Origin of the sequence: Flavimobilis marinus, assembly GCF_900113055.1 — a bacterium.
Lineage (GTDB): Bacteria > Actinomycetota > Actinomycetes > Actinomycetales > Cellulomonadaceae > Flavimobilis > Flavimobilis marinus.
This window is the reverse complement of sequence record NZ_FONZ01000003.1, coordinates 168,882-223,933: the sequence shown is the minus strand read 5'-3', so window position 1 is coordinate 223,933 and position 55,052 is coordinate 168,882. Positions and strand designations below refer to the sequence as shown.

50 protein-coding genes, 1 tRNA gene and 5 pseudogenes (2 of these 56 cut by a window edge) are annotated in these 55,052 nt (G+C 70.7%); 31 read left to right on the top strand and 25 right to left on the bottom strand.

Annotated elements, in window-relative coordinates; genetic code table 11:
• Positions 1–710, top strand: the 3' portion of a protein-coding gene (pstB, locus tag BMZ30_RS09735) for a phosphate ABC transporter ATP-binding protein PstB (protein WP_093377988.1). Its footprint begins 70 nt before the window's first position; 710 of the gene's 780 nt are visible here — the last part of the coding sequence; the start codon falls outside the window, past its left edge; it ends in the stop codon at positions 708–710.
• A gap of 77 nt (positions 711–787) precedes the next feature.
• On the opposite strand, the gene BMZ30_RS09730 is transcribed toward pstB, so the two are convergent.
• A complete protein-coding gene (locus BMZ30_RS09730) occupies positions 788–1,264 on the bottom strand; it encodes a hypothetical protein (RefSeq protein WP_229828737.1) in 477 nt (158 codons plus the stop codon).
• 213 nt (positions 1,265–1,477) lie between these two features.
• On the opposite strand from BMZ30_RS09730, the gene BMZ30_RS09725 reads away from it, so the two are divergent.
• From BMZ30_RS09725 to ispF, 3 genes are all read left to right on the top strand, one after another.
• Positions 1,478–1,960, top strand: a complete 483-nt coding sequence (locus BMZ30_RS09725; protein ID WP_093377986.1) for a CarD family transcriptional regulator — start codon at positions 1,478–1,480, stop codon at positions 1,958–1,960.
• A gap of 257 nt (positions 1,961–2,217) precedes the next feature.
• Positions 2,218–2,946, top strand: a complete 729-nt coding sequence (gene ispD, locus BMZ30_RS09720; RefSeq protein ID WP_093377983.1) for a 2-C-methyl-D-erythritol 4-phosphate cytidylyltransferase — start codon at positions 2,218–2,220, stop codon at positions 2,944–2,946.
• Positions 2,943–3,431 carry a 2-C-methyl-D-erythritol 2,4-cyclodiphosphate synthase gene (gene ispF / locus BMZ30_RS09715; RefSeq protein WP_093377981.1) on the top strand — a complete coding sequence of 163 codons (489 nt, stop codon included), beginning with the start codon at positions 2,943–2,945 and terminating at the stop codon, positions 3,429–3,431. The genes ispD and ispF overlap by 4 nt, the downstream gene beginning before the upstream one ends.
• A 16-nt stretch (positions 3,432–3,447) precedes the next feature.
• Here the strand turns inward: ispF and BMZ30_RS09710 are convergent, their stop codons facing one another.
• The 3 genes from BMZ30_RS09710 to BMZ30_RS09700 are packed head-to-tail and all read right to left on the bottom strand — an operon-like array spanning position 3,448 to position 6,259.
• Positions 3,448–4,518: a threonine aldolase family protein gene (locus tag BMZ30_RS09710; protein WP_093377978.1), complete on the bottom strand. Its 1,071-nt coding sequence runs from the start codon at positions 4,516–4,518 to the stop codon at positions 3,448–3,450.
• Positions 4,515–4,949 (bottom strand): MmcQ/YjbR family DNA-binding protein, encoded by a 435-nt coding sequence (locus BMZ30_RS09705; RefSeq protein WP_093377976.1) that lies wholly within the window; start codon positions 4,947–4,949, stop codon positions 4,515–4,517. Before BMZ30_RS09705 ends, BMZ30_RS09710 begins: the two co-directional genes overlap by 4 nt.
• On the bottom strand, positions 4,946–6,259 hold the full coding sequence (locus BMZ30_RS09700) for a D-arabinono-1,4-lactone oxidase (protein WP_093377972.1): 1,314 nt from the start codon (positions 6,257–6,259) through the stop codon (positions 4,946–4,948). The genes BMZ30_RS09705 and BMZ30_RS09700 overlap by 4 nt, the downstream gene beginning before the upstream one ends.
• Before the next feature lie 88 nt (positions 6,260–6,347).
• Between BMZ30_RS09700 and BMZ30_RS09695 the strand changes: the two genes are divergently transcribed.
• Genes BMZ30_RS09695 through rlmB form a run of 3 tightly spaced genes read left to right on the top strand, consistent with a single transcriptional unit; the run spans position 6,348 to position 10,017 of the window.
• Entirely contained in the window at positions 6,348–7,538 is a 1,191-nt protein-coding gene (locus tag BMZ30_RS09695; protein WP_093377969.1) for an alanine racemase, read from the top strand.
• Positions 7,539–7,573: 35 nt separating this feature from the next.
• On the top strand, positions 7,574–9,010 hold the full coding sequence (gene cysS, locus BMZ30_RS09690; protein WP_093377967.1) for a cysteine--tRNA ligase: 1,437 nt from the start codon (positions 7,574–7,576) through the stop codon (positions 9,008–9,010).
• Positions 9,010–10,017 carry a 23S rRNA (guanosine(2251)-2'-O)-methyltransferase RlmB gene (rlmB, locus tag BMZ30_RS09685; protein WP_093377964.1) on the top strand — a complete coding sequence of 336 codons (1,008 nt, stop codon included), beginning with the start codon at positions 9,010–9,012 and terminating at the stop codon, positions 10,015–10,017. The genes cysS and rlmB overlap by 1 nt, the downstream gene beginning before the upstream one ends.
• A gap of 4 nt (positions 10,018–10,021) precedes the next feature.
• On the opposite strand, the gene BMZ30_RS09680 is transcribed toward rlmB, so the two are convergent.
• The 4 genes from BMZ30_RS09680 to otsA form a co-directional block, all read right to left on the bottom strand.
• On the bottom strand, positions 10,022–11,263 hold the full coding sequence (locus BMZ30_RS09680; protein WP_093377962.1) for a DUF4032 domain-containing protein: 1,242 nt from the start codon (positions 11,261–11,263) through the stop codon (positions 10,022–10,024).
• 123 nt (positions 11,264–11,386) lie between these two features.
• Positions 11,387–12,511, bottom strand: coding sequence for an ABC transporter ATP-binding protein (locus tag BMZ30_RS09675; RefSeq protein WP_093377958.1), 1,125 nt, complete (start codon positions 12,509–12,511; stop codon positions 11,387–11,389).
• A 163-nt stretch (positions 12,512–12,674) separates the two neighbouring features.
• Positions 12,675–13,496 (bottom strand): trehalose-phosphatase, encoded by an 822-nt coding sequence (gene otsB, locus BMZ30_RS09670; RefSeq protein WP_093377955.1) that lies wholly within the window; start codon positions 13,494–13,496, stop codon positions 12,675–12,677.
• Positions 13,496–15,079: an alpha,alpha-trehalose-phosphate synthase (UDP-forming) gene (gene otsA, locus BMZ30_RS09665; protein ID WP_093377953.1), complete on the bottom strand. Its 1,584-nt coding sequence runs from the start codon at positions 15,077–15,079 to the stop codon at positions 13,496–13,498. Before otsA ends, otsB begins: the two co-directional genes overlap by 1 nt.
• A 150-nt stretch (positions 15,080–15,229) precedes the next feature.
• Here otsA and BMZ30_RS09660 point away from each other — a divergent pair, with 150 nt between their 5' ends.
• The 5 genes from BMZ30_RS09660 (at position 15,230) to BMZ30_RS09640 (ending at position 19,020) form a co-directional block, all read left to right on the top strand.
• A complete protein-coding gene (locus tag BMZ30_RS09660) occupies positions 15,230–16,996 on the top strand; it encodes a serine/threonine-protein kinase (RefSeq protein ID WP_093377950.1) in 1,767 nt (588 codons plus the stop codon).
• Positions 16,997–17,036: 40 nt separating this feature from the next.
• Positions 17,037–17,564, top strand: coding sequence for a hypothetical protein (locus BMZ30_RS13765; RefSeq protein ID WP_177191342.1), 528 nt, complete (start codon positions 17,037–17,039; stop codon positions 17,562–17,564).
• A gap of 53 nt (positions 17,565–17,617) precedes the next feature.
• A complete protein-coding gene (locus BMZ30_RS09650; protein WP_093377945.1) occupies positions 17,618–18,433 on the top strand; it encodes a DsbA family protein in 816 nt (271 codons plus the stop codon).
• An 88-nt stretch (positions 18,434–18,521) separates the two neighbouring features.
• Positions 18,522–18,594, top strand: a tRNA-Thr gene (locus BMZ30_RS09645).
• Positions 18,595–18,717: 123 nt separating this feature from the next.
• Positions 18,718–19,020 (top strand): putative quinol monooxygenase, encoded by a 303-nt coding sequence (locus BMZ30_RS09640; RefSeq protein ID WP_093378582.1) that lies wholly within the window; start codon positions 18,718–18,720, stop codon positions 19,018–19,020.
• 21 nt (positions 19,021–19,041) lie between these two features.
• Here the strand turns inward: BMZ30_RS09640 and BMZ30_RS09635 are convergent, their stop codons facing one another.
• Positions 19,042–19,827 (bottom strand): ABC transporter ATP-binding protein, encoded by a 786-nt coding sequence (locus BMZ30_RS09635; protein WP_093377943.1) that lies wholly within the window; start codon positions 19,825–19,827, stop codon positions 19,042–19,044.
• Positions 19,828–19,915: 88 nt separating this feature from the next.
• Positions 19,916–20,581 carry a response regulator gene (locus BMZ30_RS09630; RefSeq protein ID WP_229828740.1) on the bottom strand — a complete coding sequence of 222 codons (666 nt, stop codon included), beginning with the start codon at positions 20,579–20,581 and terminating at the stop codon, positions 19,916–19,918.
• A gap of 39 nt (positions 20,582–20,620) precedes the next feature.
• Between BMZ30_RS09630 and BMZ30_RS09625 the strand changes: the two genes are divergently transcribed.
• The 5 genes from BMZ30_RS09625 to BMZ30_RS09605 all read left to right on the top strand — a co-directional run bounded on the left by BMZ30_RS09625 (position 20,621) and on the right by BMZ30_RS09605 (position 24,625).
• Positions 20,621–21,835, top strand: coding sequence for a sensor histidine kinase (locus BMZ30_RS09625; protein ID WP_093377940.1), 1,215 nt, complete (start codon positions 20,621–20,623; stop codon positions 21,833–21,835).
• Between the two features lie 278 nt (positions 21,836–22,113).
• Complete coding sequence (locus BMZ30_RS09620; RefSeq protein WP_093377938.1) at positions 22,114–22,521, top strand: hypothetical protein; 408 nt, start codon at positions 22,114–22,116, stop codon at positions 22,519–22,521.
• Between the two features lie 107 nt (positions 22,522–22,628).
• Positions 22,629–23,249 (top strand): signal peptidase I, encoded by a 621-nt coding sequence (locus BMZ30_RS09615; RefSeq protein WP_093377935.1) that lies wholly within the window; start codon positions 22,629–22,631, stop codon positions 23,247–23,249.
• Positions 23,246–24,076, top strand: coding sequence for a hypothetical protein (locus BMZ30_RS09610; protein WP_093377933.1), 831 nt, complete (start codon positions 23,246–23,248; stop codon positions 24,074–24,076). The genes BMZ30_RS09615 and BMZ30_RS09610 overlap by 4 nt, the downstream gene beginning before the upstream one ends.
• A gap of 129 nt (positions 24,077–24,205) precedes the next feature.
• Complete coding sequence (locus BMZ30_RS09605; protein ID WP_093377930.1) at positions 24,206–24,625, top strand: hypothetical protein; 420 nt, start codon at positions 24,206–24,208, stop codon at positions 24,623–24,625.
• 150 nt (positions 24,626–24,775) lie between these two features.
• Here BMZ30_RS09605 and BMZ30_RS09600 read toward each other — a convergent pair whose 3' ends face one another.
• A complete protein-coding gene (locus BMZ30_RS09600) occupies positions 24,776–25,678 on the bottom strand; it encodes an SGNH/GDSL hydrolase family protein (RefSeq protein WP_093377928.1) in 903 nt (300 codons plus the stop codon).
• Positions 25,666–26,448 (bottom strand): uracil-DNA glycosylase, encoded by a 783-nt coding sequence (locus BMZ30_RS09595; RefSeq protein ID WP_093377926.1) that lies wholly within the window; start codon positions 26,446–26,448, stop codon positions 25,666–25,668. The genes BMZ30_RS09600 and BMZ30_RS09595 overlap by 13 nt, the downstream gene beginning before the upstream one ends.
• A 162-nt stretch (positions 26,449–26,610) precedes the next feature.
• Between BMZ30_RS09595 and BMZ30_RS09590 the strand changes: the two genes are divergently transcribed.
• From BMZ30_RS09590 to BMZ30_RS09570, 5 genes are all read left to right on the top strand, one after another.
• Positions 26,611–26,895 (top strand): DUF3263 domain-containing protein, encoded by a 285-nt coding sequence (locus tag BMZ30_RS09590; RefSeq protein ID WP_093377923.1) that lies wholly within the window; start codon positions 26,611–26,613, stop codon positions 26,893–26,895.
• A 70-nt stretch (positions 26,896–26,965) separates the two neighbouring features.
• Entirely contained in the window at positions 26,966–27,601 is a 636-nt protein-coding gene (locus BMZ30_RS09585; RefSeq protein ID WP_177191341.1) for a LytR C-terminal domain-containing protein, read from the top strand.
• 77 nt (positions 27,602–27,678) lie between these two features.
• On the top strand, positions 27,679–29,256 hold the full coding sequence (locus tag BMZ30_RS09580) for a phytoene desaturase family protein (RefSeq protein WP_093377918.1): 1,578 nt from the start codon (positions 27,679–27,681) through the stop codon (positions 29,254–29,256).
• The gene (locus BMZ30_RS09575) at positions 29,253–30,164 is read left to right on the top strand and encodes a serine hydrolase domain-containing protein (RefSeq protein ID WP_177191340.1); all 912 of its coding nucleotides are present in this window, start codon (positions 29,253–29,255) and stop codon (positions 30,162–30,164) included. Before BMZ30_RS09580 ends, BMZ30_RS09575 begins: the two co-directional genes overlap by 4 nt.
• Positions 30,161–30,682, top strand: coding sequence for a hypothetical protein (locus BMZ30_RS09570; protein WP_093377913.1), 522 nt, complete (start codon positions 30,161–30,163; stop codon positions 30,680–30,682). The genes BMZ30_RS09575 and BMZ30_RS09570 overlap by 4 nt, the downstream gene beginning before the upstream one ends.
• Here the strand turns inward: BMZ30_RS09570 and BMZ30_RS09565 are convergent.
• Positions 30,679–32,034, bottom strand: a complete 1,356-nt coding sequence (locus BMZ30_RS09565) for a glycoside hydrolase family 15 protein (protein WP_093377910.1) — start codon at positions 32,032–32,034, stop codon at positions 30,679–30,681. The genes BMZ30_RS09570 and BMZ30_RS09565 overlap by 4 nt on opposite strands.
• A gap of 307 nt (positions 32,035–32,341) precedes the next feature.
• Here BMZ30_RS09565 and groL point away from each other — a divergent pair, with 307 nt between their 5' ends.
• Positions 32,342–33,976 (top strand): chaperonin GroEL, encoded by a 1,635-nt coding sequence (groL, locus tag BMZ30_RS09560; RefSeq protein ID WP_093377906.1) that lies wholly within the window; start codon positions 32,342–32,344, stop codon positions 33,974–33,976.
• A 117-nt stretch (positions 33,977–34,093) separates the two neighbouring features.
• Here the strand turns inward: groL and BMZ30_RS09555 are convergent, their stop codons facing one another.
• From BMZ30_RS09555 to BMZ30_RS09545, 3 genes are all read right to left on the bottom strand, one after another.
• Entirely contained in the window at positions 34,094–34,792 is a 699-nt protein-coding gene (locus BMZ30_RS09555) for an HD domain-containing protein (RefSeq protein WP_093377903.1), read from the bottom strand.
• A gap of 40 nt (positions 34,793–34,832) precedes the next feature.
• A complete protein-coding gene (locus BMZ30_RS09550) occupies positions 34,833–36,269 on the bottom strand; it encodes a sensor histidine kinase (RefSeq protein WP_229828743.1) in 1,437 nt (478 codons plus the stop codon).
• Between the two features lie 212 nt (positions 36,270–36,481).
• On the bottom strand, positions 36,482–37,216 hold the full coding sequence (locus BMZ30_RS09545) for a response regulator transcription factor (RefSeq protein WP_093377898.1): 735 nt from the start codon (positions 37,214–37,216) through the stop codon (positions 36,482–36,484).
• A gap of 260 nt (positions 37,217–37,476) precedes the next feature.
• On the opposite strand from BMZ30_RS09545, the gene BMZ30_RS09540 reads away from it, so the two are divergent.
• Genes BMZ30_RS09540 through BMZ30_RS09530 form a run of 4 tightly spaced genes read left to right on the top strand, consistent with a single transcriptional unit; the run spans position 37,477 to position 42,068 of the window.
• On the top strand, positions 37,477–38,427 hold the full coding sequence (locus BMZ30_RS09540) for a glycosyltransferase family 2 protein (RefSeq protein ID WP_093377895.1): 951 nt from the start codon (positions 37,477–37,479) through the stop codon (positions 38,425–38,427).
• A complete protein-coding gene (locus BMZ30_RS09535; protein WP_093377893.1) occupies positions 38,424–39,728 on the top strand; it encodes a polysaccharide pyruvyl transferase family protein in 1,305 nt (434 codons plus the stop codon). Before BMZ30_RS09540 ends, BMZ30_RS09535 begins: the two co-directional genes overlap by 4 nt.
• 47 nt (positions 39,729–39,775) lie before the next feature.
• The gene (locus BMZ30_RS13580; protein ID WP_143073173.1) at positions 39,776–40,981 is read left to right on the top strand and encodes a lipopolysaccharide biosynthesis protein; all 1,206 of its coding nucleotides are present in this window, start codon (positions 39,776–39,778) and stop codon (positions 40,979–40,981) included.
• Positions 40,959–42,068: an EpsG family protein gene (locus BMZ30_RS09530; RefSeq protein ID WP_093377890.1), complete on the top strand. Its 1,110-nt coding sequence runs from the start codon at positions 40,959–40,961 to the stop codon at positions 42,066–42,068. Before BMZ30_RS13580 ends, BMZ30_RS09530 begins: the two co-directional genes overlap by 23 nt.
• Before the next feature lie 199 nt (positions 42,069–42,267).
• On the opposite strand, the pseudogene BMZ30_RS09525 reads toward BMZ30_RS09530, so the two are convergent.
• A pseudogene (locus tag BMZ30_RS09525) lies at positions 42,268–42,543 on the bottom strand (transposase); the annotation flags it as partial.
• A gap of 136 nt (positions 42,544–42,679) precedes the next feature.
• Here BMZ30_RS09525 and BMZ30_RS09520 point away from each other — a divergent pair.
• A pseudogene (locus BMZ30_RS09520) lies at positions 42,680–43,048 on the top strand (helix-turn-helix domain-containing protein); the annotation flags it as partial.
• Positions 43,049–43,072: 24 nt separating this feature from the next.
• Here BMZ30_RS09520 and BMZ30_RS09515 read toward each other — a convergent pair.
• The 3 genes and pseudogenes from BMZ30_RS09515 to BMZ30_RS09505 form a co-directional block, all read right to left on the bottom strand.
• Positions 43,073–44,334: pseudogene (locus BMZ30_RS09515) on the bottom strand (IS3 family transposase).
• Positions 44,335–44,450: 116 nt separating this feature from the next.
• A pseudogene (locus BMZ30_RS13930) lies at positions 44,451–44,771 on the bottom strand (ISL3 family transposase); the annotation flags it as partial.
• A gap of 5 nt (positions 44,772–44,776) precedes the next feature.
• Complete coding sequence (locus tag BMZ30_RS09505) at positions 44,777–45,001, bottom strand: helix-turn-helix domain-containing protein (protein ID WP_093377885.1); 225 nt, start codon at positions 44,999–45,001, stop codon at positions 44,777–44,779.
• A gap of 466 nt (positions 45,002–45,467) precedes the next feature.
• On the opposite strand from BMZ30_RS09505, the gene BMZ30_RS09500 reads away from it, so the two are divergent.
• The 3 genes from BMZ30_RS09500 to BMZ30_RS09490 all read left to right on the top strand — a co-directional run bounded on the left by BMZ30_RS09500 (position 45,468) and on the right by BMZ30_RS09490 (position 47,848).
• Positions 45,468–46,034 carry an NYN domain-containing protein gene (locus BMZ30_RS09500; protein WP_093377883.1) on the top strand — a complete coding sequence of 189 codons (567 nt, stop codon included), beginning with the start codon at positions 45,468–45,470 and terminating at the stop codon, positions 46,032–46,034.
• 186 nt (positions 46,035–46,220) lie between these two features.
• Positions 46,221–46,649 carry a serine O-acetyltransferase gene (locus tag BMZ30_RS14045; RefSeq protein WP_093377880.1) on the top strand — a complete coding sequence of 143 codons (429 nt, stop codon included), beginning with the start codon at positions 46,221–46,223 and terminating at the stop codon, positions 46,647–46,649.
• 86 nt (positions 46,650–46,735) lie between these two features.
• Positions 46,736–47,848, top strand: coding sequence for a glycosyltransferase (locus BMZ30_RS09490; RefSeq protein WP_093377878.1), 1,113 nt, complete (start codon positions 46,736–46,738; stop codon positions 47,846–47,848).
• A 46-nt stretch (positions 47,849–47,894) separates the two neighbouring features.
• On the opposite strand, the pseudogene BMZ30_RS13575 reads toward BMZ30_RS09490, so the two are convergent.
• From BMZ30_RS13575 to BMZ30_RS09455, 5 genes and pseudogenes are all read right to left on the bottom strand, one after another.
• Positions 47,895–49,107: pseudogene (locus BMZ30_RS13575) on the bottom strand (IS30 family transposase).
• A gap of 129 nt (positions 49,108–49,236) precedes the next feature.
• The gene (locus BMZ30_RS09470) at positions 49,237–49,998 is read right to left on the bottom strand and encodes a PspA/IM30 family protein (RefSeq protein ID WP_093377868.1); all 762 of its coding nucleotides are present in this window, start codon (positions 49,996–49,998) and stop codon (positions 49,237–49,239) included.
• Between the two features lie 110 nt (positions 49,999–50,108).
• Positions 50,109–52,181: a TPM domain-containing protein gene (locus tag BMZ30_RS09465; RefSeq protein ID WP_093377866.1), complete on the bottom strand. Its 2,073-nt coding sequence runs from the start codon at positions 52,179–52,181 to the stop codon at positions 50,109–50,111.
• A 144-nt stretch (positions 52,182–52,325) separates the two neighbouring features.
• Positions 52,326–53,990, bottom strand: a complete 1,665-nt coding sequence (locus BMZ30_RS09460; protein WP_093377863.1) for a DNA repair helicase XPB — start codon at positions 53,988–53,990, stop codon at positions 52,326–52,328.
• On the bottom strand, positions 53,983–55,052 hold the final stretch of the coding sequence (locus BMZ30_RS09455; protein WP_093377861.1) for a helicase-associated domain-containing protein. It continues 1,228 nt past the right edge of the window; only the last 1,070 of its 2,298 coding nucleotides appear in the window; its start codon lies beyond the right edge, outside the window; it ends in the stop codon at positions 53,983–53,985. Before BMZ30_RS09455 ends, BMZ30_RS09460 begins: the two co-directional genes overlap by 8 nt.

The following is a 55,052-nucleotide window of genomic DNA, read 5'->3' as shown; positions in this document are numbered from 1 at the left end:
CGATGACCATCGAGGCGAAGTCGGTCACCGCGCTGATCGGGCCGTCGGGCTGCGGGAAGTCCACCTTCCTGCGCACGCTCAACCGTATGCACGAGGTCATCCCTGGCGCCCGGGTCGAGGGCAGCGTGGTCGTGGACGGTCAGAACCTCTACGCCTCGGAGGTCGACCCGGTCGAGGTCCGCCGCCAGGTCGGGATGGTCTTCCAGCGCCCGAACCCCTTCCCGACGATGTCGATCGCGGAGAACGTCCTCGCTGGCGTCAAGCTCAACAACAGCCGGATCTCGAAGTCCGACGCGGAGGAGCTCGTCGAGGGATCCCTGCGCGGGGCGAACCTGTGGAACGAGGTCAAGGACCGCCTCGACCGCCCGGGATCGTCGTTGTCCGGCGGGCAGCAGCAGCGCCTGTGCATCGCGCGCGCGATCGCGGTCAAGCCGCAGGTGGTGCTCATGGACGAGCCGTGCTCGGCGCTGGACCCGATCTCCACCCTCGCGATCGAGGACCTGATCGCCGAGCTCAAGAACGACTACACGATCGTGATCGTCACCCACAACATGCAGCAGGCTGCTCGGGTGAGCGACCGGACCGCGTTCTTCAACATCGCGGGCACGGGCAAGCCTGGCCGTCTGATCGAGATGGACGACACCGCGACCATGTTCTCGTCGCCCAGCGAGAAGGCGACCGAGGACTACATCTCGGGCCGCTTCGGCTGAGCCGCCGGCCGAGGCGCGAAACGAGCACACTCTGGCTCGGCCGAGCCGAGCGGAAGTGTGCTCGGACGAGCGGGGGGTCAGGAGGTGGGGACGAGGTCCGTGTACTCGGGGAGCGTGCCGTCCAGCACGGGCACGTGCACGAGCTCGCCCTCGGTGCCGGTGGCCCCGACGACGAGGTCGAGGTTGGCGCCGGGTGCCTCGGCGACGGCGTCGATCAGCAGCTCCTCGCCGTCCTCGCCGCCGATCAGCAGGTTGCTGCCCGCCTCGACGTCGACGCTCAGGTCGCCGATCTGGACGGTGACGTCCTGCGTGCCACGGTTGGCGACGGCCCCCTGCACCGCGCCGGGCTCGCCCTGGGCGGAGGTGATGACCATGAGGTTCTCGACGCGGACGGTGTCGCTGACGTCGACCCGGACGCCGTCGGAGGCCGCGTACTCCTCCTGCGTCGTGATGGGCGCGCAGGCACCGAGGGTGACGACCAGCGCAGCGGCGGCGGTCCGGGCCAGCAGGCGCGGCGAGCGCCGGGAGGCGGGGGCGTTCTGCTGGTGGTTCACGCAGGCTCCTCGAGAACAGGACGGATATCAGGTCCACCTTACCGGGCGCAGGGCCCGGGCCGTCTCGGGCGGCCCCCCGCCACGCCCGGACCACGCCCGAACCGCGGCCGGAGGATGGGCAGGACCGTGACCAGGGTGAATGGTGCGTATACCTCGGAACCGGCGAATCTGCGCGTGATAAGATGGGCATTCCGCGAAAGGGGACACCTGCAGATGACGTTCGAAGTTGGGGAGACTGTTGTCTACCCGCACCACGGTGCAGCGCTGATCGAAGAGATCAAGATCCGGTCCATCCGCGGCGAGGAGAAGATGTACCTCAAGCTGAAGGTCGCCCAGGGCGACCTGACGATCGAGGTACCGGCAGAGAACGTCGACCTCGTCGGCGTGCGTGACGTCGTCGGCCAGGAAGGCCTCGACCAGGTGTTCGAGGTGCTGCGTGCGCCCTACACCGAGGAGCCCACCAACTGGTCCCGCCGGTACAAGGCGAACCTGGAGAAGCTCGCGTCCGGTGACGTGATCAAGGTCGCCGAGGTCGTGCGCGACCTCTCGCGCCGGGATGCCGACCGTGGCCTGTCCGCCGGGGAGAAGCGCATGCTCTCCAAGGCGCGCCAGATCCTCGTCTCGGAGCTGGCCCTGGCCGAGCACACCGAGGAGGACAAGGCCGAGGCCATCCTCGACGAGGTCCTCGCCTCCTGAACCACCCGGTCCCGGCCCCGCCGCCCGGACCGTGCAAGGCCCCGGCCCCACCAGGGACCGGGGCCTTCGCGCTGCCCGCGCCCTCCGCCCTGCGCCCCGCGCCCCGCCCCCCCCGACAGAGCGCCGAGTCCGATAGCTCTGCCCCGAGCGCGATAGGAGGGGCTGTCGGACTCGGGACGCGACTATCGGACTCGCGGGCTTGCGGGCCGGCCTGGCTGCGTGGCGAGCGGTCGGCGCCCGCCCAGTACGGTGAGCCCATGACCTGCACAGTGATCCTCACGGCGGCCGGGACGGGCACGCGGCTGGGTCACGCCCTGCCCAAGGCGCTCGTCCCCCTCGACGGCACCCCGCTCGTCGCGCACGCGGCGCGCCGCCTCGCCGCAGCGCCGAGCGTCGACCGGCTCGTCGTCACGGCCCCGGCCGGGTACGTCGACGACGTGCGCAGGGCCGTCGAGGCCCACCTGGGCCGGGACATCCCGGTGCTCGTCGTGCCCGGCGGAGCCAGCAGGCAGGAGTCGGTCGCCCGCGGCCTCGCCGCGATCGACCTCGAGGGTGTCGCCGACGACGAGGTCGTCCTCGTGCACGACGCGGCCCGCTCCCTCGCGCCCGCGGACCTCGTCGAGCGCGTGGTCGCCGCCGTCCACGCCGGCCACCCGGGCGTCATCCCCGTGCTGCCCGTGACGGACACCGTCAAGCGGGTCGGGCCGGACGAGCCCGACGGCGCCCCCGTGGTCGCGACGGTCCCGCGCGGCGACCTGCGGCGCGTGCAGACACCCCAGGGATTCCGGCGGGACGTGCTGCTCGCCGCGCACGCCGCGCAGTCCGCCCTCGCGGGGGACGAGGCGACGGCCGCCACCGACGACGCCGCGCTGCTCGAGGCCGCCGGGCACGAGGTGTGGGCCGTGGCCGGGGACGAGCTCGCCATGAAGATCACGACCCGGCGTGACCTCGCGGTCGCCGCCGTGCTGACGGAGGAGGGCGCATGAGCCAGCCACTGCCCCGGACGGGGATCGGCGTCGACGTGCACGCCTTCGCGCCGGAGGGCTCCGACCGCCCGATGTGGCTCGCGGGGCTCCTGTGGCCGGGCGAGCGCGGGCTCGACGGCCACTCCGACGCCGACGCCGCCGCGCACGCCGCCGCGGACGCCCTGTTCTCGGCGGCGGGCCTGGGCGACCTGGGCTCGAACTTCGGCACGGCGGCGCCCGAGTGGGCGGGCGCGGCCGGGGTCGTGCTGCTGGCCGAGGCCGCGCGGCGCGTGCGCGACGCGGGCTTCGAGATCGGCAACGTCGCGGTGCAGGTGGTCGGCAACCGCCCCAAGGTGGGCCCGCGCCGGGCGGAGGCCGAGGCCGCGCTCTCCGCCGCCGCCGGGGCGCCGGTCACCGTGAGCGCGACGACCACCGACGCCCTCGGGTTCACCGGCCGCGGCGAGGGCGTCGCGGCGATCGCGACGGCGCTCGTCGTGGCGCGCTGAGCGCCCCGAGAACGCGTCAGGCGCCCATCTCGGTGCGCACCGCGGCCACGAAACCGTCGACGTCGTCGGTGGTCGTGTCCCACGAGCACATGAGCCGCACCTCGCCGGTCGCGGGAGCCCAGACGTAGAACGGCACGCGCTCCTGCAGGCGCGCCGTCACGTCGGGCGGCAGGATCGCGAAGACGCCGTTCGCCTGCACCTGGTGCGTGACCTGCACCCCCGGCACCTGCGCGAGCCCGGCCCCCAGGCGCGCGGCCATCGCGTTCGCGTGGCTGGCGGACCGCTGCCACAGGTCGGTGCCGTAGAGCGCGAGCAGCTGGGCGGAGACGAACCGCATCTTGGAGGCGAGCTGCGTCGAGTGCTTGCGCACCAGCGCGGGGCGGCGCACGGCGTCGGGGTTGAGCACCACGATCGCCTCGGCACCGAGCAGGCCGTTCTTCGTCCCTCCCCAGGAGACGACGTCGACGCCCACGTCCGTCGTGATCGCACGCAGCGGGACGTCGAGCGCCGCAGCCGCGTTGGACAACCGGGCCCCGTCCAGGTGCACCGTCATGCCCAGCCCGTGGGCGTGGTCGCACAGCGCGCGCAGCTGGTCGGGGGAGTAGAGGGTGCCGAGCTCGGTCGACTGGGTGACCGTGAGCACGCTGGGCTGTGCTCGGTGCTCGTTGCCGAAGCCCCACGCCTCGCGGTCGACGAGCTCGGGCGTCAGGCGCGCCTCGGGTGCGGGCACGGCGAGCATCTTGATCCCCGCGACCTTCTCCGGCGCGCCGCCCTCGTCGACGTGCACGTGCGCCCACGAGGAGCAGACGACGGCGTCCCACCGGTCGGTCATGGCGGCGAGCGCGACGACGTTGGCGCCGGTCCCGTTGAACACCGGAAGCACGGTCGCCTGGTCACCGAACTGCTCCCGGGCGAGGTCCTCGAGGGCCGCGGTGTACGGGTCGCCACCGTACGCGGCGACGTGCCCGCCGTTCGCGGCGGCGAGCGCGGCCAGCACCTCGGGGTGCACGCCGGCGTAGTTGTCGCTGCCGAACCCGCGGCGCGCGGGGTCGTGCAGGCGGGCGGGGGTGGCGGGCTGCGTCGTCATGCGGGTCCTCCGGGGCGGGTCTCGCCGGTCGGGTGCTGGTGCGTCACCGGTCGGTGGCGCACCGGGAGGCCGGACACGACGAGGTCGTAGGAGTCCTCGACGAGGTCGGCCAGGAAGGTGCGGTCGATGCGGGGGTGGAGCTCGACCGACACCCAGTGCCGCTTGTTCATGTGGTAGCCCGGGAGCACGTCGTCGTGCGCGGCGACGAGGCCCGGAAGCATGTCGGGGTCGACCTTGAGGTTGACCGTCCAGTGCGGGCTCACGCGCGCGTTGTGCATCACGAGGGCGAACATCTTGCGCCGGACCCGGAAGACCTCGGAGTCCGGGCCGAACGGGAAGTCGCTCGTGGCGTCCGGCAGCGCGAGGCAGAGCTCGCGCACGTGGGCGCGCTCCGGGGTGGACGCCGGCGCTCCCGGCTCGGCCGGGCTCATCCGAGCACTCGCGCGAGGTGGTCGTTGCGGAACCGGCCGGCGGGGTCCACCCGCGCGAGCACGCGCTGGGCGTCGGCGAACCGCGGGTACTGCGGCGCGAGGCGACGAGCGTCGAGGTCGTGCATCTTGCCCCAGTGCGGTCGCCCGTCGTGGGCGACCATGATGTCCTGCGCGGCGGCGAACAGGGCGCGGTGGTCGCCGCGGTGGAACTGGTGCACGGCGACGTACGCCGTGTCGCGCCCGTGCGCCGTCGACAACCACACCTCCTCGGCCGCAGCGAACCTCACCTCGACGGGGAAGGACACGGGCGTGCGGGTCCGGTCGATCCACTGCTCGAGCTCGGCGAGCACGCTCGGCATGGCGGCTCGCGGGAGCGCCCACTCGGTCTCGTGGAAGCGCACGCGGCGCGCCGAGACGAAGACCTCGTGCGACGGCGCCGTGTACACCCGGGGGCCGAGCGCCCGCGCGGAGATCCGCGCGAGAGTGGGTACGGTCCGCGGCGCCCGCGCACCGACACGGTTGGCGAGCTCGAACACCTGGTTGGACAGGAGCTCGTCGTCGACCCAGCCGCGGATGGGATGCAGCGGGGCGTCGTCGGCCGGCACGCGGTTGTTGCGCTTGGTCAGCGCCCGGTCGGTGTGCGGGAACCAGAACATCTCAACGTGCTCGTTGGTCGCGAGCAGACCGTCCGGTCCGTCGAGCTCCGCGAGCACGCGGGCCAGGGGCCACGGCTCCTCCACGGCCCGCAGCGTGAAGGCAGGCTCGACGGCGAGGGTCACGCTGGTCAGCACGCCGGCCGCCCCGAGCCCGAGCCGGGCGACCTCGAACAGCTCGGGGTCCGCCTGCGGCGAGACCTCCACGTGGCTGCCGTCCGCGAGGACCAGCCCGACGCCGCGCACCATCGTCGCGAGACCCGCCGCCACGCCACCCGTCCCGTGGGTCCCGGTCGAGATCGCGCCCGCGACGGACTGGCTGTCGATGTCCCCGAGGTTGCTCATCGCGAGGCCGCGGGCGGCCAGCGCGCGGTTGAGCTCGCGCAGCCGCAGACCGGCGCCGACGGTCACCGTGTGGGTCGCACGGCCCTCCGGACGGGGCAGCGGGACCGGCTCGCCCACGGTCCGCAGGGCGTCCACGGTCATCAGCACGCCGTCGGTGCACACGACCGGCGAGAACGAGTGCCCGCCGCCGACGACGCGCAGCTCGCGCGCCGAGGTCACGGTCGCGGCGACCTCCGCGACGGTGCGGGGCGCGACGATGCGCTCGGGCGAGCAGGAGGCGGATCCTGCCCAGCTCTGCCACGTGAGGGTCACACGGCACTATTGACGCAAGCAGGGTGCCGCGTCAACGCTGGGGTCGCAGACCGGGTGGCGGGTCGGCACGTCGAGGCGAGGAGCCAGCATGAGCCAGCGGGGGAGCGTGCTCGACGCGGGGACGACGGCGCGACTGTCGGCGGCCACCGCGCACGTCGCCGGTCCGGTGGCGGTCGTGGACCTCGACGCGTTCGAGGCGAACGCCGTCGACCTGGTGCATCGCGCCGGCGGGACGCCCGTACGCGTCGCGTCGAAGTCCGTCCGGGTCCGCGGGCTGCTCGACGACGTCCTCGCGCGGCCTGGGTGGGCGGGGGGGATGGCGTACTCGCTCGCGGAGGCGCTGTGGCTCGCCGAGCACGGGCACACGGACGTCCTGGTGGGCTACCCGAGCGTCGACCGGGCGTCGCTCGCGCGCCTGGCTGCCTCGCCCGAGGCGCGCTCGCGGATCACCGTGATGGTCGACGACGCCGCCCAGCTGGCGCTCCTGCCCCGGCTGGGCAGCGGCGGCCCGCCGGTGCAGGTGTGCCTCGACGTGGACGCGTCGTGGCGCGTGGGGCCCGTGCACCTCGGCGCGCGGCGCTCGCCCGTGCACACCCCGGCCGACGCCGCCGCGCTGGCCGGCGCCTGCGCGCGCACCGACGGCGTCGAGGTGCGTGGACTGATGTTCTACGAGGCGCAGGTCGCCGGGCTCCCCGACGTCAGCCCCGCGGTCCGGTTCGTCAAGCGACGCTCGATCGTCGACCTCGCCACGCGCCGCGCGGCCGTCCTCGACGCGGTCACCGCCGCGCTCGGGTACCGCCCGCCGCTGGTGAACTCCGGCGGCACGGGTTCGCTCGAGTCCAGCTCGGCCGATCCCGTCGTCACCGAGGTCACGGCCGGCTCGGGACTGCTGCTGCCGGCGTTGTTCGACGGCTACCGGAACGTCCGCCCCCGACCGGCGGCGTTCCTCGGCCTCGACGTCGTGCGCAGTCCGGCGCCCGGCCTGGTCACGGTCTTCGCCGGGGGGTACCCGGCGTCCGGGCCGGCGGGGCGCTCGCGGCTGCCGCGCGTCGTCGGGCCGCCGGGAGCTCGCCTGCTGCGGTCCGAGGGAGCAGGCGAGGTGCAGACCCCGGTGCGGCTCCCGCCGGGGATGGACCTGGGCGTCGGCGACCGGGTGTGGTTCCGGCACGCGAAGGCCGGCGAGCTCATGGAGCGCGTGCGCGAGGTCCATCTGGTGCGCGGGGACGCCGTCGTGGGCACGCTGCCCACCTATCGCGGGGAAGGGCGCGCCTTCGGGTGACCCGCGAGAGCCGGGCCCCCGGTAACCTTGCCCACGTGAGTCTTCGTCTGTACGACACCGCCACGCGCGAGGTGCGCGCCTTCGTCCCCCGGCAACCGGGAACGGTGGGCATCTACCTCTGTGGCGCCACCGTGCAGGGACACCCCCACGTGGGGCACATGCGGGCGGCCGTCGCGTTCGACGTCCTGGTGCGCTGGCTGCGCCGCGGCGGGCTCGACGTCACCCTGATCCGCAACGTGACCGACATCGACGACAAGATCCTCGCGAAGTCCACCGAGGCAGGGCGGCCGTGGTGGGCGCACGCAGCGCTGCACGAGCGCGCGTTCTCCGAGGCCTACGACGCCCTCGGGGTGCTGCCGCCGACGTACGAGCCCCGCGCCACGGGGCACGTCACGGATATGGTCGCGCTGATGGAGCGTCTCGTCGAGCGCGGTCACGCCTACGTCGCGAGCCCGGGCAACGTGTACTTCGACGTGCGCTCGTGGCCGGACTACGGCTCGCTCACCAACCAGCGCCTGGAGGACCTCACGGTCGCGGCCGACGCCGAGGGCGAGGTCTCCGAGAAGCGCTCGCCCCGCGACTTCGCGCTCTGGAAGGCCAACCGCCCCGGGGAGCCCGCAACCGCGTCGTGGCCCACCCCGTTCGGCCCCGGGCGCCCGGGCTGGCACCTCGAGTGCTCCGCGATGGCGCACCGCTACCTGGGCTCGGCGTTCGACATCCACGGCGGCGGTCTCGACCTGCGGTTCCCGCACCACGAGAACGAGCAGGCGCAGTCCCACGCGGCGGGCGACGAGTTCGCCGGGCTGTGGATGCACAGCGCGTGGGTCACCCAGGGCGGCACCAAGATGAGCAAGTCGCTCGGCAACGGGCTGCTCGTCTCCGAGCTGCTCGCGTCGACGCCCGCCGTCGTCGTGCGGTACGCGCTGGTCAGCGTGCAGTACCGGTCGATGCTCGAGTGGACCCCGGACACGCTCAGCGAGGCCGAGGCCACGTGGGAGCGGCTCGACGGGTTCGTGCGCCGGGCGACCGAGCGCGTCGGCGAGGTCCCCGCGGCCGAGATCGCCGCCGCGGCCCTCCCTGACGCGTTCGTCGCAGCGATGGATGACGACCTCAACGTGCCGGCCGCGCTCGCGACCGTGCACGAGGTCCTGCGGGCCGGCAATACCGCCCACGCGGACGCCGACGACGCGGCCCTGTTTGCCGCCGTCGTCTCCCTGCGGGCGATGCTCGCGGTGCTGGGCCTGGACCCGGTCCGGTGGGCGACCACGCAGGGCGACGACCGGGCGGCGACCGCCCTGGCGGCGCTGGTGGCCGCTGAGCTGGAGGCGCGCACCCAGGCGCGCGCTGCACGAGACTTTGCGACGTCGGACGCGATCCGCGACCGACTGGCGGCTGCAGGCGTCGTCGTCGAGGACTCCTCGACGGGCCCGCGGTGGAGCCTGGCGAACCGACACACCGAGGACGTGGACTGATGGCAGGAAACTCGCAGCGCCGTGGCGCTGTCCGCAAGGCAGGCTCCAAGAAGGGCGCCCAGGTCGGCACCGGCGGGCACGGGCGCAAGTCGCTCGAGGGCCGCGGCCCGACGCCCAAGGCCGAGGACCGCCCCTACCACCCGGCCGGGAAGCGCAAGATCGCGGCCGAGCGCCAGGGCGGACGCCCCCAGGGCGCTGGCAAGGCGGTCGCCGGTCGCGGCGCGAACCCGAAGAGCCGCCAGGCGTCCCGGGCGAGCAAGACCGGCAACGAGGTCGTGGCCGGACGCAACTCCGTCCTCGAGGCGCTGCGCGCCGAGATCCCCGTCGCCGCCGTCTACATCGCCTCGCGCATCGAGGCCGACGACCGCACGCGCGAGATCCTGCAGATCGCGTCCGGGCGTGGGTACAACCTGCTCGAGATCGGCAAGCCCGAGCTCGACCGCATGACCGACGGCGCCGTGCACCAGGGCGTCGCGATCACGGTCCCGCCGTACGAGTACCGCGAGCTCGACGACCTGCTCGACGCCGCGGAGCTGTCCGGGCTCCCGCCCCTGATCGTCGCGCTCGACGGCGTCACGGACCCCCGCAACCTCGGCGCCGTGCTGCGCTCCGCCGGCGCGTTCGGCGCGCACGGCGTGCTCGTCCCCGAGCGCCGCTCGGCGGGCGTGACGGCGTCGGCGTGGAAGGTGTCCGCCGGTGCGGCCGCGCGCGTCCCCGTCGCCCGCGCCACCAACCTGGTGCGTGCGCTCGAGGAGTGCAAGAAGGCCGGCTGCTTCGTGGTGGGCCTCGACGCGGGTGGCTCGGTCGAGGTGGGAAACCTGCAGTTCGGGTCGGACCCGCTCGTGCTCGTCGTCGGCTCGGAGGGCAAGGGCCTGTCCCGCCTCGTCTCCGAGACGTGCGACGTGATCGCGTCGATCCCGATCGGCTCCGAGACGGAGTCGCTCAACGCGGGCGTCGCCGCCGGCATCTCGCTTTACGAGGTCGCGCGGCTGCGCCGGGACTCCTGACCCGTCAAAGGCCTTCCTGCTTGGAGCCCGGCGGCAGGCCGAGGATCGCCTGCTCGTCGGGGCGGTGCCGCAGCACGTTCTCGACGTAGCTGGCGGTCGCCTCGAGCATCGGGACGTCGCGCTGCTGCTGCTGCGAGATGTACCAGCGGTGGTCGAGGATCTCGTGGAACATCTGCGCCGGCTCGAGCTTGCCGCGCAGCTCCCGGGGCACGGACCGCACGGTGGGCTCGAAGACCTCGGTGAGCCAGTCGTGGGCGACGAACTCCTGGTCCTCGTTCTGCCGGTCGAGGGCGGCCCGGTACTCGTCGAGGTCGTTGAGCATGCGCCGCGCCTGGTTCTCCTGCGCGTCGAGGCCCGTGAGGTGCAGCAGGCGCCGGGAGTGGTGCCCGGCGTCGACGACCTTCGGCTGGATGCGCACCGAGGTGCCGCCGAGGTCCGTGGTGATCTCGAGCTCGCCGACGTCGAAGCCCAGGGAGTTCAGCCGGTCGATGCGCGCAGCGACGCGCCACCGCTCCCCGACATCGAACGACTCCTCGTCGGTCAGTGCCGTCCACAGCTCGTTGTACCGCTCGACGAGGGCGTCACCGATCGCGATGGTGTCGACCATGTCGTCGAGCAGCTCGCCCGCGGCGAGGTCCATGAGCTCGCCGATGATGTTGGTGCGCGCGAGGTCGACGTCGTAGTTGCGCTGGCCCGGGCTGAGCTTCTGGTGCAGGTCGCCGGTCTCGGCGTCGACGAGGTACGCCGCGAAGGTCTCGGCGTCGCGCCGGAACAGGGTGTTCGACAGCGACACGTCACCCCAGTAGAAGCCCACCAGGTGCAGGCGGACCAGGAGCACCGCGAGGGCGTCGATGAGGCGCGTGGCGGTCTCGGGACGCAGGGCGTGGCTGAACAGCGCGCGGTACGGCAGCGAGAACTGCAGGTGCTTGGTGATCAGCACGGCCTCGAGGCGCTCGCCGTTGACGTCCTGGCGCCCGGTGATGACGCCGACGGGCTCGACGCTGGGCACGTCGATGCGGCCGAGCTGGCGGAGCAGCTCGTACTCGCGGTAGGCGACGGACTCGCCGATCTCCTTGATGGCGATGACGCCGCTACGCATGCGGACGAACCGCACCACGTGCCGCGAGATACCTCGGGGGAGCGCGGCAAGGCGCTCGTCGGGCCACTGCTCGAGCGGGATCTCCCACGGGAGGTCGAGGAGGTCGGGGTCCGGGGAGGACGCCGTGATCTGGAGACTCTGGGCCACGAAGGGTCCTACTTTCTCGGTCGTGCGCGCGCGCTGACTCTCAGGATAGGCGGTCCGCCACGCGCGACGAGGGGCGACCAGGTCTGTGCCTGGTCGCCCCTCGTCCTCATGCTGCGGAGCGCGTCAGCTCTCGAGGCGCTTGCCGGACCCAGCGCCGAACACGTGCTCCTCGCCGGGGCGGATCGCGACGTAGATGCGCTCGCCCTTGGCGGGCACGTTGCGCGGGTCGACGCGGACGATCAGCTGGTCGTCGCCAGCGCCCGAGTGGACGTCAGCACCGGCGAGGTCGCCCTTGAGGGTGCCGTAGACGAACGCGTCGGAGCCGAGCTCCTCGACGATGTTGACCTCGACGGGGAACGCCGAGGCGTCCGCCTGCGAGACCACGTCGAGCGACTCGGGACGGAAGCCGAGCACGATCTTGCCGTCGTCCTCGGGGATCATGCCCGCGACCGCGGCGCGCGAGATCGGGATGCGTGCCGGGCCGACCTCGGCCACGCCGCCGTTGACCTTGAACGTGCCGAGGTTCATGGCGGGGGAGCCGATGAAGCCGGCGACGAACACGTTCGCCGGGGTGTCGTACATGTCGCGCGGTGTGCCGACCTGCTGCAGGAGGCCGTCCTTGAGGACCGCGATGCGGTCGCCCATGGTGAGGGCCTCGGTCTGGTCGTGCGTGACGTAGACGGTCGTGACGCCGAGGCGGCGCTGGAGCGACGCGATCTGCGTACGGGTCTGGACGCGGAGCTTGGCGTCGAGGTTCGACAGCGGCTCGTCCATGAGGAACACCTGGGGCTGACGCACGATGGCGCGGCCCATGGCGACACGCTGACGCTGACCACCGGAGAGGGCCTTCGGCTTGCGGTCCAGGTACTCGGACAGGTCGAGGATCTTGGCGGCCTCCTCGACGCGCTGACGGATGTCAGCCTTCGGGGTGCCGGCGATCTTCAGGGCGAAGCCCATGTTGTCCGCGACGGTCATGTGCGGGTACAGCGCGTAGTTCTGGAACACCATCGCGATGTCCCGGTCCTTGGGCTGGACATCGGTGACGTCGCGGTCGCCGATCATGATGCGGCCCTGGTTGACGTCCTCCAGGCCGGCGAGCATGCGCAGCGAGGTCGACTTCCCACAGCCCGAGGGGCCGACGAGGACGAGGAACTCGCCGTCCTCGATGTGGAGGTCGAGGGCGTCGACGGCGGGGCGCTCGGTCCCCGGGTAGACGCGGGTTGCCTTGTCAAAAGTGACAGTAGCCATGACAGGTGTGTCCCTTCACCGGCAGGTACGTGCCGGACGATCCGTTGTGAAGAGTGCCAGGAAGCGTCTCAAGTTGTCAGCGCTGACACAGCCCACCAGCTCTGGTGGGGCCAGGGCCATCCTGCCACAGTCGGTGACGCGCGTCGCTCCCGAAGGTCCCGGGTCAGGCTTCCGTGGGCCGCACCGCGGCCGCGATGGCGGCCAGGACGACGGCGGCGTCCTCGGGAGTCTCGACGCGGAAGCGCGCCGCGGTCTCGCCCGGCCCGACCTTGACGGTGAGGTCGTCGTCGCAGAGCGCCTCGAAGGCGCGCTCGTCGGTGACGTCGTCGCCCATGTAGAACACCGCGCTCGCGCCGAGCTCGTCGCGCAGCGCCGCGAGGGCCTTGCCCTTGGACGTCTCGAGGACCGCGACCTCCACGACGTCCTTGCCCTGCATCGGCGCCAGCTCGAGCTCGGCCGCGATCTCGAGGGCGCGCTCGGTGACGGCCGCAGCGTCCTCGGGGGCGGCGAGGCGCGTGTGCAGCACCGCCGCCGACGGCTTGTGCTCCACCCACGCCCCGTCCACGCCGGCGACGGAGCCCTCGAGCCCGGCGATCAGGGCTGCCAGAGCGGTCCGCTGGGCGTCGGACAGGTCGAGCGGCACGCGCGCGACGTCGGGCAGGTGCTGGGAGGCGCTGTGCCGCGGGCTGCGGGAGCGCACGACGCCGCGCTCGGCCCCGTGGCTGCCGACGAGGAGCGTGCCGGCGGGCGCGCGGGAGACCTCGGCGAGGGCGTCCAGGTGCCGGCCGGAGACGAGGGCGAGCGTGACGCCGTCGGACGCGGCGAGCTGGTCGAGCGCCGTCTGCCCGGCGGCGGTGGCCCGCGAGGCTGCGGGGTCGTCCACGAGGGGGGCGAGCACGCCGTCGAAGTCGGTCGCGACGAGCAGCGGCGCCCCGCGCGCGGCGAAGGCCTCGACGGCGGCGGCGAGGTCCGGGGCCAGGGCCATCAGGAGTCCTCCCCGTCCAGGACGTCGTGCGGCTCGGGTTCGCGCGCGTCGGCGTCGTAGGACCGTTCGCGGTCCGGGAAGCGGCTCGGCAGGGCGGTCAGGACGCCGAGGAACGTCTGCGACCAGCGGGCGACGTCGTTCTCCAGGACCGCGCGGCGCAGGCGGCGCATGCGCTTGCGCGACTCGCGCGGCTCCATCGTCGCGGCGCGGACCATGATGTCCTTGAGACCGTCGATGTCGTGCGGGTTGCACAGCAGCGCCCCGCGGCCGAGCTCGTCGGCAGCGCCGGTGAACTCCGAGAGCACGAGCACGCCCTGGTCGTCCGAGCGGGCCGCGACGTACTCCTTGGCCACGAGGTTCATGCCGTCTCGCAGCGAGGTCACGAGCATGACGTCGGCCGCGAGGTACAGGGCGGCCATCTCCTCCGCCGGGTAGGAGTGGTGCATGTAGTTGATCGCGCTGTGCCCGATCTCCCCGTACTCGCCGTTGATCCGCCCGACGAGACCCTCGACGTCCTCCCGCAGCTGCTGGTAGGCGTCGACGTTCTCCCGGCTGGGGCTCGCCACCTGGACCAGGGTGGCGTCGGTGACGGTGAGGCGCCCGTCGGCCAGCAGCTCGCCGTAGGCCTTGATGCGGTGCCGGATGCCCTTGGTGTAGTCGAGGCGGTCGACGCCGAGCATCATGACGCGCGGGTTGCCGAGCTCGGCGCGGATCTCGCGCGCCCGGGCCTGCACCTCGGGGGTCTGCGCGAGGGCGTCGAAGTGCGCGGAGTCGATCGAGATGGGGAACGCTGCGGCGCGGACGTGCCGGGCGGGCATGTCGCGGCGGGCCTCGTCGTCGGTGACCGTGATCATCTGCCCGCGGGTGGTCAGGTCGGTCAGGCGGCGCACGGCGCGGATGAAGTTGGCGGCGTCCCCAGCGCGCTGGAAGCCCACGAGGTCGGCACCCAGAAGGCCCTGGACGACCTGGCGGCGCCAGGGGAGCTGGCTGAAGATCTCGAGCGGGGGGAAGGGGATGTGGTTGAAGAACCCGATGCGCAGGTCGGGCCGCATCTCGCGCAGCATGGCCGGCACCAGCTGCAGCTGGTAGTCGTGCACCCACACGACGGCGCCCTCCTTGGCCAGGGCGGCGGCCTTCTCGGCGAAGCGGCGGTTGACCTTGCGGTACGCCTCCCACCACTGGCGGTGGAACGACGGCGGCGCGATCACGTCGTGGTAGAGCGGCCACAGCGTGTCGTTGGAGAAGCCCTCGTAGTAGAGCTCGATCTCGGCGGCCGAGAGCCCCACGGGCACGCAACGGATGTCGTCGGCGTCGAACGGGTCGTCCTCGGTGTCGGCCGCGCCGCTCCACCCCACCCAGGCGCCCTCGGACGCGCGCATCATCGGGCCCAGGGCCGTGACCAGGCCGCCGGGGGACCGCTTCCAGGAGATGGCGCCGTCGTCGTCGGTCGTGAAGTCGACCGGGAGCCGGTTGGCGACGACGACGAGGTCGTAGCGCTCGTCGGGAGTCGTGTCCGGGACGGCCCGCCCGGCCTCGGTCTCGGCCTCGCCGGAAGATGCCTGCTGGGTCTCGTTGTCCGCCACGGTTCGGAGTTCACCACTTTGCTTGTTGTTGACCTCGGGTCCGGGTCCGAGACTACCGCCGGGCTCCTGGCGCCGCTCGGGAAACGTCGCACCGCCCACCGGGGGCGTGTGCTCCCGCCGCCGGCGCGGGGTTCGGGCTAGCGTGCCGACATGGAACGCCACACGAAGCGCCCAGGCGACGAGGTCGGCGGCTACCACGTGGTCGAACGGCTCGGGTCAGGGGCAGCTGGCACCGTCTACCGCGCCGTCGACGGCGGCGGGGACGCGGTCGCCCTCAAGCTCCTGCACCGCGCCTACGCGGTGACCGACGGCGCCCGCGCCCGGCTGCTCCGCGAGGTCGCGGCCCTGCAGAAGGTCACGCACCCCGCGATCGCGCGGGTGCTCGACGCGGAGGCGGACGCCGACGACGCGTTCATCGTCACTGAGCTCGTCGACGGTCCGAGCCTCGAGGACGAGGTCATGGGCGGCGGGCCGCTCGACGCCGACGACCTGTACGAGCTCGCGGCCCAGCTCGCGGAGGCCCTGCACGCGGTGCACGACGCCGACCTGCTGCACCGCGACGTGAAGCCCAGCAACATCCTCGTGGCCGACAACGGGCCCGTGCTCATCGACTTCGGGATTGCCCAGGGGCTCGACGACGCGCGGGTCACCTCGACCGGGTTCGTCATGGGGACCCCGGGGTACCTCGCACCCGAGATGCTCGACGGCGCGGAACCGTCCGCTCAGGGGGACTGGTGGGGGTGGGCCGCGTCGCTCGCGTACGCCGCGACCGGCCGGGCGCCCTTCGGGGTCCGCCCGCTCGACGTCGTGCTCTCCCGGGTGCGCGCCGGCGTCGTCGACCTCGACGGGCTCGGGCCGGTGACGACCGCCGCGCTCGCGGGCGCGCTCGACGTCGACCCGGACCAGCGCCTGGGGCCCGACGAGGTCGTGACGATGCTGCGGCAGGCGGCCCAGTCGGGCGAGGTTAGCACCGCGCTGCTCCCGACCCCACCGGTCGTGCCGGCGGCGGCTCCGGCTGCCGGCACGGTTCCCCTCGCCGCCCCTGCACCTGTCGGCCACGGTGACGTCGGCGAGCAGGCGGGCGAGCAGGCCGGGGAGGGCACGGCCATCCTCACGACGTCGGGCACGACCCGGATGCTCGACGTCGACGCCGGCGACGGCACGCTGCTGCTCGACACGCACGGGCGTCCGGGCGACCCGGTGCTCGGGGAGGACGCCGGCGACGGGCAGGGTGAGGGCTACCCGCTCGACTACGAGCCGCGCCCGCTCGACGAGACCGGGTACGTCCGGCCCGTGCACCGGCGCAGGCCGGTCGCGATCCTGGCGCTCGCGGTCCCGGCCGTAGCCGCGGCGACCCTATACCCCGCGCTCACCGCCGTCGTCGTGCTCGTCCTGCTGTTCCTCGTACGCACCGTCGGCGTGGCGGCCGAGGCCCTGCACGACCGGCGCGAGGACCGTGGCGTGCGGCGCAGCGACGGCTGGCGCGCCGCCGTGCTGCTGCCCTGGCACGCGCTCCGGGCGCTCGGCGGCCTGGTGCCCTCGGTGCTCGTCGCGGCCAGCGCAGGCGTCGTCGTGCTCGGCACCTCGTGGTGGCTGCTGCAGACCAACCAGTGGGTCGTCGCTCCGCTCGAGGGAGCCGACGCCACGGCCGCCGGGACGCAGAACGCGCCGTGGGTGTTCAGCGCGGCGCTCGCGGTGACGGCGGCCCTCGTGCTGCTGCTGCTGTGGTTCGGGCCCCTGTCCCGGATGACGCGGGTGGGCGCCCGGACGGTGCTCGGCCACGTGGCGCCGGGTGCCGTCGGCACGGCGTTCGTGGTGATCGTGGCCCTCGCGCTCGCGGCCCTGTTCGGGCTGTGGATCGCGGTGGACAAGCCGGTCGAGTGGTGGCCGTTCACGGGCCCGCCCGACCTGTCCTGACCCGCCGCACCGGCTCAGCCAGATGCCGTAGCCTGGCCGCGTGGTGACCGGGACCCAGCGAGCCAGAGCCGACCGCGCCGTGCGGCACGGCTCCCTCGTGCTGGGCGCCGTCGTCGCCGGTGCCGTGACGCTGCTCGCGGGGCTCGGTGCGCTGGGAGAACGAGGGATCGCCCTCGTTCACCACTGCGTCGCGGGCACGGGCAGCTTCGCCTGGTGGGGCACGCGCCTGGCGATGGTCCGGCACTCCGACACGTGCCCGGAGGGCACGCTCGCCCTGGGCGGGGCGCCCGACGACGTCGCTGGCGTCATCGCCGCCGTCGCCCTTCCCGTCGTGGTCCTGCACGGGCTCGCCGGCCTCGGTGCGCTCGGAGCCGGGCGCCACCTCGCCCGGTGCTTCCGGCAGCTGGCGCGCCTCGTCCGGCCGAGCCTGGCGCTGCGTCCGGCTCGAGCCCTCGTGGCCGTGCGCCGCGAGCCGCGGTGGCGCGACGCCGTCGTGCTCCCCGTGGTGCGCACCCTGCTGCTCGCCGGCGCCCAGGGGCGCCGTGGTCCGCCGCTCGTCGCGGCCTGACCCCTGCCCCGCGCGACCGCGCACCCGCACCACCCAGATCGAGGAGCACCACCATGGCCCGTCCCCCCGCCATCAACGACAAGCGCGAGGCAGCCCGCCAGGAGGCGGCCCGCCTGCGCGCCGCCCAGGAGCGGCGCGACAAGCGCAACCGGTTCATCGCGATCGGCGTGATGGTCGTCGCGCTGCTCGCGTTCGTCGGCGTCGTCGTCTTCATCCTGCAGGACTCCAAGAAGCCGCCACTCGAGGGCGTGTCCACGCCGACGGCCGCGACCGAGAACGGTGGCATCGTCACGACCACCGAGACTGGCGTCGACAGCTCCGAGGCGGTCGAGGTCGGCGTGTACCTCGACTACATGTGCCCGATCTGCGCCCAGTTCGAGTCCATCAACGGCGAGTCCCTCGACGCCCTCAACGAGACGGGCAAGATCAAGCTCGTGATGCACCCGGTGTCGATCCTCGACAGGTTCTCCGAGGGCACCGAGTACTCGACCCGTGCCGCCGCAGCCGGCGCGTACGTCGCGGACCAGGCGCCGGAGAACTTCGTGGACTTCAATGCCGCGATGTTCGCCAACCAGCCTGCCGAGGGCAGCACCGGGCTGACGAACGAGCAGATCGCGGACATCGCGCGTGCCGCCAACGTCCCCGAGGACGTCGCGGGCGCGATCGCCGACGGCACCGCCGACGAGGCGTTCCGCGACTGGGTCGAGGGCGCGACCGAGCTCGCCACGAGCGACCCGAACGTCGCGGGCGAGCGCGGCTTCGGTACGCCGACCATCACGATCGACGGCAAGCGCTGGGAGGGCGACTGGCGCGTCGACGGCGCCATCGAGGCAGCCGTGGACGAGATCGCGGGCACGCCCGCGGAGTGATCGGTCTGCCCGTCGGCCGGTGCCTCTCGGGGCGCCGGCCGACGGGTAAACTCGTCGCGGCGTCGGGCCTGCACGGGCCCGCCGACCCGCCGCCTTAGCTCAGCTGGTAGAGCATCCGTCTTGTAAACGGAAGGTCATCGGTTCGAACCCGATAGGCGGCTCCGGTTCTGCTCGTCGCGCCCGCGCGCGGGCGCTGACGCCTTGCGGGCGACGCCAGCACAGTCCTGCTCGGCATGGCCGAGCAGGACTGTGCTGTGTCGGTGCCCTGCCCTAGCGTGTGGGGCATGACCTTCGCGAATGTGGGAACCCTTGGTGCCGTCCCCGGACAGCGCGACGCGCTCGTCGCCCAGCTGGTCCAGCGCAACGACGCGCTCGCTGGCGCCGGCTGCCTGGCCTACGAGGTCGGCGTCAGCGCCGACGCGCCGGACACGGTCTTCGTGATGGAGCTGTGGGAGACCGCGGAGGCCCACCAGGGCTCCCTCGCGCTGCCAGAGGTCCAAGCGTCCATCGCCGCCGCGCGTCCGTTGCTGTCGGGGGAGTTCGGGGGCTTCCGCTTCGACGTCGTCGGCTCGCCGCTGCGGGACTGAGCGGGCGCTACGGCGCCACGGCTACGCGCGCAGCACCCGGTTGGCGGCGACCGCCTCCGGCAGCGCCTCGACGATCGCGCGAGTGTCCGGGTGGCTCGGCGCGCGCAGGATGTCGCGCAGGGCGCCGGACTCGACCAGGCGTCCCTCGGACAGGACGTGCACCGAGTCGGTGAGCTGGTCGAGCAGCGCCAGGTCGTGCGAGGCGACGAGCATCGCGATCTCGTGCTCGGCAGCGTGGGCGCGAAGGTCGCGGGCGATCTCCTCGCGCATGGTGGGGTCGACGGCGGTGAGCGGCTCGTCGAGCAGCAGCACGTCGGGCCGGGTCGCCAGCGCGCGCGCGATCGCGAGCCGCTGGCGCTCGCCCCCGGAGAGCGTCTGGATCGTGCGGGTGGCGAAGCGGATGGGCAGCCCCACCCCGAGCAGCGCGCCCTCGACGTCGCTGTTGGTCGAGCGTCCGGCGCGTCGCGCCTGGGTGAACGCATCGGTGAGGGTCTTCTCGACCGTGCGGTGCGGATCGATGCCGGTGAGCCCGTTCTGGTGCACCGTGCGCAGGCGGGCCTTGACGGCCTTGCGGTGGTGCGGGGCCTTCGACGTCACCTTGACGCCGTTGAGCGTGACCTGACCGAGCGTGGGCCGGGCGTGCCCGCCGAGGATCTCGACGAGGGTGGACTTGCCGACGCCGGACAGGCCGAGCAGGCCCACGGCCTCGCCCCGGCGCAGCGACAGGCTGAGGTCGTCCAGCACGGGCGGTCCGCCGTAGCCGGCCCGCAGGCCGCTCGCGGCGAAGATCACGGGCGTGCTGCTCATCCGGGTGGCGCTCCTCAGGTCGTGGTGGGCGGCCGACGGCGCCGCTCCTGTGGTCAACGTACGCCGGGCCCGCAGAGTTCCGGCGTCGTCAGGCCGTCCCGGTCTCCTCGATCAGGCGCAGCGCCGCAGTGACGCGCGGGTTGCGCGTGGGGTTCGCGTCGATGCCGAGGGTCGCGTAGATCGCGTTGACGTGGTTCTGCACGGACTTCTCCGTGATGCCGAGCCGCTCCGCGATACCCGCGTTCGACAGCCCCGCAGCGATCTGCCGCAGCACCTCGTACTGCCGGTCCGTGAGCTTCGCGACCGCCGTCCCCACGCGCGGAGTCATCTTGTCGAGGAGCGACGGGTCCAGCGTGCTGCCGCCGGCGGCGGCGACGCGGATCGCGTGCAGCAGGCCCTCGGAGTCGTTGGTCGACGTCTTCGACAGGTAGCTCCAGCCGCCCGCGACGTCCTTGGGCAGGTCGAGCATGAGGTCCATGGCGTTCTGCGCGCTCAGCAGCACCACCCGCAGGTTCGGGTCCGCGCGGCACAGCATCACGCCCAGGGCGATGCCGTTGCCGTCGGGCAGGTCGATGTCGAGCAGCACGACGTCGACCTTGCGCGGCTTGATCGCGACCCGCGCGTCGGTCACGGTGGCCGACGACGAGACCAGCGTGAGGTCGTCGGCGCCCCGGATCACCTGCTCGAGCATGCTCCGAAAGAGGGTGTGGTCCTCGACCACCGCGACGCGCGTCACTCCGTGGGTGTTGTTCACAAACTCATTATCGGTTCGTCACGACCCGATAATGAATCCATGGAGCTCCATGGCATCCGGCTGACCCGGGCAGACCTGCGTCGCGACCGCCTTGCGATGGCCGGCGCGACGGCGGGGATCCTCAGCGTGGTGTTCGTCCTGGGGTCGATCCACAACGGGCTGCTCGCGTCGCTGACCTCCGACGCCTCGCTCGCGTCGATGCTGCACCGCGTGCTGGCCGGCGTCATCGGCACGGGGCTCATGGTGCTGTTCAACATCGTGTTCGGCGTCGAGCGGGCCACGACCGTGTGGACGGCGATGCAGTCGGTGCTCCCCGCCGCGTTCCTGGCGAGCGTCGCGCGCGCCGAGGTGCTGTTCTTCCTCAACGTCCGGCCCGCGGAGGACCTGGCCGTGTGGGCGTCGGAGTTCGCCGGCGGTGCATTGTTCTGCATGGCTGGCGGCCTGCTCGCCTTCCTGTACATGCGCAGCCAGCGACTGCTGCGGATCGAGGAGCGCCACGCCGCCGTCGTCGAGGTCCAGCGCGAGCTGGCGCTGCGCACGCTCGAGGAGGAGGAGGTGCGGGTGCGGCGGTCGATCGCCGAGGGCCTGCACGGGTCGCTCCAGCAGCGCCTCGTCATCCAGGCGGTGCGGATCGACCTGATGATCGCGGAGGCGCGCAAGCGTGGGCACGACGCCGACGCCGTCAGCCCCCTGGTGGCGCTGCGGGACGACATCGAGGAGATCCGCGAGCACGACGTGCGCGAGATGAGCCGGATGCTCTACCCCGAGGGCCTCGAGCTCGGCGTCGTCCCCGCGTTGCGCTCGCTCCTGCGCCGGCTCCCGCCGGGCATCGGCACGGCCCTCGAGGTGTCCGACGCCGCGCGCGTGGTGGACGATCCCGTGTCCTCCGTGATCACGAGCCCGGACAGGTTGCTCGCGGTCCGGGTGGTCGAGGAGGCCATCACGAACGCGCTGCGGCACGGGCGGGCGACCCGCGTCGTCGTGCGAGTCGACCACGACGGCGAGGCGCTCAGGCTCACGGTCGCCAACAACGGACGCCCGCTCCCGGCCGACGCGGCCGAGCGACGCTCCGGGACACAGCGCATCGACGAGCGGCTCGCGCTCGTGGGCGGCTCGATCGAGCTCGTCAGCCCGCCGCCGCTCTCCGCCGACGGCGCCGACGACTTCGTGCCGACGCGGGAGACGAGCGTCGAGCTGCGGGCGCGGATCCCCCTGACCGTCGCGCGCGACGCCGACGAGCTCGTCGGGCTCTGAGTCCCAGCAGACCGCTTGCAGTCCTTGCAAGCGCTGAGATCGGACGAGGCGCGTGCCGCGTTGGCGCGATTCGTGCTCGACCTTGCAACGATTGATGACCGGATCCGCGCCGGATGAACGGATTTGCCCGACTCGACTTCGTTTCACGGCGGGTGAAGTCTCGCGGTTTTCCTCATACGTCGGGTGCTAGCACCCATGCAAGCCCTGCCCCATTCTTGCAGCCGCTCGTAGGTTGAAGTCCGTCCTCATGGACCCCACCACGACCTTGGAGTACCACCATGGCTTCCAGCAAGAACCGTAAGGCCGCCGCCCTCGCCCTCGCCGTCGTCGGCGTCGCCGGCCTCTCGATCGCGTCCGCCGCGACGCTCAACGTCGGCACCTCGTCGCTCGGCGCCGCGCAGACCATCGTCGAGGCGTGCCAGGAAGACAGCGACCAGATCGCTATCGACTTCACGAACGCCTACTCGTCGACCGTCAAGGGATACACCGTGTCGAGCGTGGATCTCTCCGGCCTGACCGGCTGCGTGGGCCCCGAGATGAACTACCAGATCACGCTCACCAAGGGGGACGGGTCGACGCTTACCGAGCTGACCGGTAAGGGGCTGACTGCCACCAAGAAGATTGCGCTCACGGCCTCGGTGAAGGCAGCTGACGTCGAGGGCGTCGCGGTCGTCATCTACAGCTGACCCGCTGACCTGGGTGCCAACCGGCACCCGACCCCCGCAGTTCGCACCACACCGGATCGGAGCCCGACGCTGTGACCGGAGCAAGCCATGGGACCGGAGCCGTGCGCATGACGCGCCGGCTCCGGTCGGGGCTCGCCACGACGGTCACGCTCGCGTTCATCGCGGGCCTCGTCTACTTCTTCTGGCCCACGACGCTCGGCGGCTGCAGCACCCTGACGATCGTCTCGGGCCAGTCGATGGAGCCGACGTACTACACGGGTGACCTGGTGTGGGCCCGCTGCGGCGAGCCGCAGGTCGGCGACGTCGTCGTCTACGAGCCGGAGGACACCGGCGGCGCCCGGGTCATCCACCGCATCATCGGCGGCGACTCGGACGCCTGGGTCATCCAGGGCGACAACAACTCGTTCATCGATCCCTGGGAGCCCGACAACAGCCAGGTCGTCGGGATCGCGCGGCTCCACATCCCGAACCTCGGCAGCATCGTCTACACGCTCGCCAACCCGTACATCTGGATCTCGCTGTTCCTCCTCGCCGGGGCGATCTACCTCTGGCCGCGGACCGATGACGAGGACGCACCGCAGGCGGAGGGCGAAGGCCACGACGGGCAGGACGCCGGCGCCGCTCTCGCACCCGAGGTCGATGCCTCTGACGCCAGCGTGACCGCGGCAGCCAGCGAGACGTCCAGCGACGACCTCAGCGACACCCCCTCGAGGAGCCCCCAGGCATGAAGCGCACGACGGCACTGATCGCGACGCTGCTCGCGCTCGTCGTCGTCGCTCTGCCCTCCGTTGCCAGCGCTGCTTCGTTGAAGGTCAGCCGCCCTGTGCTGACTACCTTGACTGCTCAGCGGTGCGACGACGCGATAGTGATCAGCCCTAGAAAGGACCAGAGCGAGAACGGCAAGGGGGGCTTGAACGGCTACGACGAGATCAGCACGGGATCGACGAGGAAGTTCGAGGCGCGTGGAGTGGCGCCGAGCTGTGCCGGCAAGAAGATCGAGGCGACTCTGATCGACGCAGACGGGGTGGCGCTCGCGACGCTCGAAGGAAACGCGTCGGCTGGTGGCGCCGTCAATCTGACTGCGAGCAAGGCGGTCTTCCTGCCCGACGTCGGTCGAGCAGCGGCCATCGTCGGTTCCTGGGGCGTTTCCGCGGCGTGGGAGCTCCCGGGGGAGGTCCTTCCGCTGGTGATCTGCAGGACCCGCAATGGGAGCTCGTCTTGTGCGCCTACGGTCGAGATTCTCGGTCGTGGGACGAACGAGTGGTCGTTCAGCATCACGTCGCAGCAGTATTTCCGAGCAGGCGATCGGATGTACGTCAACTTGGCTCGCGTCGGTGCCACTGGCACCCGAGTTCCGTTCCGGGCGGCGAGCGTGGATGTCGACGGCGGTGGTCTGGGATGGCTCGACCCCCGGCCGGCTGAGTACGAGGACTGGCGCTGCGAGTCGGCCATGCTCCTCGTGCTGGTGCCGGGCGTGTACTCGGTGAACCCGGTCGTCATCAAGGGTTACAAGGACGTCCGCTCAGGTGAGGACGTCGTTCCCGGCTGCAACTGACGCACCCGGACACCACCGCGCCGAGCCCTTTTCACCCGGACCAACGTCGCCCTGCCGGTTGTCAGATAGGTGGTAGCACCCACACACTGGTCGTGCGGACATTGGACGTCCGCGGCGAGCGAGGGTGACATGGGACGTACTGCCATCAAGGCACGGGCTGTCGCGAGCATGCTCGCCGGCCTCGGTGCCGCTGGTCTGCTCGGTCTGTCGCTGGCACAGGCGGGGCAGCTCGCCACCCAGGGCGGCCCCATGATCGGCGCGGGCACGAGCTCCGTGACCGCGTGCGCGCCGTCGGAGCTCGAGCTCTCCCACGACGTCGAGTACTCCGCGGACGCGAAGGGCTACGTCCTCGTGGGCGTCGGCGTCGCGACGCCACCCCTCGACTGCGTGGGCAGCACCCTGCGCGTGTCCCTCGCCGACGCGACCGGTGCCCGCATCGCGGAGCTCACCGGCCCCCTCGCCGCGAGCGGCGCGAGCCTCACCCTGGCCGACGGCGGGTCCGTCAGTCTCGACGACGTCGCCACCACGGCGGTCGTCGTCACCGGCTGACCGCCGCGACCCCCCGGCCACCTCACCCCCCGGCCGGGATTGCGCACTTCATGCTGCTCAGAGCAGCAAGAAGTGCGCATTCGCGAGTGGGGGCGGGCGAGGTCGGGGCGAAGAGGCGCGGGCCTGGCCGGGGCAGGCGGCAGTGCCTGCCTAGCGCGGGTCCCGCGGCTCGACCGGGGTCAGGTCCGGGTACTTCGCCGAGCGGAGGTCGCCCGACGACCGACCAGTGAGGCGGCGCTGCGCCCAGGGGTACAGGTGCTCCCGCATCCACTGGGCGTTCTCGCGCGCCCGCAGCGCCCGCGCCACCGCCGGGGCGCCCTCGAGCGGCGTCTCCCACGCGATGTCGTCGGGCTGCTGGCCGAGCGCCACCAGGGCGCCCTGGGCGACGCGGCGGTGCCCCTCGGCGGTGAGGTGGATCCGGTCCTCGGCCCACATCCGCCAGTCGCGGATGAACTGCATGCCCCACAGGTCGAGCACGTGTGCGCCATGGCGTCGGGCGATCGACCAGATGTGCGCGTTATACACGGCGACCCGGCCGCGGGTGACCTTGATGATGGGGGAGTCCGCGGCGTCCACGCCGGTCCCGAGCAGGACGTCGGCACCGGTCGCGCGGATGCGGATCACGGCGTCCTCGAGGTTGCGGGCCATCTCGTCGGGGTCGGCCGACGGACGCAGCATGTCATTGCCGCCGCCGATCATGCTCACGAGGTCCGGCTTGAGCCGCAGCGCCTGGGGGAGCTGGTGCACGAGGATCGGGCGCAGGAGCTTGCCGCGCACCGCGAGGTTCGCGTAGGTGACGTCCGGCGCGCCGGCGGCCTGCGCCCGGCTCGCGAACGTCTCGGCGAGGCGGTCCGCCCAGCCGCGGCACTGCTCCGGGTCGCTCGGGCTGGTGTCCCACAGCCCCTCGGTGAAGGAGTCGCCGATCGCCACGTACCGGGTCCACGGCGCGGGCGGCAGCGTGGAGCTCCGCTCGGTCGAGGCGCGCTCGGTGGTCGGCTGGTCGTCGGGGGTCTGCTCGCTCGGCGCGGTGGGCTCGTCGGTCACAGGGACCATTCTGACCCCGGCGCCGCGGGCAGGCGCCAGTCGACGGGTGGTTCGCCCAGCGCTGCGAGCGCGGTGTTCACCTGGGAGAAGGGCGCCGAGCCGAGGAAGCCGCGCCGCGCCGACAGCGGGCTCGGGTGCGCCGACTCGATGACCGGGTGCCCGGCCAGTGCGCCCGAGAGCTTGCGGGCGTCGTTGCCCCAGAGCACGGCCACGAGCGGCTTCGGGCGGGCCGCGAGCGCCGCGATCGCCTGCGCTGTGACGTCCTCCCAGCCGAGGCCCCGGTGCGCGCCCGGCTCGCCGGACCGCACCGACAGCACGCGGTTGAGCAGCAGCACCCCCTGCTCGGTCCACGCGGACAGGTCGCCCGATGCGGGCGCGGGGACGCCGACGTCGGTGCGCAGCTCCGCCACGATGTTCTGCAGCGAGCGGGGCAACGGCGAGACGTGCCCGCCGACGGAGAAGGCCAGCCCGACGGCGTGCCCCGGCGTCGGGTAGGGATCCTGCCCGACGACGAGCACCCGCACGGCGTCGAACGGTTGCTGGAACGCCCGCAGCACCACAGCCGGACCCGGGAGGACGACGTGGCCTGCGCGGACGTCGTCGGCGCAGGCGCGCAGTGCTCCCTCGAGCGCCGGGGCGACGGGCTCGAGCGCGTCGACCCAGCCGGCGTCGAGCTCGGACCGCCACGACTCGGTGAGCTCGGCGAACCCGGCGGCATCGTCGGGCAGCAGCGGAAGGCTGGGGTCGTGCTGGTCGGTGCTGGCCGGGCGGATCGTCATGATTCTCACCCTAGGACCGCCCGCCGACGCCGTCCTCCCGGCGGTGCTGGGGACGCGCGCGACGGCAGACTGGCGAATGACACCAGTGTCATTCACGGCGTAGCATGGCGGGCGGCGAGCGCCATGCTGGCCGCAGACCACCGCAGCGCGAGGGGAGTGACGATGGGCCACCTGCAGAGCGTCACCGAGGAGCCGTCGGGCCTGAGCGACCGCGACCGCGAGATCCTCGCCTTCGAACGCCAGTGGTGGAAGTACGCCGGCGCGAAGGAGCAGGCCGTCCGCGAGCTCTTCGACCTCTCGGCGACCCGCTACTACCAGGTGCTCAACGCCCTGATCGACTCGGACGCCGCCCTCGAGCACGACCCGATGCTCATCAAGCGCCTCCGTCGTCTGCGCGCCAGCCGACAGCGCGCGCGCTCCGCCCGCCGCCTGGGTGCCGAGGCCTGACGCGCCCCCGGTCGGGTGAACCCGGCCGGTCTGACCCGACTCGCGGCGCGCGGACGGTAGCCTGTCTGGCGTGAACGACTACCCGTACCCGAAGGACGAGTTCGACGAGCCTCCCGCCCCCGGCCAGCCCGTGGGCGTGCACCTGCCTCGTCGCGGGACCTGGGACCGGCTCCGCGCGTTCGTGATCGTGCTCCTGATCGCGTCGCTCCTCGCCTACGGGATCGTGTGGTGGTTCTCCACCCAGACCACCGACAAGGACGACGCCGCGGCGCCGACGACGACGAGCGCCGCACCGGTCGACCCGACGGACGCCGCGACCACGGACGAGGGTACGGAGGAACCGACCGACGAGGGCACGGCGCCCGAGGAGTCGGAGGAGCCGACCGACGAGCCCACCGACGAGGAGACCACGGAGGAGGCCGACGAGCTCGACCGCTCCGTCGCGATCCGCGTCCTCAACTCGACCAGCATCTCCGGCCTGGCCGGGACCGCGGCGGGCGCACTCGTCGACGACGGCTGGAGCGGCGCGGAGGCCGCGAACTTCACGGGCACCCCGCCGTCGGTCACGAGCGTCTGGTACCAGAGCGAGGAGTACGCGGACGAGGCCGAGGCGATCGCCGAGTCGCTCGGCGTCGCGGAGGCCACGCTCGTGGACACGCTGGTCGGTCCCATCTCGGTCATCCTGCGACCCGACTACGCCGGCTGACGCGCCCCGCCTTTCGCGTCCGCAGGACCTCCCCTAGTCTCGGACGAGGCCGGCAGGAGCGAGCGGAGGGCAGGCGCATGCGGAGCAGCACCCAGCCCGACGTCGTCGTCGTCGGTTCCGGTCCCAACGGGCTGGCCGCGGCAGTGACCCTCGCGCGGGCCGGGCTCGACGTCGAGGTCCTCGAGGCCCAGCCGACCCCGGGCGGCGGTGCCCGGACGGCGCCCCTCGGCCTGCGCGGCGTCGTGCAGCGCCGGCCCGGCGCCTCGACGGACCTGATCGCCTCCCTGCCGCACGACCTCTGCTCGGCCGTCCACCCGCTCGGCCTGGCGTCACCGTTCCTGCGGGAGTTCGACCTCGGCGCGCGGGGCGTGGACCTCGCGGTGCCGGAGATCTCCTACGCGCAGCCGCTCGTCGACGGCCCGCACGGACGCGCAGCGATCGCGTACCGCGACCTGGAGCGGACGGTCGACGGCCTCGGCGTGCACGGTCGGGCCTGGCGGCGAACCCTGGCGCCGCTCGTCGCGCACGCGGACGCGGTGGTCGAGCTCACCCTCGGTGACCGGCGTCGGCTGCTGCTCGCCGGGCACCGTCCGGGGGAGTGGACGCCCGAGGCGTCCGTCACCGACCTGCGCGGACCCGACCTGTGGCGCACGCTGCAGGCCACCGCCGCCCTCGGCGCAGGCGTCCTCAACCGGCCCACCGACGGCCCGGCCGGCGCGCTGTTCGCCGGCGTCGCCGTGCACTCCATGTCGCCCATCCGCGGTCCCGTCGCCGGCGCGACCGGCCTGCTGCTCGCGACCCTCGGGCACAGCGTCGGGTGGCCTGTGCCGGTCGGGGGGTCCCAGGCGATCGCCGACGCGCTGCTCGTCGACCTCGAGGCGCACGGCGGGCGCGTGCACACGGACCGGCGCGTGGCGCGGCGCGCGGACCTCCCGCCCGCCCGCGACTACGTCTTCGACACGGCGGTCCCTGCCGTGCTCGCGTCGCTCGGCGACGAGCTGCCCGCGCACGTGCGGGCGCAGCTGCGCCGGTTCCGGCACGGCCCCGGTGCGTCCACCGTGACCCTCGTGCTGGACGGTCCCATCCCGTGGGCCGACCCCGACGTGGCGCGCTCCGGCACGGTGCACGTCGCGGGGACCGCCGACGAGATCGCGCGCGCCCAGGCAGAGATCCGCGCTGGCCGCGACCCGGAGCTCCCCATGGTCCTGCTGGGAGACCCGGTGGTGGTCGACCCCGCACGTGAGCGCGACGGGCTGCGCGCCGTGTGGACGTATGCGCACGTCCCGTCGGGCTCCACGACCGACATGACCGAACGCGTGATCGCGCAGATCGAACGGTTCGCCCCCGGCGTGCGGGATCGCGTCGTGGCGACGCGTTGCATCCCCGCCGGGCGACTGCCCGAGCACGACGAGGCGATGGTGGGCGGGGACATCTCGCTCGGTGCGGTCACCGCGTGGCAGATGCTCGCGCGGCCCCAGGTGGCGTGGGACTCGCACTACCTGGGAGAGGTCCGGGGCGGCGCCGGCGCGTACCTCGGGTCGTCCGCCGCGCTGCCAGGCCCGGGGGTGCACGGCATGGCGGGCTGGGCGGCCGCGCGCAGCCTGCTGACCCGCCGCGGGATCTCGCTGCCGAGCATCGCGCCGGACGCCGCGTGAGCCTGCGGACCAGCCGCGCCGTGCGCGTGACGGGCCGGGACGGCGCGGTGTCCCACGCCGAGCACGGTCCGTGGCACGCGGCCGACGCGCTCGCGTCCTGGGGCTCCGTCTCGAAGGTCATGGTCGCCGCCGTGGCCCGCGCGCTCGTCGAGTCCCGCGCGCTGGCGTGGTCGACGACCGTGGCGGAGGTGACGGGCGACGCGGTCCCCGACGGCGTCACGATCGGCGCGCTCGTCGAGCACAGGTCCGGGCTTCCGCGACTGCTGCCCGAGCAGGCGCGCATGATCCGCGACCCCTACGGGCCCTACACCAATGCCCGGTTCGACGACGAGGTCCTGCCGCGGCTCGCATCCCTCGTCGGTCTCGTACCGGGCGAGCCCGAGTACTCGAACCTCGGGTACGCCGTGCTGACGCGGGTGCTCGAGCGCTCCCAGGGCGCTCCATGGGTCGAGCTGCTGCGCGACGTCGTCGTCGAACCCGCCGGGCTGCCGCGTGAGGCAGTGACGCTGACGCCCGGGCCCGACGCCGTCCGCGCTCGGGGGGTCTTGGGCGGCGTGCTCGAGGAGTGGGATCTGTCGACCGGGCCGTTCTCCGGAGCGGGCGGCCTGTGGGCGAGCATTGCGACCATGACCACTCTTGCCGGAACCGCTCTGGATCCGGGCTCGCTGCTCGACCCGCTCTCGGGACGCACCGCCTGGGTCGACGACCGTCCTCGGTTCTGGCACAACGGCGCGACCCTGCGCTCGGGTGGGATCGTCGTCGTCGACGTCGAGGCCGGAACGGTGACCGCCGCCCACACCGTGGGTGGGCTGCCCACCTCGAACGCGACCCAGGCTGAGAAGCTCGTGGCCGACCTCCTCGGCCGGGGCGCGCCGGGGGCCGCAGGTCCGACGGCGAGCGCGTCATGAGCAGCTCAGCACACCGGGTCGCCTACGCCTCCGTCGCCGACGGGACGCTCATCCTCGGTCATCCGTCCGGGACCCATGTCGCGCTGACGCATGACCGGGTCCGCGCGCTCGATCCGTCGTCCGAGGGTCCCGTCGTGCTCTGGGACGTCCCGTGGGAGGAGGTGAGCGCGCTCGCCGTCGAGGCGCCCGAGTCGCGCGTCAGGCACCCGGGACGGCTGACCGGATCGATCATGGGGCTCGCGACGGCGGCCGGTCTCGACTGGGAGCCAGCGACCGCCCCCGTACGCGTCCGCGCAGAGACTGCAGGGGCCGTGCTCGAGGCGGAGTGCGTGGGATACGTGGGTCGCGGGTACCACCGGCCTCGGGCACGAACGCTTGCGGCACTGATCGACCCGCTCGTCGCGGACGAGGGCGTGCGGGCACAGCTCGCGGATCCCGTCGCCCTCTTGACCCGGGTGGTCGCGGCGTCGGGGGCGGCCACCGAGGATGAGATCCGGGACCGCCTCGCAACGGGCTAGCTGGTCTCCAGGCGGGCCAGCGTGAGCAGCACGGTCGCGTTCGTCCAGGCGAGCGGGGCGACCGCCGCCGGCTCGCCGTCCGCGAGCACCTTCTCCGGGAGCGAGCCCGTCGCCGTGCGGTGCTCGCTGAGCCACGCCAGCCAGCGCTCGGCGCCGCCCGGGTCGTCCTGGTGCGCCGCCGCGAGCGCGTACAGCGCGGTCTCGGGCGTCCACGAGATACCGTCCTCGCGCCAGCTGCCGCCCGGCGAGAGCCCGCCAGCGGGACGCAGCATGGCCTCGACCGAGTCCTCCCAGGCGGCGACGGCGCCGTCGAGCGCGGGGGAGACGAAGGGCGGCAGCGCGAAGGTCGTGGCGGCGTCGGACGCCCCGCCACGGATCGAGCGCGGGTAACCCTGGGCGCCGAAGGTCCGCTCGATCGCCACGCGCAGACGGCGCGCGCCCGCGTCGGCCCGCGCCGCCTGCTGGGGCTCGCCGATCGCGGCGTACAACCGTCCGGCCGCCTCGAGGCCCGCGAGGAGCGGGGCGGCGGTGCCGAGCGTGAGCGCGTCCTCGTGCACCTCCCAGTAGTCCGGCGAGGCCGGCGGCAGGCCGCTCGGGCGGTCGATCAGGGTGAGGATCCGGTCCGTCGACCGGTCGAGCATCGGGCGGAACCGCCCGGCGACCTCGGCGGCGGTGCGCCGGGGCGTCGGGGCGCCCCGCTCCGGGGCCGAGGTCGCGGCGTCGGCGACCTGCCCCAGGGACCACAGCACCCACCCGGTGCCGTCCGTCTGCGAGGCCCGCTCGTCCGGGGGGCCCGAGCCGTCGATGAGGTAGCGGGCCTCGAAGGTGCCGTTGTCGCCCTGCACCCGGGCGAGGAAGTCGAGCACGCCGACGGCGTCGTCCTGGTGGTCGGACCAGGCGAGGGCCGCGGCGCCGAACGAGTTGTCGCGCGGCCAGGCGTAGGCCCACCGCGGGTGTGCCGCCGCCACGAGGGCCCCGTCCGCGCGGACGAGGGCGCGGATCTCCAGCAGGGCGCGGCGCGCCATCCCCTCGTGCGAGGTGCCCGCACCGGGCAGGGTCCCCGCGGCGAGCCACTCGAGCTGCTCGCGGGCGAGGCGCTCGGCGCCCACGCGGGCACCCGCGGGCGCATCGGGTCCGGGGGCCAGGACGATCGTGCCCTCGATCACCTCGACGGGCTGGTGCGCGGGCACGGTGACGACGGCGCCGGTGTGGTCGACCGCGATCCCGTCGAGGTAGAGGTCGATGTGCAACGGGGCCGGCGCTCGGGTCGCGAACCAGACGGCGGTGGCGCCCAGCGCGCACGCGAGTGCGACGACCAGGCCCACGACCCGGCGGAGCACTGGCCTTGGCATGCGCCCGACCCTACCGAGTCCGCGGGCGCGTCCGGTCGGGGGGTGATCCACCACTCCGCCGGGGCTTCGCCATGGGCTTAGTCCACCCGGCGCAGGTTTGGTTGCACTCGGGCACGGAGAGTGCCAATAATGGCGTTAGCACTCTCGCGCCCCGAGTGACAGCACGTGCCGGGTCGCGAGCAGTGGAAAGCAAAGGTCGACCGGTGAGGCCACCGGCCGCGACGTGACATGAACGTCGTCGGCACGGGACCGTCCGTCGCGGGCACCAGCCGGCCTCCATACGCCACCAGCGGAGGATCACACCCCAATGGCAAAGCTCATCGCCTTCAACGAGGAGGCACGTCGCGGCATGGAGCGAGGACTCAACATCCTCGCCGACACCGTGAAGGTCACGCTCGGCCCCAAGGGTCGCAACGTCGTCCTGGACAAGAAGTGGGGCGCCCCCACCATCACGAACGACGGCGTCTCGATCGCCAAGGAGATCGAGCTCGAGGAGCCGTTCGAGAAGATCGGCGCCGAGCTCGTCAAGGAGGTCGCCAAGAAGACCGACGACGTCGCCGGTGACGGTACGACCACCGCGACCGTCCTCGCCCAGGCGCTCGTGCGCGAGGGCCTGCGCAACGTCGCCGCCGGCTCGAACCCGATCGCCCTCAAGCGCGGCATCGAGAAGGCCGTCGAGGCCGTCACGACCGAGCTCATCTCCGCCGCCAAGGAGATCGAGACCAAGGAAGAGATCGCGGCCACCGCGGCGATCTCGGCCGGCGACCCCGCCATCGGCGCGCTCATCGCCGAGGCGCTCGACAAGGTCGGCAAGGAAGGTGTCATCACCGTCGAGGAGTCGAACACCTTCGGCCTCGAGCTCGAGCTCACCGAGGGCATGCGCTTCGACAAGGGCTTCCTGGCCCGCTACTTCGAGACTGACCCCGAGCGTCAGGAAGCGGTCCTCGAGGACCCGTACGTCCTGATCGTCGAGTCGAAGATCTCGAACGTCAAGGACCTGCTGCCGCTGCTCGACCAGGTCATGAAGGCCGGTCGTTCGCTGCTCATCATCGCCGAGGACGTCGAGGGCGAGGCGCTCGCGACCCTGGTGCTGAACAAGATCCGCGGCACCTTCAAGTCCGTCGCCGTCAAGGCCCCGGGCTTCGGCGACCGCCGCAAGGCCATCCTCCAGGACATCGCGATCCTCACCGGTGGCCAGGTCATCTCCGAGACCGTCGGCCTCAAGCTCGAGACCGCCACGCTCGACCTGCTCGGCACGGCCCGCAAGGTCGTCGTCACCAAGGACGAGACGACCATCGTCGAGGGCTCGGGCGACGCCGACCAGATCGCTGGTCGCGTCAACCAGATCCGTTCCGAGATCGAGAAGTCGGACTCCGACTACGACCGCGAGAAGCTCCAGGAGCGCCTCGCGAAGCTCGCCGGTGGTGTCGCGGTCATCAAGGCCGGCGCCGCCACGGAGGTCGAGCTCAAGGAGCGCAAGCACCGCATCGAGGACGCCGTCCGCAACGCGAAGGCTGCCGTCGAGGAGGGCATCGTCGCCGGTGGTGGCGTCGCGCTCATCCAGGCCGGCAAGCTCGCCTTCGAGACGGCCGCGATCCTCGAGCTCGAGGGTGACGAGGCGACCGGTGCGCAGATCGTGCGTCTCGCGATCGACGCCCCGCTCAAGCAGATCGCCATCAACGCCGGCCTCGAGGGCGGCGTCGTGGCGGAGAAGGTCCGCAACCTCCCCTCCGGTCAGGGCCTCAACGCCGCGACCGGCGTGTACGAGGACCTGCTCGCTGCTGGTGTGAACGACCCGGTCAAGGTCACCCGCTCCGCGCTGCAGAACGCGGCGTCGATCGCGGCCCTGTTCCTCACCACCGAGGCCGTCGTGGCCGACAAGCCCGAGAAGGCTCCGGCCATGCCGGGCGGCGGCGACGACATGGGCGGCATGGGCTTCTGAGCCTAGGCGCCTAGCAGACTGACACCGAGGCCCCGGCCTCCCCGCGAGGGGAGACCGGGGCCTTGGTGCGTCGGCCTCGAGCCAGGCGTCGGGCTCAGGTCAGGCGCGGCGCTCGACTCAGGCGTGAGAGAGGTTGGCGGCTTCCTTGGTCAGGCGCTGCAGCTCGGCCTGGAGGTTCTGCCGCGCGGCGTCCTCCCAGGCGGCGCCCAGGGGGCTGGAGAACAGCGACTCCCGGCTGAGCAGCTTGGTGATGATCGCGATCCGTGCACGCAGGTAGTCGGCCGTCGGGATGTGGGCGTACTCCTCGCGGACGTCGCGCACGTACGCCTTGTACTTCTGCGGCTCCGACGCCAGGACGGCGAGGTCCGCGTCGCAGAGGACGGCGCAGTCGTAGTCCGTGGTGTCCGGGCTGTGCCGCAGCAGCGCGGTCACGAGCTCGCCCACGCGGCGGGTCGACTCCTCGCCGACGCCCAGGGCGCTCAGCTCCTCCTGCGCGAGCAGCGCGCTGGCGGTCTCGTTCTCCCCGCCGCGGTTGGCGTACGCGGCCTTGACCGCGGCGTCGAAGATCGCCCCGTGGTACCAGGCGGCGAGCCGCACGAGCGCGGGCTCGTGGGTCTCCTCGACGAGCTCGTCGACGCGGTTCAGGACGTCCGCGAGGTGGCGGACGTCGTGGAAGCGACGGGTCGGGTCCGACCAGAGGTCGAGCAGCCGCTCGCCTGTTGCGCGGATCTCGCTCTCCGGTGCGGTGGCCCCAGCCTGGGTGCAGTCACGCAGCCAGGAGGAGATCAACCACTGAGGTGCGTCGGTGACGCCCATGACCAGCCTTCGTTGCAGGGGGCAATGCCAACGCAGCAGCCTACTCTGCGATGTCCCTTATCGCACCACCCCTGGGCAGACGCAGGACGATCGTCGCTCCGCCGCCCGGAGTCTCGTCGACGCGCACCGTGCCGCCGTGGGCGGTGACGATCGACTGCACGATCGCCATGCCGAGCCCGGAGCCGCCCGACGACGAGTTCCGCGACGGATCCACCCGGTGGAACCGTTCGAAGACCAGCTCCCGGTGCTCGGCCGGGATGCCCGGTCCGTGGTCGCGCACCTCGACGACGACGGCGTCGGCCTCGGGCAGGACCGCGATCTCGACCGGGGTCCCGGCGGGCGTGTGGGCCGCCGCGTTGCCGACGAGGTTCGTCAGGACCTGACGCAGGCGGGCCGGGTCGCCGACGACGAGCGCGGGCCCGGCGTCGTCGGGCACCAGGGCGGTGGCCCGGTCGGGCGCGACCGCTGCGAGGTCGGCGAGCGCGTCGCGCGCCGCCGCGGTGAGGTCGACCTCGTCACGGGCGAGTGGCCGGCCCTCATCGAGCCGCGCGAGCGAGAGGAGGTCCTCGACGAGGGCGCCCATCTGCACGGCCGAGCCCTCGATGCGGGCCATCGCAGCGGCGGCCTGCTCCTGGTCGCCGAGCGCGCCCATGCGGAACAGCTCGGCGTAGCCGCGGATCGTGACCAGCGGGGTCCGCAGCTCGTGGCTCGCGTCGGAGACGAAGCGCCGCATGCGCGCCTCCGAGGCCTGCTGGACGGCGAAGCTCTCCTCGATCTTGCCGAGCATCACGTTCAGGGACGCAGCGACGGAGCCGACCTCCGTGCTCGCGGGGATCGGCGGGATGCGCTGGCTCATGTCGCCGTCGGCGATCGCGCGCGACGTCGCCTCGATGACGCTCAGCGGTCGCAGCGAGCGGCGCACGGCCAGCCAGCTCAGCAGCCCGCCGAGGAGGGCGATCGACAGGCAGGTCAGCACGAGGATCTTGACGAGCTGGCCGCCGATCGCGTGCACGTCCGCGAGCGGGAGCGCGACGACGAGGTTGCCCGCGTAGCCGTCGTCGAGCGGGACGGCGACCGCGCGCCACGTCGTCTCCTGCGCGCCCATGATCAGGCCGATGCTGCGCTGACCCTCCACGGTGAACGGCTGCCCGTCGAGGAGCGGGCTGTCCGGCGCGACGTCGGGGATGACGGGGGCGCCCCATGCCGCGGTGCTGCGCCGGTCGTAGATGACGTGCGTGCGCCGGCCGTCCGCGCTCTGCACCTCGAAGTAGTACTCCGACGGCAGGGCGCTCGAGGCCGTCAGGGCGGCGATGTCGCGCGCGCCCGACTGCGCCGCCGACGCCGTCACCAGCAGCTGGCGGTCCAGCTGGTCGACGAGGTAGCCGCGCAGCAGCGTGGTCGCGGCGACGGTGCTGAAGGTCAGGCCGAGCACGAGCGCCACGACGATCAGCACCACCATCCGCGTGCGCAGCGACACCCGGCTCAGGCTCGCGCCGAACCCGGTGGACTCCGGGTCGTGGTCCCATGGATCGGCGGGGGGTGCCGGTGGGGCTGCTGGATCTGCTGCTGGCGCTTCCGCGGGTGGCGGAGGTGGTGGTGGCGGTGGTGGGACCGGGCCCGACGCGCGCGCGACGGGCGGTCCGGCAGCGCCGTCGTCGGGCGCCGGGGGGTGGGTGCTCACGGGACCGCTCAGCTGCCCGCAGGTGTGCGCAGCAGGTAGCCGACGCCGCGCTTGGTCTGGATCAGGGGGACGGGCGCGGGCTCGCCCGGCGCGGGCGGCACGTCGATCTTGCGGCGCAGGTAGGAGATGTAGGACTCGACGATGTTCGCCTCGCCCTGGAAGTCGTACTGCCAGACGTGGTCGAGGATCTGCGCCTTCGACAGCACCCGGTTGGGGTTGAGCATGAGGTAGCGCAGCAGCTTGAACTCGGTGGGGGACAGGTCGATCTCCCGTCCCGCGCGGCGGACCTCGTGGGTGTCCTCGTCCAGCTCGAGGTCGGCGAACCGCAGGACCGAGCCGTCGTCGTCGGACGCGTCCCGGGTGCGGCGCAGGACCGCCCGGATGCGCGCGATGACCTCCTCGAGGCTGAATGGCTTGGTGACGTAGTCGTCGCCGCCGACCGTGAGGCCGGTGACCTTGTCGGCGGTGTCGTCCCGCGCGGTCAGGAACAGCACGGGCACGTGGTGGCCGCCCTCGCGCATGCGGCGCGTCACGGTGAAGCCGTCCATGTCGGGGAGCATGACGTCGAGCAGGACCAGGTCCGGGTCGACCTCGCGGGCGAGGCGCAGGGCGGTGGCGCCGTCGGCGGCGACGTGGATCTCGAAGCCCGCGAACCGCAGCGAGGTGGCGAGGAGCTCGCGGATGTTCGGCTCGTCGTCGACGACCAGGAGCCGCGCCTCGGGGGTGACAGGACCAGCGCTCATGAGTCCAGCATGGCCCGGATCTCTGAGAGGTGCCTGGGAGTCGGCGCTCGACTGCTCCTCGCAGGTCGCGTGTGTCACAATGCATGGTGCGTCGCGCCCGCAGCAGCCTTGCGCAAAATCAAGACTCGTTAAACAGCAACATACATGACCCCTTCGGCCGCGGTGCCGATGTACAGAATGGAATTTCGGGCTTGATTCATGCAGGCGGCCGATGACTATGCATCGCAAGCTGAGTAATTTTGCGAGGAAGGAGCCCTGGCGTGACAAAGCACATCGCGATAGCCGAGAAAAGGTCGACAATGGAACCGCACGTGACGATAGCCATCCCGGTTGCCGGGAACTCGCGGGATGGCTTCCAAATGGCAGTGCGATCGGTGTTCGCGCAAACGCACACGCACTGGAGGTTGCTGATCGTTCTGGACGGAGCTTCGGCAGAGATCGCACAGCTAGCCACGACAATTAATGACGAACGTGTTCGTGTGATCGACGACGGGCTGCGCTGCGGTCTGGCGGCACGGCTAAATCAGATAGCAGAGGAGGCGGCTACTGAGTATCTATTCAGAATGGATGCGGACGATGTGATGAGAATGCGTAGAGTCGAAGTGCAGTTGAAAAGGCTCCGCGAAACCGACGAGTCCACCATAGTGGCATCCCGCGCAATCCAAATCGATGAAAATGCGGCGCCGCTCGGGTTGCTGCGAGAAGCCAACCTGGACGAGAACCAGATGGGCGCCGCTGGAGCGTTTGCAATAACGCACCCCACCGTGGCTGCTAGGACCCGATGGTTTCGAGACAACCCATACGACGAGAGCATTGCGCGTGCTGAGGACAAAGAGCTCTGGCTTCGCGCCGGGGAACGAAGCCGAGCGGTCCGGATCGACGAACCGCTCCTCTATTATCGCATACCACGCCCCTTCAATCGGGCGAAATCGCTGGCCACGCTGCACGATGACCGTGTGGTGCTGCGCCGTTTCGAACAAAAATGGTCACGACGGCGCGTCCAACTAGAGACACGTAGTTTGCTTCGCCAGTTGGTGATCGCCACCGTTGGCCCCGCATTATGGCCCTTAGCTTACAGGCGAAAGTTCCATCCCGCTACTTCGACTGAGCTCGACGGATACAGGAATGAACTGACGACGATTAGGTGTACTCATGTACCAGGGTGGCCAGGAGCTCGGGTATCTCAGACGAAAGGGGCCGACGCCGAATGAGCGCCTCCACGCAGGATAAGTCGCAAGTTGCAGGCAAGCCGTGGGTCCTAATCGGGAGCGCCAATGGATCGACGAATCTCGGTGATGAGTGCATGTGGCTCGCGGCGGCGCAGACCTTACGTGCGCATCTCCCCCATGCGCCAATATGGACTGACGCCGCACCAGGATGGGAACCACCTATTCCCAACGTACTAGTTCTCCCGTACGCGTTCCAAAGACTGCGAACCGGACGCGCGCTGTCCACGCTGATGCCGGGCAGAGTTGGCGCGTTCGCCGATGCGCTCGTGTCGCGCCCTTTTCGGGACCAAGTGGCGCGCAGGAGAGTGCGAAAGGAATTGCAAGACTCGAGTGTTTTGATTGCGCGTTGGCGCGAAGTCATCGCGAATTCAGCTGCACTTGTCTTCACCGGTGCAGGAGCTATCAATGACGACTACTCGGTACACGGCGTGTATTCTTGGGCGCTCCTGAGTAGAATTGCACGCGACCATGAAGTGCCTGTGTTGTTCCTAGGACAGGGTGTAGGTCCGCTCGAAAAACGCGTGAATAATGAGTGGGCAGCGAAGATGTTCTCCAGTGCCAAACATGTGTCGGTGCGCGCTGATTCCTCCCGGCGACTGTTGCTCGAGATGAAAGTACCGCCCGCGGTAGTTAGCGTTGAGCCGGATTGGGCGCTGGCTCTTGAAGGCGATGCGGATGCCGAGCGACAGGCGGAGATTCTGTTGCGGGATCTCGTCAGTGACGAGCGCTTCGTCGCATTCTCGATCCATCGGAGGGCCAGCACGTCACGTAAAATCTTACGTCGACTCGCGCGGCAGCTTGAAAGTGCGGCCGAGACGGCTAGGGAGCTAGGTCTGCGGGTCGTCTTCATTCCGAATATGACCGCGGGTCGATACTCAGACGACCGCGAAACCGCTAGGCTGGTGGTACGCGACTGGAAACCTGAGACGCGGTCCAATGTTGCGTTCTGGGATTACGAGGGAAGCCCGCTGGTTGTGAAGAGTGCACTTCGGCGCGCCGAGGCATTATTCTGTACGCGCTACCATCCGATGGTGTTCGCGCTATCCGAGGGCACGCCCGCGTTCGGGCTTTCTTTTGACCGGTACTACGATCAGAAACTGCAAGGAATATCGAGATTCTTCGATGTGAAGGGCAATGTGTTTCGGTTCGACGATGTGTCGGCGAACTGGTCTGAACTGTTGATCCGATCGACGGACTACGCGCCTTCACCATTGGGGAGCGACATCGCGAGAACGGTGCGAGCGCCGTTCGAGGTGTTCATCGAAACTGCGAGAACCGCGTAGAGCGGAGGGTCCCAGGGAGGCGCGTTGTGCGAACTCGTATGCATCTCATGGCAGCAGCCTTATCGCGATACGCGCTGCAGCTCGCTACTCTCACACTCGTTGCGGGACGCTTCGGCGTCGAAATGCTCGGCGCTTACGCCTTGGCGATGGCGATATCAGGTCCAATCTTTGTAACGTTGAGCTTGGGTTTGAGGAATCTCTACTTCACAGTGGAGGCCTCTACCTCGCGCGCCGCATTTACCCGGATCAGGTTGATAGCGGGCCTCGGGGGAGTCGCTTTGTGCTTAGGCCTCGGTGCTTTCTTACCTGAGCCTGGAATCCAGGTGTTGGGTCTAGTGAGTCTGGCGAAGTATCTAGAGGGCGTGAGCGATCTAAGACTCGCCTTCCTGCAACGCGAGGGGTCAATTAGAGCGATTGGCCTGTACGCTCTTGTGCAGTTGTTGGCTGCGATACTCTTGACGGCTGTGGCGGCGATATTCTCGATGGGTGCGTTGCAGAGCATTGCAGTCGTCCTTTGTGGGGGAACGGCTATGGGTCTTGCGACTGCGATGTGGGCGTCACGCATACAAAGTAGCCCGTCGCAGCCTGCCACGCGAACTGAGATCAGGTCGTTGGTCCACGGCGGCATCCCTTTGGGTGCTGCCTACGGTTTAGCAAACTTCACCTGGGCTATACCCCAGTACTTCCTCGCTGCTTGGAGCACCCCAGCGAATGTGGGACGGTTCGCTGTCGCGCTCTACATCGTAATCGCCGTTGAGTTTGTCGTGAACGCCTTCCAGCAAGCGTGGCTCGGGACGAACGGGCGCAGTGGTCCAGAAGGGTCGAAGGGCGGTCTGGCGCTAGGCTGCCGTCTACTGTTGCGTTGGTCCGGCGTTGCTCTTCCGATCGTCGCTTTGGGTATTGGATTCTATGGGCTCGGAGGTCCGGGTCTCTTGAATCCGTCTTTACGATTTACGACGATCGAACTCGCAGCCGTCGCAGGATGTGCGCTCGCGGTCCCGGGGTTCTATGCTATCGGTGCCGTGCTCATGCGGTCGAGATCCTATAGTGCCATGCCCATTCTGAATGCAATCGGTCTCCTTGGCATCATAATGGCCTGTTCCTTGCTCGTTCGCCACGAGCCCATATCGGGGGCTTTTGTTGGTGCGTTGCTTGGGCTGCTTGTCCGTCTCGGTCTCGGGCTCGGGCTGATCGCCCGCGCCGATACGGTCGGCGGCCAGGCTTCTCCGGATGTTGGGGATCGGCATGATTAGCTATGGCGCGCTTCTAGTTGCTGTGACACTGCTATTGACCTTCGGAGGGCTTTTCCAGCGAACATTAGAGGCTTCAACCCACCGCCGCGGGTCATTCTTTAATGGGTTCGATGCAGCCGCTGTCGGGATTCTCGTCCTATTCGCGGGCGTTCGGATTGGCGTGGGAACTGACTACTCTGCATACGAAACGGCCTACGCACTTAAGGTCGATTCTGAGGATCTTGCCGAAACCGTGCGTGTTAGTGATCATGACATCGGGTTTGCTGGACTACAGTTCATAGGCAAGGCGGCAGGGTTGGAGTTTGGCCACTTCGTCTTTCTTGTCTCTGCGCTGACAGTGTCGATCTCGGCGCTTGCTGTCTGGCGTCTCGGAACTAGTCCTCGTATTGCCCTATGGTTCTATGTGGCTTTCGCAACGTACTTGGTTCCGATGAATCTCATTCGGCAGGGATTGGCGATGGCATTCGTGCTCATGTTCGCCGGAGAGTTACAAAGACGAAGTCGATGGTCAATCATCTGGGCGTCTCTAGCGATAGTGTCGCACTACTCGTCAGCCGTGGCAGTTGTGGCATTGGTGGCGTTGAGGTTCGCTCCAGACGTTAAGGCGAAAAGTCTGATGGTGTATTTCATCAGCGGTGCTGCTGGGTTGCTAGCTCTTGTGTCCTCCGGGGCTATTGGTCCAATCGCAGCTTATCTGAATCCGCGTTACGCAGATTATGCGGTGTTCTCGGAGGTTACGGGCGGGTCAGGGTTTGGCACTGTGCTGAGCATGGTGTTCAGGATTGCGCTCGTCCTAATTTCCGCGATAGTGCTCGGGATGGACTTCGGTGGAAGATTCAACGGGCACTTAGCCCTCCAGGTCACTGTAGGTGCACTTATGCTGGTCGGTAGTTCTGTCATTCTTGAGCTAGCCCGGCTTGACCTCTACTTCTTTATGGCCGGCATTTTCTTGGCCGAGCGAGTGGTGCGGTCTAGAAAGCGGGCACTTCTCCCAAAGCTCGCGGTAGTTGTCGGAGCAGTTACCTACTATTTTACGTACGTCCACTCGTACGGGGGGCTCCTGCCATATGCGTGGGCGTTTGCTTAGGCCTTAGGCGTTAGGCTTTAGGCGTTAGGCGAGTGATGGGTTCCCGATCTGCCATCAGCGTGGTCCTGCCCTGAACGCGAAGTGTTGGCGGCTCGCGTTGTAATTCGCAGCCCCCGCGGTCTAGGTGTCGCCGGCTAGAACGTTGGCAGCGGCGAGGCCAGTCGAGGCTGCTAGAGCCTCTGAAGTGGATGTGGCTTGGTTAAGGGTCTTTTCGTCGATCTGGTGGGGACCAGGTGATTCTGCCGGCGGCGAGGAGCACGCGTAGTCGGTAGTTGTGGCGGTTGCGGTAGCCGCGTGCGAGACGACGGCAAAGTTCGAGGATCCCGTTCACGGCTTCGGTGCCGCCGTTGTTGGCTCGGTCGTTGGTGAAGTAGGCTAGGAACGCCGCGCGCGATTTGCGCAGCGTCCGTCCGAGGCGGGCGACTTCGGGGCTCGGGTAGGTGTGGAAGGTCGCGAGGATCGTCTTGGCCCGCCTGCTGTCAACGCCGAGTGAAAACTAGATGTTGTAGGTCCTGACGTAGGTGACACGCCGGGCGCAGGGCTTGAGGAAGGGGTAGGTCCCTGGCGGCAGGATGGAAGTACTCCTACTGCCCACCTGCTTGAAACCCCTTATGACCCACGCTAACGCGCCGTTGACCCCTGCCGGAAGACTGCGCCTGGTCGAGCGCTGCCAGTACCGCCCGATCGCGCACGTCGCGGCCGAGGCAGGCGTCGCGCGTCAGACGCTGACCAAGTGGCTGCGGCGCTATGAGACCCTCGGGGAGGCCGGGCTGGTCGACCGTTCCAGCGCCCCGCACTCGAGTCCCACGCTCACGCCCGCGGACGTGGTCGCGCGCATCGAGGGTCTGCGCCGCGCGCACAAGTGGACCGCCCGCCAGATCCACCTCGAGCTGGTCCGTGAAGGTCACCAGATCGCCCCGGTGACCGTGGCCCGGTGGCTGCGGCGCCTGGGGATCTCCCGGCGCCGCGACATTGAACCGCCCTGGGTCTGATGGAGGCTCTGATCATTTGATTTCGACCAGGGCCTTCGTGCCCTGCTGGGTATCGTAGAACGTCCTCTCGAACTCCGTCGGCGGGACGTCGCCGAGGTAGCCGTGCAGTCGTCGGTGGTTGTGCCAGTCGACCGATCCGAGGGTGGCCAGTTCGACGTCCTCGACGGTGCGCCACGGGCGCGCCCGTGCTGGCCCGCGGATCAGCTCGGCCTTGTAGTAGCCGTTGACCGTCTCGGCCAGGGCGTTGTCGTAGGAGTCCCCGACGGTGCCGATGGAGGGGACGGCGCCGACCTCTGCGAGGCGTTCTCCGTAGCGCACGGAGGTGAATTGAGACCCTGCGTCCGAGTGGCACCGCAGGCCCGTCAGGTGCGTGCCGCGTGACCAGCGGGCCATCTCGATGGCGTCCAGGACCATCTCGGTGCGCATGTGCCCCGCCACGCGCCACCCCACGATCGTGCGGGAGAACGCGTCGATGATGAAGCAGACGTAGGCGACCCCGGCGAACGTGGGCACGTAGGTCAAGTCGGTCACCCACAGCTGGTTGGGCCCGGTGGCGGTGAAGTCCCGCTTGACCAGGTCCGGATGACGCGCCGCGACGGGATCGGGCCGCGTGGTGCGCACCCGCTTGGTCCGCACCGCCCCGGCGATGCCCTCGGCTCGCATCAGCCGTGCGACCTGGTCTCGGCCCACGTCGTGCCCGGCTCGCCGGGCCGCCTTCCACAGCTTGCGCGCCCCGTAGACGCGATAGTTGTCCTCCCACAGGCCCCGCAGCGCCGCCCTGAGCTCGATATCGCGCACCGCACGAGCCGACGGGGCGCGGCTCTTCGCGGCGTAGTACGTGCTCACAGCCACCTTCACGCCCGCCTTCGACAGGACCCCGCAGATGGACTCGACTGTGAGACGCGCGCCGCCGTCGACGACCGCGTCGCGGTTGGCATCGATGAACGCCACTACCTCTTGTGCTGGCGGTCGAGCTCCGCCCCGAAGAAAGACGCCGCCCGCTTCAAGATCTCGTTCGCCCGCTTGAGCTCCCGGTTCTCTTACTCGAGCTCACGAATCCGCGTCACCTCGGTCGTGCTGACCCCGGGTGCGTGGCCGTCGTCGATGTCGGCTTGCTTGACCCACTGGCGCACGGACTCGGCGACCCGCTGGACCGTCCCGTGCTCAGTCCCCAGCTCTGCTCGCAGCGTGCGGACCATCCGAACCGCCGCGGCCTTCTCCTCTGCGCTGTAGCGCCGCGTCTGCGGCTTCCCAGGCGTCTGTTCCTTCGGCATGGCTCCATCCTCGTTTCCAAGGTCACGAGCCTCCAACAAACCCAGGGCGGTTCAGTGGCGAGACGGTCGAGTTGCTTGTCGGTGAGGTTCTCGGCCCCGGCGCGCAGGCGGCGTTGGATGCTGTAGAGCGGGTCGCCCTCGTGGCCCCGGTGTCCGAGGGTGTCCTGCTGGACGCGGCGGCGGACCTCGTCGACCACGGTGGTGCCGAGCTTGACGACGCGGAAGGCGTCCAGGACCGCGACGGTGTCCTCAAGTTCGGCGTCGATCGGACCCTTGTAACCTCCGAACGGGTCCAGCGCGGCGATCTTGATGCCGTTGCAGAAGTCGTCGCCGCGCTCGGTGAGCCAGTCGGCGTAGGTATTCTTCGACCGGCCGGGCACCAGGTCGAGCAGTCGGGCGTGGTCCTTGCCGTTCTTGTCTCGGGTGAGGTCGACCATCTCGGTCAGTTCGTTGGGTCCTCTCTTCCTGGGGTCCCGGTGGTGGGGTCAGCGGCGAGCCGCTCGAGTTCTGGCTTGTTCGCCCGCCCCAGCGTCCGCCAGCTCACCCCGAGCTGGCGTGCCAAGCCGGCGATTGTGGCGAGTTGGGTGCGCAGGGAGGTGATCGCCCAGCTGACCGCGCGGGTCGTGATTGAGCCTCGCGGTTGGACCAGGGCGTCCGCTTGCTCCATGAACGTTCCCCGCGAACACCCGGATCCGGACAGCGCCACATCCGTTGGCGCCAGATGAGTTGGACCGCGGTGGGGCCATTGGGGACGTCGTGCAACATCCGCCGGTGCCGACCGCGGCTCGGGGCGACGATCCCGCACGAGGGGCAGCCCATCAACTGCCACGCAGTCGAGACCGTCACCACCAACTGGTCGACGTCGCGTTCGACCCTCTCAACATGAACCGTGTCCTGCAGTCCGAGCAGGACGTCACAGTGCCGGCAGGGGACAGGAGTAGCACGCGCACCAGCGCACGCCGTAGCGTCGGACATGTCGAGGTCCTTGAAGGCGGATCAGTGGTTGGCGTTTCTGCTCCTCGGAGACCTCGACCCCTAGACCCCCACCGGTAACCGCGTGCCGCCGAGACCGTCGCCGTGTGACGCGCCCCTTCGCGCCTGGCGCATCCCATCCGTGGCCTAATCTTGGGGACATGGCTGAAGCTGCGCGCAAGACCTACCTCATCGTCGACGGCGAGAACATCGACGCGACGCTCGGCGTCAACGTCCTCGGACACCGGCCGACCCCCGATGAGCGGCCCCGATGGGACCGTATCTCGGACTTCGGCGCGAAGGTGTGGGGCCAGCCCGTCAGCGGCATGTTCTTCCTGAACGCCACGAGCGGGCAGATGCCCATGCCGTTCGTGCAGGCGTTGCTCGCCATGAGCTACCGCCCAATCCCGCTCGCCGGCGGTCCGGGCGACAAGGTCGTCGACATGGGTATCCAGCGGACACTCGAGGCCTTGGTCCCCCGCGACGCGGACGTGCTGCTGGCGAGCCACGACGGTGACTTCATCCCGCAGGTCGAGGCGCTGCTGACGCCCGGGCGCCGGGTGGGCGTGCTGTGCTTCCGTGAGTTCGTTAACTCTCACTTGGCACAGCTCGCCGACCGCGGCCTGGAGTTCTTCGACCTCGAGCACGAGATCGGCGCCTTCAATACGGCACTGCCACGCGTCCGGATCATCCCGATCGAAGAGTTCGACCCGCAGTTGTTCCTCTAAATTCGCAACATCCCGCGTCGGAAGCACGGTCGACCGAGGCACTTCGAAAACCACGCGGCTTCCGACTTCCGTGCGTTCGAGCAATCTGACACTACTACAGGAGGTCCACCTGTGCTTCTGAGCCAAGATCTGGCAGCAAACCTGCTCGGACACCCACGGAGCGTATCCCGCACCGCATCAACCATAATGACAGCCAGGTTCGCTTCGATCGCGCTGCACCGGGCCGCGTCGAGATTGGGGCGCCGATTTCCACTTGCAGCCAGCATGCTTAAACAAATCAATCAGGCCGCGACCGGAGCTGACCTGGCTTGGCAAGCAAGAATTGGCCCCGGCGCCATACTGTTCCATCCACAAGGGGTCGTGATTGGCCAGACTGTGACCATAGGCGCCAGGTGCCAAATTCAACAAGGCGTGACTATCGGCGGATTGGGACAGGCTGGCGCGATCGTTACGCCGATGCCGATGATAGGAAGTGGTGTACGCATCGGCGCAGGCGCTCGTATTCTCGGGGGCGTCAAGATCGGCGACGATGCAAATATCGGGGCCAACGCCGTAGTTCTGATCGATGTTCCGCCTGGGCGGACCGCCGTAGGCGTCCCGGCAAGAATCCGATAAGGCGCCGCACGAACTGGCGAACATGAAGCCGGTGCGCCCGCCTGCCCCGACGCCGAGACGAAGGTGTCGCATTCGAAGGAGTTGCGATGCAACCAAACACGAAAATGCCGAAAGGGACCATTCTCCACGTCACCCAACCGGGTGACGGCGGGGTTGCCCGAGTTGTCTCCGGGCTATCAAAATGGCAAGATGGTGAAGGTCATCGCGTCTACGTCGCGGGACCTCCGGGCACTCAGTTGCAAACTGAATTGTCGCCGACCGTGGCCCTCCTTCCTTGGAAAGCGAATCGCTCGCCAGCGCGCGGGCTCTTTCGGGAGACGCTCGCCCTTCGGCGGATAATTGCTCAGACAAATCCAGATATCGTTCATTTACACTCAGCCAAGGCGGGCCTGATCGGCCGTCTCGCCATCCGCGGTGGGATCGCCACGGTGTTCCAACCGCACGCTTGGTCGTTCTCTGCCACCCGCGGCATTGTGCGCCGCATGACAATTGCTTGGGAGCGTCACGCGGCTCGCTGGACATCAGATATAATCTGCCTCTCGAGCGAAGAACTCCGGCTCGCCAGAACAGTATCCGAGAATGTTCGCACTGTGATTCCCAATGGTGTCGACGTTGAGCATTGGTCCCCCCGCGCCAAACTAGGCGCCCGTCAACGACTATCCCTGCCGCCCGAAGCGGAAGTGGTTCTTTGCGTCGGCCGCCTCACAGAACAAAAGGGGCAACTCGAGTTCGCTCGAAGTTGGCGGACGCTGTTAAAACACCGACCGAATCTGGTGTTGGCACTCGTGGGCAGCGGGCCGCTCGAGGAGGCAATTCGCGCCGCCTACTCGGGTTGGCAGGTCATATATGACACCGACTGCTCAGACACACGTGATTGGATCGCCGCCTCCGACGTCGTCGTGGCGCCGTCGCTTTGGGAGGGCGCTGCACTGGTTCCGTTGGAGGCAATGGCGATGGACAGGCCTGTCGTCGGGTATGACGTAGGCGGTCTAGCAGCAGTCGTCGGACGTCCGGAGCTCGTACCGCCTCCGGGGGATGAGAAAAAGCTCGTGGAGGCTGTTCTTCTGGCTCTCCTAATGGACGAGCCATCCCGCACGCAGTTGAGCTCAAGAATCCGCGCACACTTCGGCTCGCACACCAGCTACCGGAGCCTGACCGAGGCTGCGCTGCTCGCCAGTCAATCCCACAAGGGCCAGTAGCGCCGTCTCGTCAGGATCGCGACAGGAACTTGACCTGATCGTGGGCTCATCGAGTGGCTGCAGGCAGCGTGGGTTTTTCGGGTGGTTCTTGCTGCCAGCAGGCTCGGTGTGCCGGCTCTTCGTCGATCTGGTGGGGAGTGACACGCTGGGCGTGATGGCGTTTGCGCGGCCGGTCGTTGAGTTCGGCGGCGACCTTGTCCAGGTATCCCGGACCCCACCTGGACAGGTCGCTGCCTTTGGGGAAGTACTGGCGCAGCAGGCCGTTGGTGTTCTCGTTCGACCCTCGCTGCCAGGGCGAGTGGAGGTCGCAGAAGTAGGTGTCCAGGCCGGTTGCTTCGGCGATCTGGACGTGCGGGACATCTCGATGCATTGGTCCCAGGTCATCGTCAGCCCCAGCTGGGCGGGCGGGTCAGCCATCTTGGCGATCATCGCCTCAGCCACGGCCTGGGTGCGATGGTCGGCGGGCAAGTGCAGCACGAGCACGAACCCGGTGGCCCGTTCCACCAACGTGCTGATCGCTGAAGCAGAGGTGACCGACCCCAGGATCAGGCCGCCTTCCTAATGCCCGGGCACTGCGCGGTCTTCGACGTCGGCAGGGCGTTCGGTGATGTTGATCATCGGGGGGATGCGCTCGCGGCGTTGTCCCTCAGGCCGGCGCGGGTGGCGCACGGCCCTGCCGGTGCGCAGCTGCTTGGTCAGGGCGCGCCGCAAGGCGCCGCGGCCCTGGACATACAGCGACTGGTAGATCGTCTCGTGTGACACCCACATCTCCGGATCGTCGGGGAAGTCCTCGCGCGACCGCCGGGAGATCTGCTCAGGACTGTGGTTCAACCGCAGTCGCGCTTTCAGCTCGCGGCGCAGGGCCAAATTCGTGGCCAGCCTGGCAGGTTGCGGCCGCGCGGGCCAACGCATCGGCATGCGCCTGGGCGGTGGAGGCCGGCCCGATACACCGGGCGATGCCGGTCGTTGGGGTTGCGCGGCAGCCGACGCAGCTCGCGAGAGACCGTCGAGGGGCTACGCCCGATCACGCGGGCGATCTCACGCACGGCGCGACGTTGTGCACGCTGCAACGCGATCTCCTCGCGCTCATGAATCGACAAGACCCGAGCGCGATGGCTCGCCGAGGCAGGTGGCATCAGGCCACCACGCTCGGCGAACCACCGCTCCCCGGTGCGCAACGACACGCCCACCGCTGACGCGGCGACCTCGCGCCCATCGCCAGCCCTGATGCGCGCCCAGAACCGGTACTGCACCTCCATCGCCTACCTCGGTCCACCAGGGCGACGACCTTCCACAGCGCCACGGGTGTTGCGACTACGCCCTGTACCCAAGCGCGTTCGACACCATCTTCATCCACTCAACGTCGAGCTGCTGGGTGGTGCGAGGGGTCAGGCGTTCGGGGACTCGATCTGGGCCGCCGTCGTCTGGCCGCTGATCGCGCGCTGCTTGAGCGCGGCCAGGCGCGCCTCGATCTCGATCTGGCCGGCGTCGGCCTCGAGCTCCTCGAACTGTGCGTCGAGCGACGACGCCGCGATCTCGGCGTGGCCGGCGACGCGCGCCTCCTCGCGGCGGACCTTGTCCTCGAAGCGCGACAGCTCGCTCGACGGGTCGAGGACGTTGATCGAGGAGATCGCGCCCTGGACGCTCGCCTGCGCCTCGGCGGACTTCGCGCGGGCCACGAGCTGGTCCCGACGCGAGCGCAGGTCGCCCAGCTTGCTCTTCATCGAGGTCAGGCCGGTCTTGAGCTTCTCGACGACCTCGGTCTGCGAGGCGATGGTGGGCTCGGCCTGCTTGGCCTCGGACTCCGCGGAGATCTGCTTGCTGAGCGCGACCTTGGCGAGGTTGTCGAACTTGTCGGCGCCAGCGGCGTCACCGGCCGCGCGCATCTGGTCGGCGCGCGACGAGGCGGCGAGCGCCTTGTTGCCCCAGTCCTCGGCCGCCGCGAGGTCCTCGCGGTAGTCCTGCTCAGCGAGGCGCAGGTTCCCGATGGTCTGCGCCACGGCCTCCTCGGCCTCCGCGATGTTGTTCGTGTAGTCGCGGATCAGCTGGTCGATCATCTTCTGCGGATCCTCGGCCCGGTCCAGCATCGCGTTGATGTTGGCCTTGGCGAGGGTGGCAACGCGGCCGAAGATGCTCTGCTTGGCAGTCATCGGATCTCCCTTTCGTCGGTCCTGCTGGTTCGATGGTCAAAACTTGTGGTCGTGCGCCCGAGGTGGCTCGTGCGCGCGGGTCTGCGTGCCGGGTGGTGCCGCCGGGAGGCTCAGAACCGGCCTCCGCCGCCGCTGAAGCCGCCGCCCCCGCCGCCGAACCCGCCGCCGCCTCCTCCGAAGCCGCCGCCCCCGCCGAACCCGCCGCCGAAGCCGCCGCCACCCCCGCGGCCGCCGCCCAGGATCGAGTCGATGAGGATGCCGCCGAGGATCATCCCGCCGACGTTCATGCCGCCCCCGCCACCGCCGCCGAACCCGCCGCCGCGGTTGTTCCACTGCTCGACCTCGGAGCGGGCGATGTGCTGGGCGTGGCCCGCGAGGCGCTCGGCCTGCTGCGCGGACGCGAGCGCGGTGACCGGGTCTTCGCGGCGCTGCTCGGCGGCAGCGTTGAGGTAGCGGCGCGCCTCGGTGATGCGGGTGCGGGCCTCGGGGCCGACGGCGCCGCGGCGGGTCGCGATGAACTGCTCGGTCGCGCGGATCTGGGAGTCGACGCGACCCATGACGTCGGCGAGCAGGGCGTCGGCGCGCATCGCCTGCTCGGCATGCTCGCGGTAGGGCGCGAGCGTCCCGTCGAGGGTGGCCTCCGCGCTGGTGAGCGCGGCCAGGGCGGCGAGCGGGTCCCCGCCGGACCGGGCCGTACGGCCCTGCTCGATCGCGCGGCGCGCGTCCTCGACCGCGATGGTGACGCCGCCGTCGGACGGGGCCAGGCGTGCGGCGTCGGACACGTCGGAGCTGATGGACACGAGCGCGGCCTCGAGCTTGGGCCCGGCGGCGGCGAGGTCCGCGCCGGCGGAGTCGACCGCGTCGAGGACCTCGGCGGCCTGCTGCACCGCGTGCTGCGCCGCGCGCAGGCGCACGACGGCGGTGGCACGGTCGCCGGACTCGATGCTCTGCCGCGCGGAGGCGACGACCTCCTCGGCGCCGGACAGCAGCTGCGCCGCCTGGTCCGGGTTCTGCGCGACGGACGCCAGAGCGCTCTGGGGGTACAGGGTGTGCAGGTGCGCGAGAGTCTCGTGCGCGGGGGTGAGGCGGGCACGGACCTCGCCGATGCGCTGCATGAGCTCGTCGGCCAGCTGGGGCGCGCGGGCCTGCATGCCCCGCAGCTCCTCGAAGGCGGAGGTCTGGGCGTCGAGCTGGTCCGACGCGTGCGCGCACCGCTCGATGATCTCGATCAGCATGGTGCGCTGCTGCGGCTCGGTCTCGGGGATCTCGTCGTCGAGCTCCTGGCGCAGCGAGAACGCGCGGTGCACGTCCTGCTTGGCCGCCGCGAGGGTGGCGGTGAAGTCGTCGGTGGCCTGCAGGCCGAACTGGGCCTGGGCGAAGGCGAGCTCCTCCTCGGAGGTCTTCACGGCGTCGTCGATCGCGACGAGCGCGGCGCCCGCGCGCTTGTTCAGGTCCGCGGTGGACAGGGCGGCGAGGCCCTCGGGCGTGGGGGCGGCGGCGGCCTGTGCGCGCCTGTTCTTGCGCGACGACGCCCAGATCGCGAGCGTGATGCCGCCGGCGATCACAAGGAAGATGACGAACCCGAGCGGGAAGCCGCCGCCCCCTGCGCCGTCCCCGCCGTCGACGGCCGTGCCCGACTCCGCGGACGCGATCCCCTCGGTCGCGGCGACCACGGCGCCGACCCAGTCGTCGGAGCCCAGCTGGTCCTCGACGTCGGAGCGGATCGACTGGAGCTGGCCCTCGCTCAGGCCGGAGTCGTCGCTCGCGGCGAGCGAGTACGCACGGTCCTCGACGTCGACGGCGAGCAGCAGGTCGTCCGTGCCGAGCTGGGAGTCGGTCGCGGTCTGCACGGCCCACGCGGTGGCGTCGCCACCGTTCATGTCCTCGGTGAACACGACCCACAGCTGGTACGGCGTGCCGTCCTCGAGGGTGGCCTGCGCGGCGGCGATCTCCTCGGTGTCGCTCGCGGAGAGCACGCCGGCGTCGTCGGTCAGGTCGTCGTCGAGCCGCTGGAAGGCCAACCCAGCCCCGAGGGGGCCGTGCTGCGTGGCGGCGAGCGCCGTCGTCGGCCCGTGCTCTGCCAGCGCGGGCGTGGCGGGCGACGCGACGGCTGGCGCCGCGACGGCGACGCCGAGCGCAGCGGTGAGCAGGAAGGATGGCAGCAGTCGAACGGGGGACGTCACCCGTCGATCATCGTCGTCCGAGCCGCCGCCCGCAACGGAGTCCGTCGAGGATCGGACTCTGTGGCCCTAACGATCGCGTGAGTGCGTGGTTTTGGCGGTCATTCCGACGACCAGGACCGCCAAAATCACGCACTCAGCGACGGTTCAGGACGTCGGGAGGTCTTCCGCGTCCGTGATCGTGTAGGCGTAGCCCTGCTCGGCGAGGAAGCGCTGGCGGTGGGCGGCGAACTCCTGATCGACCGTGTCCCGCGCGACCACGGTGTAGAAGTGCGCGGTCCGCCCGTCTGCCTTGGGGCGCATGATCCGCCCCAGGCGCTGGGCCTCCTCCTGGCGCGACCCGAACGACCCGCTGACCTGGATCGCGACCGACGCCTCGGGCAGGTCGATCGAGAAGTTCGCGACCTTGCTCACCACCAGCACCTTGAGCTGGCCCGTGCGGAACTCCTCGAACAGCCGCTGGCGCTCCTTGACGCTCGTCGCGCCGGTGATGACGGGCGCGTCGAGGTGGTTGCCGAGCTCCTCGAGCTGGTCGAGGTACTGCCCGATGATCAGCACCTGGTCGTCCGGGTGCTGCGCGACGAGCCGCTCGACCGTGCGCACCTTTCCCGCCGCCGACGCCGCGAGCCGGTACTTCTCCTCGGGCTCGGCCGTCGCGTAGACCATGCGGTCGCGGTCGGGCAGCGTGAGCCGCACCTCGACGCACTCCGCGGGCGCGATGTACCCCTGCGACTCGATGTCCTTCCACGGCGCGTCGAACCGCTTGGGGCCGATGAGCGAGAACACCTCGTCCTCGCGCCCGTCCTCGCGCACGAGCGTCGCGGTGAGCCCGAGCCGGCGCCGCGCCTGCAGGTCTGCGGTCATGCGGAAGATCGGCGCGGGCAGCAGGTGCACCTCGTCGTAGATGACCAGGCCCCAGTCGCGGGCATCGAGCAGCTCGAGGTGCGTGTACGCGCCCTTCCGCCGGGTGGTCATGACCTGGTAGGTGGCGATGGTGACGGGGCGGATCTCCTTGCGGGCGCCCGAGTACTCGCCGATCTCCTCGTCCGTGAGCGAGGTGCGCCGCAGCAGCTCGTCGCGCCACTGCCGCGCGGAGACGGTGTTCGTCACGAGGATCAGCGTCGTGGTGCCCGAGCGCGCCATCGCTGCGGCCCCGACGATCGTCTTGCCCGCCCCGCAGGGCAGCACGACGACGCCGCTGCCCCCGTGCCAGAACCCGTCCACCGCCTGGGCCTGGTAGGGCCGCATGCCCCACGGCTTGTCGCCGCGGGCGGGGTCGGTGGGGGAGAGGTCGATCGCGTGCTTCTCGCCGTCGACGTACCCCGCGAGGTCCTCGGCGGGCCAGCCGAGCTTGAGCAGCGCCTGCTTGAGGTGCCCGCGCTCGGAGGGGTGCACGACGACGGTGTCGTCGTCGATCATCGCCCCGAGCATGCCCGAAGTCTTCTTGGACCGGCGCACCTCGGCGAGCACGGCACGGTCGGTGGCGTGCAGGGTCAGGCCGTGCGCGGGGTGCGTGACGAGCTGGAGGCGGCCGTAGCGCGCCATGGTCTCGGCGACGTCGACGAGCAGGTTGTGCGGCACGGGGTAGCGCGAGTACTCGAGCAGCACGGACACGATCTGCTCGGCGTCGTGCCCGGCGGCCCGTGCGTTCCACAGGCCCAGCGGGGTGAGCCGGTAGGTGTGCACGTGCTCGGGGGCACGCTCGAGCTCGGCGAACGGCGCGATCGCGCGGCGGCAGGCGTCCGCGAGGTCGTGGTCGACCTCGAGCAGGAGCGTCTTGTCGCTCTGGACGATCAGCGGTCCGTCAGTCATGGGGCTCCTTGGGTGGGTCAGCAGCGCCGACGACGTCGACGCGCGCGACGCGGTGCACGGCGACGGTGAGCTCGGCCTCGCGGGCGACGTCGCGGGCCCGCAGGCGTCCGGCGTCGAGATGCAGGGGCCGCACGGTGCGCCGGTCGGGCCTGCCGGAGGCGTCGATCACGTGCAGCACGACGTCCCGTCCGGCGTCGATCGCCTCGCGCAGTCGGGTCAACGCGTCGCTCGGTTCCGATGTTCCCGGCTCCGCCGCACGGCGCCCCGGGGCGTCCGACGGCGCCGGCGCGGCCGAGCGCAGGCGCGCCACCAGGGCGGCGACGCGCTCACGGCGGACGTCGGCGGGCTCGGGCAGCACGGGGCCGGCGAGGTCGTGCGCGGCGCGCCCCTGGCCGGGGCGGCCGGCGCCACCGCGGGCCGAGGGGACGGCGACGGGCCGGGCGCCGTCGTCGGGCGACGGCGTGCCGGTGCCCTGGCGGACCACGGTGCCCTGGGCGCCGTCGGACACCGGCACGAGCCCGAGGGCGCGCAGGGCGGGCCCGAGCTCGTCGGCCGGGGCGCTCGCGACGAGGACCGTCGGGGCGAGCTCGCGCAGCCCGAGGGCGCGCAGCCGCGGGTTGGTCGCGAGGCCGGCGAGCAGTGCCGGGTCGTCGGAGCGGACGTAGCTGAGGGCCTCGCCCACGCGCAGGCGGCCGTAGCGGCGCATCGCGTCGCGCACGAGGTACTCGAGCGGCTGGGGGACGCCGGTGCGCGAGTGGTGGGCGAGCCGGGCGAGCAGGGCGTCGCCGTCGAGGCCGGCCTCGAGCGCGCCGGTCACCGAGGCGTCCGTGAAGCGCACGGTCAGGGCGCCGCCGCGCGACTCGAGCACCGCGGCGACGTCGAGGAGCGCGGCGAGCTCCCGGGTGGGGCGCCCGGGCACGATGCCGGTGAGGTCGCTCTGCAGCAGCAGGTCGTCCACCGCGGGCGGCAGCACCTGGGCCAGGGCCGACGCCGGGTCCTCGCCTCGCACCAGGGCCGCGCCGGCCGTGCTGATCGCCCCGTGCGCCGTGACTCCCAGCACCT

Excerpts from the sequence above, each read along its gene's own strand:
- BMZ30_RS09725 (WP_093377986.1), top strand. The coding sequence starts at position 1,478 with ATGACGTTCGAAGTTGGGGAGACTGTTGTCTACCCGCACCACGGTGCA.
- ispD (WP_093377983.1), top strand. The coding sequence starts at position 2,218 with ATGACCTGCACAGTGATCCTCACGGCGGCCGGGACGGGCACGCGGCTG.
- ispF (WP_093377981.1), top strand. The coding sequence starts at position 2,943 with ATGAGCCAGCCACTGCCCCGGACGGGGATCGGCGTCGACGTGCACGCC.
- BMZ30_RS09710 (WP_093377978.1), bottom strand. The coding sequence starts at position 4,518 with ATGACGACGCAGCCCGCCACCCCCGCCCGCCTGCACGACCCCGCGCGC.
- BMZ30_RS09705 (WP_093377976.1), bottom strand. The coding sequence starts at position 4,949 with ATGAGCCCGGCCGAGCCGGGAGCGCCGGCGTCCACCCCGGAGCGCGCC.
- BMZ30_RS09695 (WP_093377969.1), top strand. The coding sequence starts at position 6,348 with ATGAGCCAGCGGGGGAGCGTGCTCGACGCGGGGACGACGGCGCGACTG.
- rlmB (WP_093377964.1), top strand. The coding sequence starts at position 9,010 with ATGGCAGGAAACTCGCAGCGCCGTGGCGCTGTCCGCAAGGCAGGCTCC.
- BMZ30_RS09675 (WP_093377958.1), bottom strand. The coding sequence starts at position 12,511 with ATGGCTACTGTCACTTTTGACAAGGCAACCCGCGTCTACCCGGGGACC.
- otsB (WP_093377955.1), bottom strand. The coding sequence starts at position 13,496 with ATGGCCCTGGCCCCGGACCTCGCCGCCGCCGTCGAGGCCTTCGCCGCG.
- BMZ30_RS09660 (WP_093377950.1), top strand. The coding sequence starts at position 15,230 with ATGGAACGCCACACGAAGCGCCCAGGCGACGAGGTCGGCGGCTACCAC.
- BMZ30_RS09650 (WP_093377945.1), top strand. The coding sequence starts at position 17,618 with ATGGCCCGTCCCCCCGCCATCAACGACAAGCGCGAGGCAGCCCGCCAG.
- BMZ30_RS09640 (WP_093378582.1), top strand. The coding sequence starts at position 18,718 with ATGACCTTCGCGAATGTGGGAACCCTTGGTGCCGTCCCCGGACAGCGC.
- BMZ30_RS09635 (WP_093377943.1), bottom strand. The coding sequence starts at position 19,827 with ATGAGCAGCACGCCCGTGATCTTCGCCGCGAGCGGCCTGCGGGCCGGC.
- BMZ30_RS09625 (WP_093377940.1), top strand. The coding sequence starts at position 20,621 with ATGGAGCTCCATGGCATCCGGCTGACCCGGGCAGACCTGCGTCGCGAC.
- BMZ30_RS09620 (WP_093377938.1), top strand. The coding sequence starts at position 22,114 with ATGGCTTCCAGCAAGAACCGTAAGGCCGCCGCCCTCGCCCTCGCCGTC.
- BMZ30_RS09615 (WP_093377935.1), top strand. The coding sequence starts at position 22,629 with ATGACGCGCCGGCTCCGGTCGGGGCTCGCCACGACGGTCACGCTCGCG.
- BMZ30_RS09610 (WP_093377933.1), top strand. The coding sequence starts at position 23,246 with ATGAAGCGCACGACGGCACTGATCGCGACGCTGCTCGCGCTCGTCGTC.
- BMZ30_RS09605 (WP_093377930.1), top strand. The coding sequence starts at position 24,206 with ATGGGACGTACTGCCATCAAGGCACGGGCTGTCGCGAGCATGCTCGCC.
- BMZ30_RS09600 (WP_093377928.1), bottom strand. The coding sequence starts at position 25,678 with ATGGTCCCTGTGACCGACGAGCCCACCGCGCCGAGCGAGCAGACCCCC.
- BMZ30_RS09595 (WP_093377926.1), bottom strand. The coding sequence starts at position 26,448 with ATGACGATCCGCCCGGCCAGCACCGACCAGCACGACCCCAGCCTTCCG.
- BMZ30_RS09590 (WP_093377923.1), top strand. The coding sequence starts at position 26,611 with ATGGGCCACCTGCAGAGCGTCACCGAGGAGCCGTCGGGCCTGAGCGAC.
- BMZ30_RS09580 (WP_093377918.1), top strand. The coding sequence starts at position 27,679 with ATGCGGAGCAGCACCCAGCCCGACGTCGTCGTCGTCGGTTCCGGTCCC.
- BMZ30_RS09570 (WP_093377913.1), top strand. The coding sequence starts at position 30,161 with ATGAGCAGCTCAGCACACCGGGTCGCCTACGCCTCCGTCGCCGACGGG.
- BMZ30_RS09565 (WP_093377910.1), bottom strand. The coding sequence starts at position 32,034 with ATGCCAAGGCCAGTGCTCCGCCGGGTCGTGGGCCTGGTCGTCGCACTC.
- groL (WP_093377906.1), top strand. The coding sequence starts at position 32,342 with ATGGCAAAGCTCATCGCCTTCAACGAGGAGGCACGTCGCGGCATGGAG.
- BMZ30_RS09555 (WP_093377903.1), bottom strand. The coding sequence starts at position 34,792 with ATGGGCGTCACCGACGCACCTCAGTGGTTGATCTCCTCCTGGCTGCGT.
- BMZ30_RS09545 (WP_093377898.1), bottom strand. The coding sequence starts at position 37,216 with ATGAGCGCTGGTCCTGTCACCCCCGAGGCGCGGCTCCTGGTCGTCGAC.
- BMZ30_RS09535 (WP_093377893.1), top strand. The coding sequence starts at position 38,424 with ATGAGCGCCTCCACGCAGGATAAGTCGCAAGTTGCAGGCAAGCCGTGG.
- BMZ30_RS13580 (WP_143073173.1), top strand. The coding sequence starts at position 39,776 with ATGGCAGCAGCCTTATCGCGATACGCGCTGCAGCTCGCTACTCTCACA.
- BMZ30_RS09530 (WP_093377890.1), top strand. The coding sequence starts at position 40,959 with ATGTTGGGGATCGGCATGATTAGCTATGGCGCGCTTCTAGTTGCTGTG.
- BMZ30_RS09505 (WP_093377885.1), bottom strand. The coding sequence starts at position 45,001 with ATGGAGCAAGCGGACGCCCTGGTCCAACCGCGAGGCTCAATCACGACC.
- BMZ30_RS09500 (WP_093377883.1), top strand. The coding sequence starts at position 45,468 with ATGGCTGAAGCTGCGCGCAAGACCTACCTCATCGTCGACGGCGAGAAC.
- BMZ30_RS14045 (WP_093377880.1), top strand. The coding sequence starts at position 46,221 with ATGACAGCCAGGTTCGCTTCGATCGCGCTGCACCGGGCCGCGTCGAGA.
- BMZ30_RS09490 (WP_093377878.1), top strand. The coding sequence starts at position 46,736 with ATGCAACCAAACACGAAAATGCCGAAAGGGACCATTCTCCACGTCACC.
- BMZ30_RS09470 (WP_093377868.1), bottom strand. The coding sequence starts at position 49,998 with ATGACTGCCAAGCAGAGCATCTTCGGCCGCGTTGCCACCCTCGCCAAG.
- BMZ30_RS09460 (WP_093377863.1), bottom strand. The coding sequence starts at position 53,990 with ATGACTGACGGACCGCTGATCGTCCAGAGCGACAAGACGCTCCTGCTC.